Origin of the sequence: Jatrophihabitans sp. (assembly GCF_036388195.1) — a bacterium.
In the GTDB taxonomy this organism is placed as follows: domain Bacteria; phylum Actinomycetota; class Actinomycetes; order Mycobacteriales; family Jatrophihabitantaceae; genus Jatrophihabitans_A.
The window spans coordinates 1-57214 of record NZ_DASVSG010000055.1; the positions used below are offsets into that span (position 1 = coordinate 1).

Here is a 57214-nt window from a genome sequence, read left to right on the forward strand (position 1 = left end):
CTGCCCGAGGTGCAGCCCCAGCCACAGCGCGAGGCACAGCCTCAGCCACTGCCCGGCGTCGGCCGTCCAGGCAGCTCCGAGTGGAGCGAGCTGCCCTGACCCGGCGCTGAGCACGCTGGAGCCCCGGCGCTGAGCACGCGCTGGCAGCCCCGGCGCCGGTGGCAAAAACCGGTCGCTCGCCTCAGGCACGATGGATGAGTGTCGACTTCCACCGCCTCGCACTCCCCGGATCAGCCGCAGACCGACGCGGTCGACGGCTTCACCCCGGACCCGCAGCGGTGGAAGGCGCTGGCGGTGTGCCTGGTCGGCGGGTTCATGGTGTTGCTGGACGTCTCGATCGTCAATGTCGCGCTGCGCTCGATCAATCTGGGCCTGCATGCCTCCGGCGATGCCATCCAGTGGGTGCTCTCGGGTTACTCGCTGACCTTCGGGCTGCTGTTGGTGCCCGCCGGCCGGCTCGGTGACGCCCGCGGGCGGCGACGGCTGTTCATCGTCGGCATGCTGGCCTTCGCCTTCACCAGCGCGCTGTGCGGGGCGGCGCTGAACCCGACCTGGCTGGTGATCGCCCGGTTGAGCCAGGGGCTGGCGGCCGGGCTGCTGACACCGCAGATCAGCGCGCTCATCCAGCAGCTGTTCCGGGGCCGCGAGCGGGGCAAGGCGTTCGGCCTGTTCGGCGCCATGGTCGGCATCTCGACCGCGATGGGCCCGGTGATCGGCGGCCTGCTGATCCAGATCTTCGGCGAGTCCAACGGCTGGCGGTACGTGTTCTTCGTGAACCTGCCGATCGGGCTGCTCGCCGTGCCGTTCGCGATGCGGCTGCTGCCGCAGGCCTCGGCCGAGCAGCGCCGCCGCCAGCACGACCTGGACCTGGTCGGGGTGGTCCTGCTCGGCGTCGGGGTGGTCGTCCTGCTGCTGCCCTTCGTGCAGGAGCAGCAGTGGAAGGGCAACGCGAAATGGCTGCTGCTGCCACTGGCTGTCCTGCTGCTGGCCGGTTTCCTGGCCTGGGAGGTGCGCTACGGCCGGCGAGGGCGGGATCCGCTGATCGACCTGGGCCTGTTCCGCCGCCGGTCGTTCTCCTTCGGCAGCTCCATGATCACCATCTACTTCGCCGGCTTCACCTCGCTGTTCTTCGTCCTGACCCTGCTGTTGCAGTTCGGGCTGGGGTACTCGGCGCTGCTGGCAGGCGTCACCACCCTCCCGTTCGCGCTCGGCTCGGGTCTGGCGGCGGGGTTGGCGGGCCGGGTGGTGTACCGCTTCGGCCGCGGGCTGGTGATCGCGGGCCTGGCGCTGGTGGTGGTGGGCTATCTCGGCGTGATCCTGGTGGTCCGCGAGGCGCCTGCGCACATCACCGGCTGGGCGTTGATCGCGCCGCTGCTGATCGGCGGGATGGGCTCGGGACTGGTCATCTCGCCGAACCAGACCCTGACGCTGTCCGAGGTCCCGGTCGCCCAGGGCGGCACCGCCGGCGGGCTGATCCAGGTCGGCCAGCGGATCGGCGCCGCGATCGGCATCGCCGCGGTGGGCTCGGTGTTCTATGCCCAGCTGGCGGCCAGTCGTGGCGACTACAACAGGGCGCTACAGCATGGCCTGCTGATCGCGGTGCTGTTCCTGATCCTGGCGCTGGCGCTCGCGGTCGGCGATGCCCTGCTGCGGGACCGCCCGACCGGCCCCGGCCTGGACGGCACCGCGCGGACGGCCACCTGAGGCTGCTCGCGACCCGCCGGGATTGCCTATGGCTTTCGATAATATGTTCGATTAAACTGCGGGGATGAACACGCCCCGGCACCTCGTTCGGCTCTGGCGGCCGTCCGGCGGCGCGCGGTGACCGAGCCCGGGCAGGGTCGGGCCGAGGCCCGCCGGCGCCGTGCGATCGCGCACCGGGCGGCGACGCTGGACGTCGCGGAGCCGGGCCGGCGGGAGCTGGTGGTGCTGCTGCCCAGCATCGATGCGGCCACCATCCTGTTGCTGTGCGAGGCGGCGGCGGAGCTGACCAGCTGAGCCGTCCCGGCTGCTGACCGGCTGCTGCCTGCCTGCTGCTCGGCGACGTGAGGCTGCTCGACCCGGCCCGTACCCTGGACATATGTCCTCGCCGGCGCAGCGATACGCCCAGTCCCGTCAGCGGACGAAGTACCCGAGGGTGACCGAGTTCCAGGCCGGCTACAGCTTCGACCTCGACGACTTCCAGATCCAGGCCTGCCAGTCGTTGGAGGACGGCTACGGGGTGCTGGTCTGCGCGCCGACCGGCGCCGGCAAGACGGTGGTCGGCGAGTTCGCCATCTACCTGGCCCTGGCGGTGGGGCAGAAGTGCTTCTACACCACGCCGATCAAGGCGCTGTCCAACCAGAAGTACAACGACCTGCTGCAGCGCTACGGCCCGGCCAACGTCGGGCTGCTGACCGGCGACAACGCGATCAACCCGCACGCGCCGATCGTGGTGATGACCACCGAGGTGCTGCGCAACATGCTCTACGTCGGCAGCGATGCCCTGCTCGGCCTCGGCTTCGTGGTGATGGACGAGGTGCACTACCTCGGCGACCGGTTCCGCGGCGCGGTCTGGGAGGAAGTGATCATCCACCTGCCCGACTCGGTGCGGCTGGTCTCGCTGTCGGCGACGGTGTCCAACGCCGAGGAGTTCGGCGACTGGCTGATCGAGGTCCGCGGCGACACCCGGGTCATCGTGCACGAGGAGCGGCCGGTGCCGCTGTGGCAGCACATGCTGGTGGGCAGCAGGATGTTCGACCTGTTCGCCGACACCGATCCGGCCCCGGATGACGCGGACGGCACGGCCAGCCACGACAGCGTTCGTGTCGACCCGACCCTGCTGCGCTACGTCCGGGACCGGATGCGGACCGCCGACATGGCCGGCCCGCGCCATCCCGGCGGCCGGGACCGCTACCGGGGCGGGCCGGGGCAGCGCTGGCGCCCGCCGAGCCGTCCGGACGTGATCAGCCGGCTGGACCGGGAAGGGCTGCTCCCGGCGATCACCTTCATCTTCAGCCGGGCCGGGTGCGATGCCGCCGTCCGGCAGTGCGTCGCGGCCAACCTGCGGCTGACCACCGACGACGAGCGCGAGGACATCCGGCTGCTGGTGGAGAACCGGACGGCGAACCTGGCCGCCGAGGACCTCGACGTGCTCGGCTACTGGGAGTTCTCCGAGGGCCTGCAGCGGGGCATCGCCGCCCACCACGCCGGCATGATCCCGGCGTTCAAGGAGGTCGTGGAGGAGCTGTTCGTCCGGGGCCTGGTGCGGGTCGTCTTCGCCACCGAGACGCTGGCGCTGGGCATCAACATGCCGGCCCGGACCGTCCTGCTGGAGCGGTTGGTCAAGTTCAACGGCGAGACGCACGCCGACCTGACCCCGGGGGAGTACACCCAGCTCACCGGCCGGGCCGGCCGTCGCGGCATCGACATCGAGGGCCACGCGGTGGTCCAGTGGAGCCCCGAGATCGACCCGGCGCGGGTGGCCGGGCTCGCCTCCACCCGCACCTACCCGCTGCGGTCGTCGTTCCGGCCGTCCTACAACATGGCGATCAACCTGGTGTCCCAGGTGGGCCGTGACACCGCCCGCGCCCTGCTGGAGTCCTCGTTCGCGCAGTTCCAGGCCGACCGCTCGGTGGTCGGCCTGACCCGCCAGATCGCCCGCAACGAGAAGTCGCTGGCCGACTACGAGAACCGGATGCACTGCCACCTCGGCGACTTCGCCGAGTACCAGGACCTGCGCACCCGGCTCTCGGAGCGGGAGCGGGCGCTGTCGCGCAAGGGCGTCTCCGACCGCCGGGCCGCGGTGGTGCAGTCGCTGGAGGCGCTGACCGTCGGAGACGTGATCCGGATCCAGTCCGGGCGGCGAGCCGGCCTGGCCGTGGTGGTGGACCCGGGAACCTCGCCGATCGCCGACCCGCGGCCGCTGGTGGTCACCGAGGACCGCTGGGCGGGCCCGGTCACCCTGCTGGACTTCCCGCAGGTCGTCGAGGTGCTCGGCCGGTTGCCGATCTCCAAGCACTTCAACCACCGCAGCCCGGCCGCTCGCAAGGACGTCGCCTCCTCGATCCGCAACCTTCAGATCGCCGACCCGCAGGGCCGACGGCGCAAGGACCGCAACGGCACGGCCGATGACCCGGAGCTGGCCAGCCTGCGCGCGGCGCTGCGGGCGCATCCGTGCCACGGCTGCCACGACCGGGAGGAGCACGCCCGGTGGGCCGAGCGGGCCGGCCGGCTGCGCCGGGAGAACGACGCGCTGCGCCAGCGGGCCGAGGGCCGCACCCATTCGCTGTCGCGGACGTTCGACCAGGTCTGCGCGCTGCTCACCGAGCGCGGCTACATGAGCCCGGCGGCCGAGGCGGGCGACACGATCACCACGGCCGGCCGTCAGCTGTCGCGGATCTGGTCCGAGTCGGACCTGCTGATCGCCGAGTGCCTGCGGTCCGGCGCCTGGTCCGGGCTGAACGCCGCGGAGCTCGCCGGGGTCTGCTCGGCGATGGTGTACGAGGCCCGGCGGGACGAGCCGCCCGCGCCCAAGCTGCCCAGCGGGCCGTTGCGCGACGCGCTGCGCGACACCCTGCGGCTATGGGCCGAGGTCAGCGAGCGGGAGGCCGAGCACCGGCTGCCGCTGTCGCGGGAACCGGACCTCGGCTTCGTCTGGGCGAGCTACCGGTGGGCCAAGGGCGACTCGCTGGACCGGGTGCTGAGCTCGATGTCCGACGACGGCACCGGATTGCCCGCCGGCGACTTCGTCCGCTGGATGCGCCAGCTGCTGGACCTGCTCGAGCAGCTCGCCCGGGCCGACGCCATCGACCCCGGGATCAGGGCGACCGCGGCGACGGCCTGCGCGGCGCTGCGGCGAGGGGTGATCGCCCAGCAGCTTTGAGCCGCTGCCGGCTGCGCTCTCCCCATCGTTGGCCCCCGGGCAGGGGGCCGCTCGGCGTGCCGCCCTGCTGGACGGCCAACGATCACGGGAAGGTCAGCCGGCCACCTTGGCCAGCGCGGCGGTCAGCCGGTCCATCGCGCTGGAGATGCCGAACCGCTCGCCCAGGGCGGCGAGCATCTCCGGATCGGCCGGCTTGGCCGGGATCGCCGTGGTCAGCTCGTCCACCGGAACGTCGGTGCGCCCGCGCACCACTGCCGGGGCGACCGCCAGGTAGTCCAGCGACGCCAGCACCTTCACCCGCACGGAGCTGCTCATGGCCTTGTCCCCGGACTGCGCGGCGGCCACGATCTGCTCGATCGTCCCGAACTGCGACACCACCGTCGCCGCGGTCTTGGCGCCGATGCCGGCCACCCCGGGCAGCCCGTCGGACGGATCGCCGCGCAGCATCGCGAAGTCGGCGTAGTGCCCGGCCGGCACCCCGTACTGGGCCTGCACCTCCTCCGGCGTGAACACCACGATGTTGCTCATGCCCTTGCCGGTGTAGAGCACCCGCACCCGCTCGGTGGCCAGGTCGATCAGATCCCGGTCCCCGGACACCACGTCCACCTCGACGCCCCGCTCGTCGTAGCGGTGGGACAGCGTGGCGATCACGTCGTCGGCCTCGAACCCGTCGGCGCCGACCGAGCACAGCCCGGCCGCCTTGAGCACCGCCAGCAGCACCGGCACCTGCGGCTCGAGCAGGTCCGGGACGACCTCCACGTCCGGGGCGCCGCTGCCGGTGGTGTACTCCACCCGGTGCGCCTTGTACGAGGGCAGCAGCGCCACCCGGAACGCCGGGCGCCAGTCGTAGTCCAGGCACGCGACGAAGTCGGTCGGCCGGTAGCGGGTGATCAGGGTGGAGACCATGTCGGTGAAGCCGCGGACGGCGTTGACCGGCATCCCGTCCGGGGCGGTCACCGTGTCGGGCACGCCGTAGAAGGCGCGGAAGTACAGGCTTGCCGAGTCCAGCAGCATCACGCGGGTCACCCGGCACACGATAACTTCCGCACGCGATAACGTCGGTGCATGGTGTGCGTGATCGGCGAGGCGTTGATCGACCTGGTGATGGATCCGGCGTCCGCGGCCGCGCCGGGGCCGAAGACCTACCTCGCCCATCCAGGCGGCAGCCCGTTCAATGTCGCGGTGGGCCTGGCCCGGCTCGGTCAGCCGTCCCAGCTGCTGGCCCGGCTGTCCGAGGACGCCTTCGGACAGCAGCTGCGCCACCATGCCGAAGCCAACGGCGTCGACCTGACGTACGCCGTCCGCGCCCCGGAGTCCAGCACGGTCGCGGTGGTCAGCCTGGACGCCGACCGCAATGCCAGCTACGACTTCTACCGGACGGGCACCGCGGACTGGCAGTGGAGCGCCGCCGAGCTGGACCGGATGCCGGCCGACACCGCCTGGATCCATGCCGGCTCGCTGGCGTCCTGGACCCAGCCCGGCGCTGCCGTGATCGCAGGCCAGCTGCGCCGGCGGCGGAATCAGCAGCCGGTGGTGATCAGCTACGACCCCAACATCCGGCCCGATCTGCTGCCCGATCACCAGGCGGCGGTGGACCAGGTCGAGGCGATGGTGGAGCTCGCCGACGTGGTGAAGGCCTCCGCGGAGGACCTGGCCTGGCTCTACCCCGGCAAGGACACCGATGACGTGCTGCGGGCGTGGCAGACGCTCGGCGCCTCGGTCGTGGTGATCACCGACGGCGGCAAGGGGGCGCGCTACCTGAGCGGGGACGGGTTCGGCACGGCGCCGGCCCGTCCGGTGCAGGTGGTGGACACCGTCGGCGCCGGCGATGCGTTCATGGCCGGGCTGATCAACGCGCTGCTGGCCGCCGGCTACCCCGGCGCCGGGGCGTCGGCGCCGGCCGCGGTCGCGGAGGCGATCCTGGTGGCGGCGCTGACCTGCGAGCGGGCCGGGGCGAACCCGCCCACCGCGGCGGAGCTGGCCGCCGCCCAGGCGCCGACCAGCGGGGTATGCCAAGGCGAGGGATGGCCACCTACTCGCTGAACCCGGCCGCTGTGGAGCATGCCAGCAGCTGATCGATCGGCGGCAGTTGACAACAGGCGCCTCGTCCGGACAGGTGAGCGAGGGTCGGGCGCTCAGACGTCGTCGTGGGCCAGGCTGCTGGACAGGTCGCGGTGTGCGTCGGCCTGCGCGAGCAGCGCGTGCGCCTTGGCCTCGAAGGTCGCGACGGCGTCCGCGCCGGCGGCGAAGCGCACCGGCGGCTCCTCGAGCCCTGCGAGGTGGATCAGTGCCTCGGCCAGCTTGCCGGGGTCGCCCCCCTGCTTGCCGTCCATGCTCTTCCAAGTCTCGATGATCTGCTCGGTGCGCTCGGCGTAGTCCTCGATCGAGGGCTGGGCGTACTTCGTCGACTGCGGCGTGAGCAGCTCGGTGCGGAAGAAGCCGGGCTCGACGAGCATGGTGCGGATGCCGAAGGGGGCAACCTCCGGTCCCAGGGCCTCCATCCAGCCCTCGATGCCGAACTTCGAGGCGGCGTACGCGGTGAGGAACTCACCACCGGCCGCGATGCCGGCAGTGGAGGAGATGGTCATCACGAGACCGGAGCGCTGGGCACGCATCTGCGGGAGCGCGGCGCGGGTGACGTTGACCGGCCCGAACAGCGTGGTCTCGATCTGCGAACGGAAGTCCTCGGCGCTCATCTCCTCGAAGAAGCCTGCCTGGAAGCTGCCGGCGTTGTTGACCAGCACGTCGAGGTGACCGAATCGGTCGACGGCGGCCTGCACCGCTGCCTCGGCGGCGGCGGGATCGGTGACGTCGAGAGCGACGGCCAGCAGGTCGTCGTGCTGGCCGAGTGCCTTGGTGATGCTGTCGGTCCGGCGGGCGGTGGCGACCACCGCGTGGCCTGCGGCGAGGGCGGCGCGGGCAATATCGACACCCATGCCGCGGCCTGCGCCGGTGATGAGCCATACCTTCTGCTCGGTCATATGGGATGCGCTTCCTCTGCTGGATTCGTATCTGGCGCCACCGTCTGGGCGATGACATCCACGAAACCAGCGCGAGCCAGGACGTGGGAGGCCCTGTCAAGAGGGCCACTGACAGTGACTCTCAGGGGTTCAGCATCGCTTATAGGCTGGCTGTTATGGCATTCAGTGACGAGCCCCGAGCTCCTCGCGAGGAGGTACGTGCCGAGATTCGCGAGTTTCTCTCCACGCGCCGTGCCCGGATCACCCCCGAGCAGGCGGGGCTCCCGGCGTACGGCGGTGATCGGCGACGGGTCGCTGGGCTGCGTCGCGAGGAGGTGGCACTGCTGGCCGGCGTGTCGCCGCAGTACTACATCCGGCTCGAGCGAGGCGATGCGACTGGCGCCTCCGAGAGCGTCATCGACTCCATTGCCCAAGCACTCCGGCTCGACGAGGCCGAGCGGGGGCACCTGCTCGACCTGCTCCGCACCGCGGGCACGCCGACTCGCACGCGCCGTCGTCAGGCTCCGGCGCGCCAGCAGGTCCGCCCCACGATCCAGCGCCTCGTCGACTCGATGCACGGCACTCCAGCCCTGGTGCTCAACGGGCGCCTCGATATCCTGACCGCCAACGCGCTGGGACGTGCCCTGTTCTCCCCGGTGTACGCCGACCCGGAAGGCACGCCCAACAACGCCCGGTTCATCTTCCTCGACCGTCAGGCGACTACGTTCTTCCGCGAGTGGGACAAGGTTGCTGACGACACCGTCGCGATCCTGCGTGCCGAGGCCGGCCGCGAACCCTACGACCGCGATCTTTCGGATCTGATCGGCCAGCTGGCCACTCGCAGCGAGCAGTTCCGCGTGAGATGGGCCACCCATGACGTCCGAATCCACAACACGGGCGTGAAGCGGGTGCATCACCCGGTCGTCGGCGACCTCGACCTGCCGTACGAGTCCTTCCCCCTCGGGACGGGTACGCGCTGGAGCCTCGTCAGCTACACACCCGAGCCGGATTCCGCCTCTTACGACGCCCTTTCCCTGTTGGCCAGCTGGGCCGTGAGCGAAGGCGACGGTGGGCTGCCACCGCAGGCTCTGCGGAAAGGCCCGCACCGATCCTCACCACCGCCACCCGACCCCCCGCCTGGGCGCCGACCGTTAAGGTCCGGTTGATCCGGCCGGGTCGGCGTACACGCTGGCCGACGCCACCGTGCTGCCCCGGACGATCAGCTCCGTCTCGAGCACCACATCGGTCGGCTCGGCGGTCTTGACCAGCGCCGTCAGCAGCGACTTGGCCAGCAGCGCGCCCTGCTCGCCGACGGGCTGGCGGATGGTGGTCAGATCCATCAGGTCGGCGGTGGCGTGGTCGTCGAAGCCGATCACCGCGATGTCCTCGGGCACCCGCAAGCCCGAGCGCCGGATCGCCCGGATCGCGCCGTAGGCCATCTCGTCGGACTCGGCGAACACCGCGGTCGGCAGCTCATCCAGCTTCAGCAGGTGCAGCATCGCGGCCTCGCCGCCCTCGACGGTGAAGTAGCCGAGGCGCTCCAGGCCCTCCGGCGGGGTGATCCCGGCTGCCAGCAGCGCCTCCCGGTAGCCGGTGCCGCGGTGGTGCGGGGGAGTGAAGCGCATCGGGTCGTCGGTGTCGCCGCCGATCAGCGCGATCCGGCGGTGTCCCAGCGACAGCAGGTGCTCCACCGCGGTCCGCGCCGCGGCCTCGTCGTCGATCCGGACCGAGGACAGCCCCGGATGCTTGACGCCGAGCACCCCGACCGGCAGCTCCAGGGTGTTCAGGGCGGCGACCTCGTCGTCGGTCAGCGCCAGGCTGACCACCAGCACCGCGTCCACCCGCTTGCGCATCGGAAGCACCGAGAAGAACCGCTCACGGCCGTCGCTGTCGCCGAGGTTGTGCAGCAGCAGGTCGTAGCCGGCGGCGCTGAGCACCGATTCGACCGCCCCGAGCACCTCGGCGAAGAACCACCGGTTGACGAACGGCACCACCACGCCCAGCGTCGAGGACCGCCCGCTGGCCAGCCGGGCGGCGAACGGCGAGGCGACGTAGTCCAGCTCCTGGGCCGCTGCCAGCACCTTGTCCCGGGTGGCCGCGGCGACGTCGGGCAGGCCTCGCAGGGACCGCGACACAGTGGCTATCGAGACACCCGCCAGCTTTGCTACGTCCTCGATACTGGCCGACATGGGGCAAGCCTCCTGAAAGTCTTTACAGCACCGTATTCCATGGGACACACCAGAGCCAGCGTCACCGCCTCGACCCGCACAGACCCGGCTGGCACACTCGCTTGGTGCGCACCATGCTGACCAACGGCCGGATCTACAGCCCGTGGACCCCGAACGCCAGTGCGCTGCTGATCGCCGGCGGGGAGGTGGCCTGGCTCGGCGATGACGTCTCGGCGGCCGCCATGCCGGCCGACCGCACCGTCGACCTGGACGGAGCGCTGGTGATCCCCGCGTTCGTCGACGCGCATTTTCACACCACTGACACCGGCCTGTCCCTGACCGGGCTGGAGCTGGGGACGGCCGGCTCGCTGGCCGAGGCGCTCCGGGCCGTCGAGCGGGCCGCCCGGGCCGGCGGCGGCCGGCCGCTGCTCGGCGGCGGCTGGGACGAGACCCGCTGGCCGGAGGGCCGGGCGCCCACCGCGACGGAGCTGGACCGCGCCAGCTACGGCGGCGTGGTCTACCTGGCGCGCACCGACGCCCACTCGGCGGTGGTGTCGTCGGCGCTGCTGGCCGCGGTGCCGGGCATCGCCGGCCTGGACGGCTTCCACCCCGACGGCCGACTCACCAAGGCCGCCCATCATGCCGCGCGCGCGGTCGCCCGGGCCGTCATCACCGCCGGCCAGCGCGCGGAGCTGCAGCGGGTGGCATTGCGGCACGCTGCGGCGCACGGCATCGCGGCCGTCCACGAGATGGCCGGCCCGGAGATCTCCAGCACCGAGGACCTGGCCGGGTTGCTGGCCCTGGTGGCCGGATCGTCGGAGAAGGAGGAGCCGTACCCGGAGGTCTTCGGCTACTGGGGCGAGCTGCACGGGGCCGCAGTGGCGGCCGAGCTGGGGGCGATCGGGGCGGGCGGCGACCTGTTCTGCGACGGCTCCATCGGCTCGCACACCGCGGGCCTGCTGCAGCCGTACGCCGACCTGCCCGAGCACGGGTACCTGCGCTATGACACCGAGGAGCTCGCCGAGCACCTGATCGAGTGCACCGAGGCCGGGATGCAGGGCGGCTTCCACGCCATCGGCGACGCCGCCACCGGCCAGGTCGTCGAGGCGATGCGGCTGGCCGCCGAGCGGCTCGGCTCGCGGGTCTCGGCCGCCGGGCACCGGATCGAGCATGCCGAGCTGATCAGCGACGTGCCGGCGCTGGCGGCTACCGGCCTGATCGCCTCGGTGCAGCCGGCCTTCGACGCCACCTGGGGCGGTGACCACGGGATGTATGCCCAGCGACTGGGCGGCGAGCGGGCCCGCCGGCTCAACCCGCTGGCGGAGTTCGCCGCCGCCGGGGTGCCGCTGGCATTCGGCGCGGACTCCCCGGTCACCCCGGTGGACCCGTGGGGCGCGGTGCGGGCGGCGGTCCATCCCAGCAACCCGGCGCACGCCCTGAGCCCCCGAGCGGCGCTGACCGCGCACACCCGGGGCGGCTGGCGGGCCGCCCGCGCCGATGCGGACGGCTCCGGCGTGCTGGCGCCCGGAGCGCCGGCCAGCTACGCGGTCTTCGCCGCCGGCCCGCTGAGTCGCGCCGCCGGCCGGCTCGATGAAGACGTCGAGCGGCTGTCGCAGTGGAGCACCGACGAGCGCTCCGGCGTCCCGGACCTGGCCCCGGGCCGGCAGCTGCCGCGGTGCCTGCGGACGGTGGTCCGGGGACGGCAGGTCTTCGATTCGGGTGAGCTGTCATGAAGCTGCGGTTGCTGCTGGCCGCGGTAGCCGGCCTGGTCGGCGCGGCGGCCTTCCCGAAGGCGGGGATCTGGCCGCTGGCCTTCGTGTCGGTGGCCGGCCTGTCCATCGCGGTATCCGGCCAGCGGCCGCGTCGGGGCGCGCTGCTCGGGCTGGTGTACGGCGCCGGGCTGTTCCTGCCGATGCTGCACTGGACGGCCACCTTCGTCGGCTCGGCGCCGTGGCTGATCCTGGTGTTCTCCCAGACCTGGTACCTCGCCCTGCTCGGCGCCGCGTTGCCGGTGGTGCAGCGCCAGCGGTTCGGCGCGGTGCTGAGCGCGGCGCTGTGGGTGGCGGAGGAGGCGTTGCGGGGACGGCTGCCGTTCGGTGGCTTCCCGTGGGGCCGCTGGGCCTTCAGCCAGGCCGGCTCGCCGCTGAAGTGGTTCGCCGCGCTCGGCGGAGCCCCGCTGGTGAGCTTCGCGGTCGCGCTGGTCGGCACCCTGCTGGCCGGCGCCGTGCTGCGCTCGGAGGCCGGCGACGGGCGGGTCAGGCGCGGCGGGCAGCTGGTGGCCGCCGCGCTGGTGGTGCTGATCGGCGGATCGCTGGCCTACCCGCTCCGGCAGGACGCCCAGCAGGGCCGCAGCGTCACGGTGGCGGCGATCCAGGGCAACGTCCCGGACCGGGGCCTGGAGTTCAACGCCCGCCGGCGCCAGGTGCTGGACAACCACGTGGCCCAGACCCTGAGGCTGGCCGCCGACGTCAAGGCCGGCCGGGTGCCGCGGCCGAGCCTGGTGCTGTGGCCGGAGAACGCCTCCGACATCGACCCGACCACCAATGCCGACGCGGCGGCCGTGATCCAGCGCGCGGTCGACGCGGTGGGGGTGCCGATCCTGGTCGGCGCCCTGATCGACGGCCCCGGCCCCGAGCACGTCACCAACGCCGGCATCGTCTGGATGCCCTCGTCCTCGGCCGCTCCGGGTCCGGGCCAGCGCTATGTGAAGCGGCATCCGGTGCCGTACGGGGAGTACATCCCGCTGCGGTCACTGGCCCGCGCGGTCAACAGCAAGGTGGATCTGGTGGCCCGGGACATGCTGGCCGGCGAGGGCGACGGCCTGCTGACCCAGACCCCGTACCCGGTCGGCGACGTGATCTGCTTCGAGATCGCCTACGACTCGCTGATCACCTCCTCGGTGCGGGCCGGCGCCCAGCTGGTGGTGGTGCAGACCAACAACGCCACCTTCGGCCACAGCGCCGAGACCTACCAGCAGCTGGCGATGGCCCGGCTGCGGGCGGTGGAGCATGCCCGGACGGTGGTGCAGGTGGCCACCAGCGGCAAGTCCGCGATCATCGGCCCCGACGGCCGGCTGGTCGCCGAGTCCGGCCCGCTGTTCACCGCCGACGTGCTGGTCCGGACGGTCCGGCTTTCCAGTTCGACTACGCTGGCCACCCGGACCGGCGCGGCCGCCGAGTGGATCCTGGTGGGGCTGGGCCTGCTGGGGTTGGCCGCCGGGGCGCGCGCCCGCAGAGCCAGGCGCGCCGGGAGCGGGCCGGCAGCGCGGCCGGCCAGACAGGAGAGGGGTACCGGTGACCGAGGCCGAGAGCGGATCGGCAGCAGGAGCGGGGGAGCAGCTCCGGACCCTGGTGATCATCCCGACCTACAACGAACGCGAGAACCTGCCGCTGATCCTGGAGCGGGTGCGCTCGGCGGTGCCCGAGGTCGACATCCTGGTGGTCGATGACGGCAGCCCGGACGGCACCGGCGAGGTGGCCGACAAGTTCGCCGCCAACGACAGCCAGATCCAGGTGCTGCACCGCGACCAGAAGGCGGGCCTAGGCGCGGCGTACGTGGCGGGCTTCCGGATCGGGCTGGCCGCCGGCTACGAGGTGCTGGTCGAGATGGACGCGGATGGCTCGCACGCTCCGGAGCAGCTGCCTCGGCTGCTGGCCGCGCTGGCCCATTCGGACCTGGTGCTGGGCTCGCGGTGGGTGCCCGGCGGCGAGGTGCTGAACTGGCCCGCGTCGCGCAAGCTGCTGTCCCGGGGCGGCAACCTGTACACCCGCGCCGCGCTCGGCATCGGGTTGCACGATGCCACCGGCGGTTACCGGGCCTACCGGCGCGCGGTGCTGCAGACCATCGACCTGTCCGCGATCTCCTCCGAGGGGTACTGCTTCCAGGTCGACCTCGCCTGGCGCGCGGTGCAGGCCGGGTTCCGGGTCACCGAGGTGCCGATCACGTTCGCCGAGCGGGAGCGCGGCGAGTCGAAGATGAGCGGCAACATCGTCCGGGAGGCGCTGCTGCGGGTCACCGAATGGGGCGCGGCGCATCGGTTTGCCCAGCTGCGGGGCGCCCTGCGCCGCCGGTAGGCGCCTGGGCACAGCGAACCGGCCCGGCTGCGGACAGTCGGGCTGCCTGGGCACAGCGAACCGGCCCGACTGCGAACAGTCGGGCCGGTCAGGCACAGCACGCTCCGGTCGCCCGGAGCAAAGGCTCAGGCGGTCTTGGGAGACTTCGTTCCAGGACCGCCGCGGCGTGCCCGCAGGACGTCCAGGCGCTCGGCGAGCACCTCTTCCAGATCGGCGATGGTGCGCCGCTCGATCAACATGTCCCAGTGGGTACGCGGAGCCTTGACCTTCTTGGGCTCCGGCTCCGGCAGGTCCACCGCCTTGGCGGTGGTGCCGTCCAGCCGGCATTCCCAAGTGGAGGGCAGCTCGGCATCGTGGGCGAACGGCACGCTGAACTCGTGATCGCGTTCACACCGGAACTTGATGAGCTGACGCGGCGCCGGTTCGGCGGCGTACTCGGTTTCGTAACTGATAGCGCCGAGGCGGCTGCCCCGGAGTACACGATCGGCCATTGTGATCACTCCTCACCCACGCTTGGGTACCGAGTTTCCAACGAAGAGTCCCGGCAGATGATTCCCACGAGCCTATCGACACTACTCGCAGCAACCAGGAGATGCTGACCTATTTGCTCCGGATTTGTCCGATCTCACTCGGTCCGTGGCCAGATGGGTGAGACCCATCTCTCTCCGGCAGGGCTCAGACCCGCTCCGGCGCGGTGTTGCCGGCCTGGGCGATCGCGGCGCGCAGCGGCACCCGCAGGAGCAGCACGAAGCCCAGGACGAAGAAGGCGACCAGCGACACCAGCGCGCTGCGATAGGAGCCGCTGAGCTGGTAGGCCAGCCCGAAGATCAACGGACCCAGCCAGGACGTCCCGGAGTCGCTGATCTCGTAGAAGCCGAAGTACTCGGCCTCGCAGCCGGGCGGGATCAGCCGGGAGAACATCGACCGCGACAGCGCCTGGCTGCCGCCGAGCACCAGGGCGATGCCGATGGCCAGCAGGTAGAACTGCCAGGCCACCCCGGCGCGGACGAAGTAGGCGGCCAGCACCAGCAGCAGCCACACCACCAGCGAGCCCAGCACCACCCGCTTGGCGCCGAACCGCTCGGCGAGCCGGCCCAGCCAGATCGCGCCGCCGAAGGCCACGAACTGCACCAGCAGGATCGCCGACAGCAGCACGGTGTCGTCCAGCTGCAGCTCCTTGTCGCCGTACTGGGCGGCGACCGTGGTGACCGTCTGGATGCCGTCGTTGTAGACCAGGAACGCGATCAGGAAGGCCACCGTCAAGCGGTACCGGCGCAGCTCGGCCAGGGTGTGGCGCAGCTGCCGGAAGCCGGCCAGCAGCACCGGCTCGGCGCTGGCGGCCACCGGCGCTCTGGGCAGGCCGCGCAGCAGCTGCCACGGCTTGATGTTGAACAGCGCCCACCACACCCCCGCCGAGCACAGCGAGATCCGGGCCAGCAGCGCCTTGTCGCGCAGGAACAGGCTGAGCACGAAGTCGGCGGCCAGCAGCAGCCCGCCGCCGATGTAGGCCAGCGCCCAGCCCTGCGAGGACACCCGGTCCCGGTCGGCGGAGCTCGCCACGTCGATCAGCAGGGCATAGTTCACCACCGTCGCGCAGGAGTAGCCGACGAAGGCGACCACGAACAGCGCCGCGCCGAGCTGCCAGTTGGAGCCCCGGACGGCGAACATCGCCACACACGCCGCTGCCCCCAGCCAGCCGAAGCCGAGCAGGATCTCGCGCTTGGCGCCGGTCCGGTCGGCGATCGCGCCCACCACCGGCATCGCCACCAGCAGCAGCACCGTGGAGAACGACACGACGTAGGCGAACAGGCTGCCCGGCGCCACCGGGATCCCGAACACCGACACCCGGCCGGCCTTGCCGACGGCATTCTCGGCCAGCGAGGTCAGGTAGCGGCCCATGAACACGGTGACGACGATGGTCGGGAAGACATGGCTCGCCCAGCCGTAGAAGTACCAGCCGCGCCGTTGTCGCAACCGGGCGGCAGCCGCGCTCTCAGCGCTGGGCAAGCCGGTCACGTCGGCCACTGGCCACGCTCGCGCAGGACGTCGCGCAGCAGGTCCGCGCGGTCGGTGATGATCGCGTCCACCCCGAGGTCGAGCAACCCGATCATCTCGGCGCGCCGGTTGACCGTCCAGGCGTGCACCTCGATGCCGCGGGCCCGGGCGGCGGCCAGGAACCCGGGCTGCAGGACCGCCAGCGGCCCGACCCGCGGCGGCACCTGGGCGGCCAGGCCGGCCCGTGCCGGTGGGCCGGGCAACCGGAGCCGGCCGTGCCGCAGCGCCAGCACCTCGGTGGCGGTCAGCGCGCTCGGCGTGCCGGGGCCGGCGCTGCGGCGCAGCTGCAGCAGCCGGGCGGGGGAGAAGGCAGCCAGCCGGACCCGGCGCCAGGCGTTGGTGCGCCGGATCGCGTCCAGGGTGGGACCCACCGCGGCATCGGACTTGACGTCGATGTTCACGCTCACCCCGTCGCCGAAGGCCGACAGCACCTCCTCCAACCGGGGGATCGGCTCCCGGTCCAGGATCCGCGCCGTGCTGACCTCCCGCCAGCTCAGCTGCCGCAGCTGGCCGCGGGAGTTGGTCACCCGGTCCAGGATGGCGTCGTGGAAGGCCAGCGCCACCCCGTCCCCGGTCACCCGCGCGTCGGTCTCCAGGTGCCGGTAACCCAGGTCGACGGCAGCCTGGAACGCCGTCATCGAGTTCTCGGCGCCGTCGGGGGAGAAGCCCCGGTGCGCGATCCCGATCGCCGGCCGCAGCGGCGGGCTCATTCGGCCGGCAGCCCCAACAGCTGGCGGAGGTAGCGGACCGGGGGCGAGCCGTAGTTCAGCACCTCGTCGTGCAGCTGCCGGTCCGACCAGGACGGGTACGCGCGGCGCAGCTCGGCGACCAGCTCGCTGACCTCGAGGTAGCCCACGTAGTAGGTCGAGAGCTGGGTCGAGCTCAACTGCACCCGCCGCCACTTGCCCGCGGCCTCGCCGTCCTCCTGGTAGCCGCGGACCGTCATCAGCTCCATGGCCTGGCGCTCGTCGAGGTCCCCGGTGTGGAAGGAGATGTCCATGATGGTGTTGAGGACGCTGCGCAGCTGCATCTTCAGCTGCTGCGTGCGCACCGCCGCGGCGGCCTCGGCGGAGATGTCGCTGCGGTAGCCCAGGTTCGCCATCAGCTGCTCGGCATAGACGGCCCAGCCCTCGATGAACGAGCCGCTGCCGAACACCCCGCGGACCCGGTTGCTGGCCTGGTAGCGGCGGGCGTGGGACAGCTGCTCGACGTGCCCCGGCATCGCCTCATGGATGGTGAGGTTGTGCAGCATGTGGTTGTTGTACTCGCGGTAGAAGGAGAGGACCCGGTCCTCCGACCAGTCCTTGGGAGTCGGCGAGACCGCGAACTGGGTGGCCAGCGGGGCGGTCTCCAGCGGGCCCACCCCGACGCAGTACGCGACGGCCACGCCCCGGTCGATCTCCGGCATCTCGATGATGTCGACCGGATCGTCGAGCAGGGTCATCAGATCGTGCCGGCGCACGAACTCGGTGGTCTCGGTCAGCGCCTCCTGGCACAGCTGCAGGATGGTGTCGCTGGTGGGCGCGTCGGCGGCCAGCCGGCTGAACTCCGCCGCGATCGCCGCGCGGTCGGCCGTGCCGGACCCGGTGCTCCGGCCGACCAGCTCGGCGAGCTCGGCCTCCACCCGGTCCAGGTCGCGATAGGCCTGCTCGAGCAGGGCGGCAGGCTGCCACGGGGTGGCCAGGGTCAGCGCCAGCTTGCTGGCGAACAGGTCCTTGCCGAGCCGCGCCGGACGCTGCGCCCCGGGCAGCTGGCCGCGCAGCCAGTCCTGGTAGGCACGAACCGCCGTGGCGGCCTGGCTGATCTCGTCGGTCAGGTCGCCGCCGCCGGCCTCGGCCAGCGCCGCCGGGATCTCGCTCTCGATCAGGGCCAGGGTGCCGTCCAGCTGGCCGATGGCGGTCTCGACATGCACCTGGCACATGTCGCTCAACCGGCCGCGGGCCGCCTCCAGGTGGTCCGGGATCCCGCGCAGCCGGCCGGCCACGCTCGACAGCCGTTGCGGCAGCGGCGCGAAGTCCCGCGACAGCAGCGCGTACAGCGCCTGGCCGGGGTTGTGCAGCATCGGGTTCCAGCTGGCCTCGTCGAGGTCGGTCAGCGCGAGCAGCTCACTCTCGGCCGCGGTGCGCAGGATGTCGCGGTCGACGGCGTCGGCGGTGTCCAGCTGGTCGGCGGGCAGCTGGTCCAGCTGGGTGAGGAGGGCGCGCAGCTCGGTCCGGCGCTGCTGCTCCGCTGCCGCCGTCGGATCGCCGAGCTGGTCGTCGTGGCTGTGATCGCCGAGATAGGTCGCCTCGGCGGGATAGGCGGCGCACCAGGACGCCACCGCGTCGTCGGCGATCTTGGCGAAGGTCTCAGAGGTCATGCGCAGACGGTAGTAGCTCGCGGCGCTTCTGGCTGCCCTGCCGGACGCATCGGCTCAGGATTTGAACAGCGCGCTGTAGGCGTTGATCGCCGGCTGGCCGCCGAGATGGGCGTACAGCACGGTGGAGTCGCGGCCGATCTCGCCGGTGCTGACCAGCTCGATCAGCCCGGCCATCGACTTTCCCTCATAGACGGGGTCGATGATCATCCCTTCCAGGCTGCCGGTGAGCCGCATCGCGTCCAGGGTCGATTGCACGGGTATCCCGTAGTAATCGCCGGCCCAGCCCTCCAGCACGGTGATCTCGTCCGCGCGCAGCGGGCGTTCCAGGCCGATCAGCTCAGCGGTGTTCCGCGCGATCCGCTCCACCTGGGCCCGGGTCTCCGCCAGCTTGGCGGAGGCGTCGATGCCCAGCACCCGGCGCGGCCGGTCCTGACCGGCGAACCCGGCGATCATCCCGGCGTGGGTCGAGCCGGTCACGCTGCAGACGACGATGGTGTCGAAGAAGACGCCGAGCTCGGCCTCCTGCTGCTGCACCTCATACGCCCAGTTGGCGAACCCCAGCCCGCCCAGCCGGTGGTCGGACGCGCCGGCCGGGATCGCGTACGGCACCCCGCCGTCCGCCCGGATCTCGGCCAGGGCGTTCTCCCAACTCTCCTTGAAACCGATGCCGAAACCGGCTTCGACCAGCTCCACCCGGGCGCCCATGATGCGCGAGAGCAGGATGTTGCCGACCCGGTCGTTGACCGAGTCCGGCCAGTCCACCCAGCTCTCCTGGACGAGCCGGGCCTGCAGGCCGAGCCGGGCCGCGACCGCCGCGACCTGGCGGGTGTGGTTGGACTGCACCCCGCCGATCGAGACCAGGTGGGTGGCGCCCTGGGCCAGCGCGTCGGGCACCAGGTACTCCAGCTTGCGGGTCTTGTTGCCGCCGAAGGCGAGGCCGGAGTTGCAGTCCTCGCGCTTGGCCCAGATCCGGGCGCCGCCGAGGTGGGCGGTCAGCCGCTCCAGCGGGTGCACCGGGCTCGGTCCGAACAGCAGCGGATAGCGGGGGAAGTCGCTCAAGGCCATCAGTAGGGCTCCTGCGGGTCGAGTGGTGGGCGGCCGCGTACCAGCCCCAGCCTAGGTGCGCCGCGGAAACCGGCTTGCCTACCGATGAGATGCTCACCCGATGGCTGAGATCGTGTTCTCCTCGGAGCTGGCCGGCGTGGACTGGGCGGCGCTCAAGCAGGCCCTGGTGGCCGATGACTTCGACAACCTGCGCACCCCGGACCAGTACCGGCGCTCGCACGAGAACTCCCATGCCGTGGTGTTCGGGCGCTGCGAGGGGGAGTTCGTGGCGAACGGTCGGATCCTCAGCGACGGGGTCTGCAACGCCTACCTGGTCGACATCTGGACGGCGACCCCCTTTCGCCGGCGCGGGGTCGGGCGCGAGGTGGTCAACCGGTTGCTCGCGACCGTGCCGGGCCAGCATGTCGGGCTGTTCACCGACGAGGCGGAGTCGTTCTACCGGACGCTGGGTTTCGCCCCGCAGGCCGGCGGGATGAGCAAGGTGGTCGGCAGCTGGCTGGTGGGGTCCTAGGACTGAGGTGGTCGTGCCAAGCTTCGATCATGGCCAACACACCCGTCGATCTCGCGCAGAAGCTGTCCTCGTTCTCCGAGCACTGGGCGCCGAAGGTGGTCGCCCGGCTCAACGACTACGAGATCAAGGTCGTCAAGCTGCAGGGCGAGTTCGTCTGGCACCGCCACGACGACACCGACGAGCTGTTCCTGGTGCTGGACGGCGAGCTGACCATCCAGCTCCGCGACGGGGACGTGACCCTGCGGCCCGGCCAGCTGTACGTGGTGCCGCGCGGGGTGGAGCACTGCCCGGTGGCCGCCGGTGAGGTGCACGCGGTGCTGATCGAGCCGGCCGGTGTGGTCAACACCGGCGACGCCGGCGGGCCGCTGACGGCCGGGTACGACGACTCCCTGGCCTAGCGGCAGTGCGGTTCTCCACGAGGTGATCACGCTTCGTGTCCGTCAGCCGGCTCAATGACTCCTCTGCGCTATTGACCGGTTCCGGACACCCGCCGTACGTTCGAAGTCCTTGGACGATCGGAGCTGCCATGCCGCCACTGAATTCTCGCCGGGTGGGATGGTCCGCCGCCGGGGCGGCCGCGGTGTTGACCGCCGGCGTCCTGACGCTGCTGCCCGCGGAGTCAGCGGTCGCCGCGGCGGCCTGCAGCTCGCCCGCGGACTGCCTGTCCAAGATGACGCTGGCCGAGAAGGCGGGCCAGATGACCCAGCCGTCCTGGAACTCGCTCAGGAGCAAGACCGATATCACCACCTACGGACTCGGCTCGATGCTGAGCGGCGGGGGCGGCGGGCCGAACGGCGCCGGCGGCACCGCCGCGCAGTGGAAGGCGATGGTCGACGACTTCCAGAGCTACGCGCTCAGGTCCCGCCTGGGCATCCCGCTGCTGTACGGGATCGACGCGGTGCACGGCAACAACAACATCACCGGCGCGGTCGTGTTTCCGCACAACATCGGCCTCGGCGCGACCCGCAATGCCGCGCTGGTGCAGCAGATCGAGGACGTGACCCGGCAGGAGGTGCTGGGCAGCGGCATCCGGTGGGCCTTCGCGCCGTGCCTGTGCGTCGCCCGGGACGACCGGTGGGGTCGAACCTACGAGAGCTTCGGCGAGGACCCGTCGGTGGGCAACGCGCTCGCCGGCGCCGCGGTCACCGGCTTGCAGGGCGCCAGCCTCAGCTCGACGTCGGTGCTGGCCACGGCCAAGCACTGGGTGGGCGACGGCGCGACGGCGTACGGGACCGGGAGCAGCGGCTACCTGATCGATCAGGGCGACGCCCGGATCTCCGAAGCGGAGCTGGACGCGATCCACGTCCCGCCGTACACGCAGGCGATCGCTGCCGGCGTGGGCTCGGCGATGGTGAGCTATTCCAGCTGGAACGGCGTGAAGGACCACGGCAGCAAGTACCTGATCACCGACAAGCTCAAGGGCGCCCAGCACTTCACCGGCTTCGTCGTCAGCGACTGGGCCGGGGTGAAGCAGCTGCCCGACTCGACGTACGCGGCCCAGGTGGCGCATGCGGTGAACGCCGGCATCGACATGATCATGGTCCCGGACGTCTACGTCGAGACCATCAACGCGATCGTGGCCGGTGTGAACGGAGGGCAGATCCCGCTGTCGCGCGTGGATGACGCGGTGACTCGGATCCTCACCGCGAAGTTCGCCCTCGACCTGTTCAACACCCCGTACGCCGACAGCAGCTACACCGCCGGCGTCGGCTCGGCCGCGCACCGGGCGGTGGCTCGGCAGGCGGTCCGGGAATCGCAGGTGTTGCTGAAGAACGACGGCGTGCTGCCGTTGGCCAAGACCGGCACGTACAAGATCGTGGTCGGTGGCAAGCATGCCGACAACATCGGCAACCAGATGGGTGGCTGGTCGATCTCGTGGCAGGGCGCCAGTGGGGCGACCACGACCGGTGGCACCACGTTCTGGCAGGCGCTGCAGCAGCAGGTCGCCGGCACCGGCATCACGGTGACGAACGTCGGCACCCGGACCAAGGGCAACTACAAGGCCGACATCGGGATCTGGGTCGGCGGTGAGACGCCGTACGCCGAAGGACAGGGGGACAGCTCCACCCTGGCGTTCGGCAGCGACAACTCGGCGGCGCTGTCTGACATCTGCTCCCGGGTCACCAAGTGCATTGCGATCCTGGAGTCCGGCCGGCCGGTGATCATCAAGGATCAGCTGGCGAAGGCGAACGCGTTCGTCGCGGCCTGGCTGCCGGGCACCGAAGGCGGCGGCCTGGTCGACAACCTGTTCGGCAGCGGTTACACCGGCAAGCTGCCGGTGAGCTGGCCGAGCGCGGTCACCGACGAGCCCATCAATGTGGGCGACAGCAAGACACCGCTGTTCGCCTTCGGCTACGGCCGCTCGCCGTACTAGGACCGGCTACGTCCAATCCCGGGCGAACCGCCGCTCAGCTAGCACCGGGTGCACGGGTCATGTCCACCGATCACGCCCTGCGCCTGGATAGTCCTGGTCAGGCCTGATTGGGTCAGGCGCAGGCGGGCGGTGTAGGCCTTGTTCGTATATCCGCTCGAATCCTGGACGTCGCAGGTGAGCGAAGACAGCGTGCATCCGCTGGAGATGCAGGGGACTCCGTTGGTGCTGCTGCAGGCGCGGAGGACGGTGCCGGTCGGACCCGTGACGGTCCAACTCGTGGAGTAGGTGCCGGAGAGGTTGTGCGGCGAGAAGTGGACCACGAAGTAGCCAGGATCGCCTCCTCCCGCACAGTAGTTGGCGGTCCACGACTGGGAGGTCGACGTCAACCGAGTGACCGCGCAGCCGAGCACTTCGCTTCCGAACGCGTTGGCCGCGGGGCTCCCCACAATGAAGAAAGCCAGGGCCAGTACAGGGGTAAGGACCGCAGCCCATAGTTTGCGCATTTGACACCCTCCGGTCATAAAGTGCACTGACTGTAGGACCGGCGCCGATCTAGGTCAATCCGCCGCACTGAATCTTGGTGAGGCGGATCGAATCGCGTGGGTTGCGGCCAGCGCCGCCGAACGCACGCTGCTGTGACGCAGGAGGTTTAGCGTTCGGGGGATGTGGACCAAGATCGCGGCGGTGGCCTGCGCGGCTGCGCTGCTCGGCGGCTGTGACTCCGGTGCCGGATCGTCCGCGGCTGCCGGCGATCCGGCGACCTCAGCGGCCAGCAGGAGCCTTTCCTATGTGGACTCGGCGCCAGCGCCCTCGACGACACTGCCGGCAGCCCCCTCGACCACCCGAGCGGCAGCGCCCCCGACAACCCGAGCGGCGGCCCCCTCGACAACCCGAGCGGCGGCCCCCTCGACCAGTCGCGTGATCTCGCCGTCGACCACCCGCGCGCCTAGCCCGTCGGTCACCCCACGGCCCGGCACGGTCATCACCCTGGCGTCGAGCCAGTTCGGCCCGGTGCTGTTCGACGGCAGCGGGCAGGCGATCTACCTCTTCGACGCGGAGACGACCAGCAAGCCGAACTGCTACGGCGACTGCGCCAGCGCATGGCCGCCGGTTCTGACCAGGGGCCGGCCGGTCGCTCGCGGCGGTGTCCAGGCCGGGCTGCTCGGCGTGACGACCCGCCGGGACGGCTCCACCCAGGTCACCTACAACGGCAAGCCGCTGTACTTCTATGCGCACGAGGGCAAGAACGTGGTGCTGTGCCACAACATCCGTGAATTCGGCGGGCTATGGCTGGCGCTCACCAAGACCGGAGCGCCCGCGCCGACCTGACGCTTGTCTAGAAACGCTGCTAGATAGTGGTGTAGCAACCGGGTTGAACGAGCCCGCGGCGTGGCAGGATTGCGCAGGTGACCAGCAGACCGGCCGAGACGCAGCGCCTGAGCGACCTCGCGCGGCTGCGCCGGGTCCGCGACCGGATCGACCGGGAGTACGCGCAGCCGCTGGATGTCGAGGCGCTTGCCCGCGGCGTCCACATGTCGGCCGGGCACCTCAGCCGCGAGTTCCGGCTCGCCTTCGGTGAGTCGCCCTACAGCTACCTGATGACCCGGCGCATCGAGCGTGCGATGGCGCTGCTGCGCAGCGGCGACCTCAGCGTCACCGAGATCTGCTTCGCGGTCGGCTGCTCGTCGCTGGGCACCTTCAGCACCCGCTTCACCGAGCTGGTCGGCGTGCCGCCCAGCGTCTACCGCCGGCAGGAGGCGCGCGCGACCGAGGGAATGCCGTCCTGCGTGGCGAAACAGGTGACCAGACCGATCAGGAATCGAGAAGCTTCGGGCGCCCAGCCACAGCTAGCGTGACCGTCATGGACATCACCATTCACTCGAGCTTCCTCCCGCACGACGACCCGGACGCGTCCCTGGCCTTCTACCGCGACACCCTCGGCTTCGAGGTCCGCAACGATGTCGGATACGGCGGGATGCGCTGGATCACCGTCGGCCCGCCCAAGCAGCCAGACACCTCCATCGTGCTGCACCCGCCGGCTGCCGCACCCGGCATCACCGAGGACGAGCGCCGCACCGTCGCCGAGATGATGGCCAAGGGCACCTACGGCATCATCGTCCTGGCCACTGCCGACCTGGACGCCACGTTCGCGCAGCTGGAGGCCAGCGGCGCCGAGGTCGTCCAGGAGCCGACCGAGCAGCCGTACGGAATCCGCGACTGTGCCTTCCGCGATCCGGCGGGCAACATGGTTCGCATCAACCAGCTGGGCTGAGCTGCGGATGTCCGAGGCCCGCGACCACCAGACCCGCAAGGCCGACACGCTGAAGATGCTGGCGACCCAGGCGATCGACGTGTGGGTCGCCACGGCTTCGGACGCAGGCGTGCCATACCTGGTGCCCCTGTCGCTGGCGTGGGTGGGGGAGCGGGTGGTGATCGCGATCGAGGGGTCCTCGGTCACCGCGCGCAACCTGCTCGCGGCCGGTGCCGCCCGGCTCGGCGTCGGACCGACCCGCGACGTGGTGATGATCGACGCCGTCCTGGAGAAGGCGGTCGACGTCGCGGCCGACGATGCGCTGGGCGCGGCCTACGCCGCGCAGGCCGACTGGGATCCGCGCGGCAGCACGGGATACGTTTTCTTCGTGCTGCGGCCGGTCCGGGTGCAGGCCTGGCGCGAGGCTAACGAGATCGCCGGCCGGACGCTCATGCGCGACGGCCACTGGCTGGTCTGACAGAAGGGGAGATGATGAGCATGGCCACGAAGACGCAGACGCACTCGCCCGCGCAGCACGTCGCCGACAGCAGCCACGATGTGATCCGAGTGGTCGGCGCGCGCGAGAACAACCTCAAGGATGTCAGCGTCGAGATCCCGAAGCGCCGGCTGACGGTGTTCACCGGCGTCTCCGGCTCGGGCAAGAGCTCCTTGGTGTTCGACACCATCGCCGCGGAGTCCCAGCGGCTGATCAACGAGACCTACAGCGCCTTCGTGCAGGGATTCATGCCGACGCTGGCACGGCCCGAGGTTGACGTGCTGGAAGGCTTGACGACGGCGATCATCGTCGACCAGCAGCGGATGGGCGCCGACCCGCGCTCCACGGTCGGCACCGCCACCGACACCGGCGCGATGCTGCGCATCCTGTTCAGCCGGCTCGGCAAGCCGCACATCGGCTCGCCCCAGGCGTTCTCCTTCAACATCGCCTCGATCAGCGGAGCGGGCGCGGTCACTATGGAGCGCGCCGGCCGGACCGTGAAGGAGCGTCGCAGCTTCAGCATCACCGGCGGGATGTGCCTGCGCTGCGAGGGCCGGGGCTCGGTCACCGACATCGACCTGACCCAGCTGTACGACGACAGCAAGTCGCTCAACGAGGGCGCGTTGACGATTCCCGGTTACAGCATGGAGGGTTGGTACGGCCGCATCTTCACCGGCTGCGGTTTCTTCGACCCCGACAAGCCGATTCGCAAGTACACCAAGAAGGAGCTCCAGGACCTGCTGCACAGGGAGCCGACCAAGATCAAGGTCGACGGGATCAACCTGACCTACGAGGGCCTGATCCCGAAGATCCAGAAGTCCTTTCTATCCAAGGACATCGACGCGCTGCAGCCGCACATCCGCGCCTTCGTGGAGCGGGCCGTCACCTTCACCGTCTGCCCCGAGTGCAAGGGCACCCGGCTCAGCGAGACCGCCCGGTCGTCCAAGATCGAGGGCATCAACATCGCCGACGCCTGCGCGATGCAGATCAGCGACCTGGCCGACTGGGTCGGCGGGCTCGACGATGCGTCGGTGGCGCCACTGCTCGGCGCGTTGCGGCACACCCTGGACTCGTTCGTGGAGATCGGCCTGGGCTACCTCTCGCTCGACCGGCCATCGGGCACGCTGTCGGGCGGTGAGGCCCAACGGGTCAAGATGATCCGCCAGCTCGGCTCGTCGCTCACCGACGTGACCTATGTCTTCGACGAGCCCACCACCGGCCTGCATCCCCACGACATCCAGCGGATGAACGACCTGCTGTTGCGCTTACGGGACAAGGGAAACACGGTGCTCGTCGTGGAGCACGAGCCGGAGACGATCGAGATCGCCGACCATGTCGTCGACCTGGGACCCGGAGCCGGCACGGCGGGCGGCAGCGTCTGCTTCGAGGGAACCCTGGACGGATTGCGCGCCAGCGGCACTACCACCGGCCGGCACCTGGACGACCGTACCGGCCTCAAGGAGACGGTGCGGACGCCCACCGGCGCGCTCGAGATCCGCGGCGCGTCGACGCACAACCTCAAAGGAGTTGACGTCGACATCCCGCTCGGCGTGCTGGTCGTCGTCACCGGAGTGGCGGGCTCGGGCAAGAGCTCGCTGATCCAGGGCTCGGTATCCGGGCGGGACGGGGTGGTGTCGGTGGACCAGACGCCGATCCGTGGCTCGCGGCGCAGCAACCCGGCGACCTACACCGGACTGCTCGATCCGATCCGTGCCGCGTTCGCCAAGGCCAACGGGGTTAAGCCCGCGCTGTTCAGCGCAAACTCCGAGGGCGCCTGCCCGAACTGCAACGGCGCCGGGGTCATCTACACCGATCTGGCGATGATGGCCGGCGTGGCCACCACGTGCGAGGAGTGCGGTGGAAAGCGGTTCGATGCCTCGGTGTTGGAGTACCGCTTCGGCGGCCGTGACATCAGCGAGGTGCTCGCGATGTCGGTGACCGAGGCGCAGGAGTTCTTCGGCGCGGGGGAGGCGCACACGCCCGCCGCCCATGCCATCCTCACCCGCCTGGTCGATGTGGGGCTCGGCTACCTCTCGATCGGGCAGCCGCTGACGACGCTGTCCGGCGGGGAGCGGCAGCGGCTCAAGCTCGCCACCCGGATGGCGGAGAAGGGCGGGGTCTATGTCCTGGATGAGCCGACCACCGGCCTGCACCTCGCCGATGTCGAGCAGCTGCTCGGCCTGCTCGATCGGCTTGTCGAGTCTGGCAAGTCGGTTATCGTCATCGAGCATCACCAGGCGGTGATGGCGCACGCGGACTGGATCATCGACCTCGGCCCGGGCGCGGGCCATGACGGCGGCCGGGTGGTCTTCGAAGGCACCCCGGCCGACCTCGTCGCCGCGCGCTCCACCCTCACCGGCGAGCACCTCGCCGCCTATGTAGGAGCCTGACGCCGGTGCGCTTCGGCCGGCAGGCTGCGGGCTTCATGCCTGCTGGTAGGGGAGAATGCGTTATGTCAATCACCAGCGGTGAGGCGGCCAGCCTGCATCAGGACCGCATGCACTGACGGGGAAAAGGCTGTGGCACCTCCCTCACGTGATCCCGTCCAGTTCGCTCGTCGGACCGAGGCAGCCTCGCGCATCCGCTATTCGGTCGTGTCGTCGTCGCTGTCGTCGACCTCATTAGCGTCGACATTCGATCTGGCTGATTCGGCTTCACCAGCTAACTCTAGTCCTTTCTTCTGCAAATATTCTGATCTGATAGCGAGGAACTGAGCGTAATCGTCCGCGAGCGCCGCGTCGAGGGCAGCCTCCGGGATCAGGCAGCTCGCGAGCCTTTGTACAACGACATCACGCCCTTGATCCTTGATCAGCGACCCAAGATACTCACTTGGCGCCTTGTCTCGAATAGCGATGTTGCTTTTTGAGGTAAGCAGGATGATGTTTCCAACCAAATTTGGGTCGTCCGCATTCGGCTGCTTTGTGTTCATGTAATTCTGTGGAAAGAAGTGATGGTATTCCTTATCGTTCGCCCATGCAAGTGACTTGTCCACGTCAATTTTTTGACCATTGAGTAGATCGACAGGATTGGAATGTGATAACATAAGTCCCAACATTTTTGAAACAGCACTATTGGATCGAAATGCCTTGGCACGCCAAATATTCGAAGCTGGCATGACGAACACGATATTCAATCCGCCGCTACCATCCTTCGCCCATTTACGTACGGCTCTTGCATCGGAACCCATCTGCCCATTGTTCCAGCCGCCAAAGTAATTCGAGAGCGTCGAACCCCAGAACCATTGCACTATATCTTTTAGCTGCGTTGCGTTCGGTTCAGGGACCAGACGGAAGATCTCGCACAAAACCGCGAACTGGTTCGCGTACGGGAGTGCCTCCGCGCGGGGTACGCCCACCTCTGTTGCTAGGAAGTCAGCCGCGTGGAGCGCGGCCCTACGAGTGTTCTCCGCAGCGATAGCAAGCTCCTCCTCCTTAAGGTTGCGGAGTGTCTCGATGCTCTCTGCAGAGAAGTCGGAGCCGCCTGCCGCCCCGAGGGCACGCAGGAATGTCTTGTCATCGAAGTTGTCGAACTTCTTCGGCTCGATGGCTTGCTTGATTCCGGAAACCGTCTTGCCTAAGTCGAAGTTCGGTGACCAGGTGGCCGCGCGCATAAGGTCAAATATGGTGAGACGCGTTCCGGTTGAGTTGATCCGTTCAAAGACTGGCCCTACGTCCTTGATCGTCATGTCGCCCAAGGTAACAAGCGGTACCAGATAATCCTTGAAGCGATTGAATAGGAGTTCCGCGCGGCTATTTAAAGTTTCGTCTTCTATCGGAATAAGATTCTTGAAGTACGTAGCTGCGTCGGAGAGGCGGCGCATGGGAATTTGATGAGCAGGAAGATTGTCAACGTGGTCAAGGTGGATAAACCGTTGGGTTCGAAGGTCGAATGCCACATTCCAAACGCTCTTAGGGTCACCTGGAGACCAGTTTAAGACGCCGCACACGGTTGATAACCGTTGCTGGCCATCTAGGAGGTAGTTCACTGGGTATTCTTCGCTTCGGTCAGCAATCTTGAGATCGGCAATCGTGCGTTTACTTTCGAGTTTCTGTCGAGACTCCCACACGAGCATACTGCCGATCGGATAGTTCCGGCGAATCGAGTCCAATAATTCAAGAATCTGTTTGCGCTTCCATACGAAGGGGCGTTGAAACTCAGGAAGAACGATATCACCCATCAGTACGCGGGTCGCAAGCTGCTGAATACGCTCGGACGTCGGCTTCGGGTCTTTCGCCGTGTTCGTGTTTTCCACCATCAACTGGGACCAATCTTTACGCGAGGTACTTTACGGAACGCCCACAGCATCCCACGAAGCCCGGAATACGGCGCGGTCTACCGCTCGCCTTCCGTCGCTGGACCGGAAACAGCCGGTTTGGACAAAGGGTTGTGTGCTCGGCCTCGGGCTCCAGGCTCGAACAGCCCAGTCGACGCTCCGTAGTAGCGGGCTGGCGCCGGCAAGGTCATGTTCTAGCCACCTCGGCGCGCATCCCAGCGACGTAGCGGGCAAGGCGGCCGGGTCGACGGCGTGTGACCGATTCTGGGGCGACTGGCATCGCCCGGCCGAGCGACGACGCGTACATCTGATAGCCGCTGTTGGTGCTGTGTCAGGGAATGTAGCGGCGGATCACCTCTGCGTTAATGCCGATAATCGATATTATGTCAACTTCCAGTCTGCGTGGGGGTCAGATGGGAATCAATGCCATTGGGTCCGCCCCACTACCCCGACGGCAACGACGAAACCGTTGTTGACCTGCGCAGATGCTGCCGCCGATTCTTGGCAGCGATCTGGGCAAGCTCCGACTATGCGGACGCAAATCGTCCGCATGACGCGCTTACGATTGGCGCCATGGTGACAAGCGGCTACTCGATTCAGCCGTTGACTGCTCACACTTGGGACGCGTTCGCAGGCCTGGTGGAGCGGCACAACGGGATCTTCGGTGGGTGCTGGTGCATCTACTTCCACCCCGACTGCGCCGAGCGGGGGCAGGGTTACGAGGGCAACCGCGCGCTGAAGAAACGGCTGGTCGAGGCCGGACAGGCTCATGCGGCGCTGGTGATGGTTGGCGACGAGGCGATCGCGTGGGCGGAGTACGGCACTCCGGATGAGCTGCCGACCATCCATCACCGCAAGCAGTACCTCGCCGAGGCCGACGTCATTCCCGACTACCGCATCACATGCATCTTCGTCGACAAGCGTCACCGCAGACAGGGCTACGCCAAGGTGGCTCTGGCCGGTGCGCTCGATCTGATTGCAGCGCAGGGCGGCGGTGTGGTCGAGGGATACCCGCACGAGATCGGTGAGAACAGGATGAACAACTCCTTCGTCTACAACGGCACACGCACGATGTACGAGCAAGCCGGCTTCGAGTTCGTCCGCTCCAAGGGGATGAAGAACACCGTCATGCGCCGCACGATCCGGCTGGCCTGAACCTGCCAACCGCGACCGATCTCCACCGTCCCCTACGCTGTCTGGCATGACGATCTACCGGCTGGATCACGTCGGGTTTGTCGTCGAGGATCTTGCGGCTGCTATCGCCTTCTTCATAGAACTCGGCCTGGAGCTGGAAGGCGAAACCGCAGTCGAGGGTGGATGGGTGGACCAGCTCGTCGGGTTGGACGGCGTCCGAGCGGACCTCGCCTTCCTGCGCACCCCGGACGGCCACGGTCGGGTGGAGCTGTCGACGTTCCACGCTCCGGTGGCCACCAGCGCCGCGCCGAGGGCGCCGGTGAACACCCCGGGCATCCCTCGCCTCACCTTCGCCGTCGATGCCGTCGACGACCTCCTGGACCGCCTGCGGCCCCACGGCGCCGAACTCGTGGGCGAGGTCGCGCAGTACGAGGACATCTACCGGTACTGCTACGTCCGCGGCCCCGCCGGGGTCATCATCGGGCTGGTCCAGGACCTCCGCTGAAGCGTGTGCCGCAGAACTTGCGGATGCGCAACGGCTGAGCCGTGGACCTGGCTTGGGTGACCCGCCGGCCACCCAAGCCAAGCGTGGGTCAGTCGTCGTCCGTGTCGCCGCTGCCCGGGCCGCCGTGCCCGCGCCCGCCGCCAGGACCCATGCCCTCCTCGACCTTGACCACCGCGAAGTTCTCGTCGAACTTCACGGTGACCGGGCTGCCGTCGGCCTTGGTCATGTGGGCCTCGTAGGCATCGCCGTCCCCGTCGGTCTCGACACGGTAGACCGTGCCGCCGGGAACCGCCTTCAGCGCGGCCGCCTTGAGCTTGGCCGCCTGATCGGCGGTGACGGCCTTCTCATCCCCCCGGACCGGCGTGGACTGCCTGTTCGGAGCCTTCTCCCCCGCGCCCGGCGCCGAGCTGCTCGTCGAGCTCGGCGCCGTGGGACTCGGACTCGTGGTGGCGGCGCCGGACAGCACCGTGCCTCCGATGATCGCGCCGGCTACCACACCGGTCGCGAGCAGGCCACCGCCGACGAGCAGGCCCCGGCGTCCACGTGCCGGCTGGTTGGCCCCGCCGTACGGCGGCGCCGGCGGCGGCGACCATTCGCCTGAATTCATCTGTCTACCTCCTCAGACCCGGCCAGGCCCGGATGGCCCAGCCGATTGGCCCATCGTGTGGAGCGAGCCTGTCGCCCGGTCGTGCCGATGCTGAGAGGAAGGTGTGAACGCGCGAATCCTAGGTCGGGACGTCCTCCCACATCGTCAGGCAGAACGGGTGCCCGGCCGGGTCTGCGTAGACGCAACAGTGGTCGGGATTGGGCTGTTCTTCATATCTGGTCGCGCCGGCGGCCAGCACCCGCTCCCCCGCGGCCTGCAGGTCGTCGACGAGGAAGTCCAGGTGCATCTGCATCGACGAGTGCGGGTCTGGCCAGGTCGGCGGCCGGTATCCGGCAGAGGTCTGGAAATCCATCCGCCCGCCCGGCCCTTTCACCGTCGCCCACGATTCGTGGAGGGAGGTGATCTCGCCGCCGGTGATCTCGGCGTAGAACGCGGCCAACTCCCCCGCGTTCGGGCAGTCGAGCGCTACCGAGTTGAGCCTGATCAAGTCGGACACGTTGGGTTTCTCCTTATTCGGCCGGGGTAATCTGACAGAAGTCGAGCTCGGTGAGTCGCCGTTGCAGCAGCCGCTGCTCGGGCTGGCCGTCGGATGTGAGGCACAGCGCCGCATAGTAGGCCTGCCGCGCCTCGTCACCGCGGCCCAGCCGGCGCAGCAGGTCCGCGCGAGCCGCCGGCAGCAGGTAATAGCCTGCCAGCGCCGCTGTATCGAGAGCGTCCAGTTCCGCAAGCCCGCCCTGGTAGCCGTTCCGGAACCCGACGGCGATGGCCCGGTTCAAGGCGATCACCGGCGACGGCTGGACGGCGAGCAGCGCGTCGTACAGGGTCACGATGGCGTCCCAGTCGGTTGCCGCCGCGGTCGCCGCCATGGCGTGGCAGGCGGCGATCCGCGCCTGCAGCCGGTAGGCCCCTGGCCGCCGTCCCGACCGCCCTGCGCGCCGCAGTTGCCACACCCCTTGCTCGATCAGCGCCGCGTCCCAGCGGCTGCGGTCCTGCTCCTCCATCGGCGCCAGGTCGCCGCGCGCATCGAACCGGGTAGGGCGCCGGGCCATCTGGAAGGTGATCAGCGCCAGCAGTCCGCGCGCCTCGTCGTCCTCGGGCATCAGATCGACCAGCAGCCTGGCAAGCCGCAGCGCCTCGACAGCCAGGTGGTCCTCGGGCTGGCCGTAGCCGGCGTTGAAGATGAGATAGAGCACGGCGAGCACGCCGTCGGTGCGCTCGGCCAGCAGCTCGTCGGGCGGCACCCGGTACGGGATGGCGGCGTGGGAGATCTTCTGCTTCGTGCGCAGCAGCCGCTGGGACATGGCAGGCTCGGACACCAGGAACGCCCGCGCGATCTGGCCGGTGCTCAGGCCTGCCACGGTCTTGAGCGTCAGCGCCACCCGGGAGTCCAGGGCCAGCGCCGGATGGCAGCAGGTGAAGATCAATCGCAGCCGGTCATCGGAGCCGCCGGCCGGTTGGCCGCCGTCGGAGCCGATCTCGTCCAGGATCGCGCGCTGCTGGAGGGTGGCGCGCTCGGTCCGGCGGCGGCGCAGGACGTCGAGCGCCCGGTTCCTCGCCACCGTGGTCAGCCAGCCCACCGGCGAGCGCGGCATCCCCTCCTGCGGCCAGCGCACCAGCGCTCGCTCGATCGCGTCCTGGACGCAGTCCTCGGCCAGATCCCAATCGCCGGTGAGCCGGATCAGGGTGGCCACCATTCCAGCCCGCTCCGCTGCCACGGCCGAGGTGATCACATCGGCCGTGGCGCGGTCAGCGGCTGCGGTCAATCCTCCTCCGTCCAGAACGGCCGTAGTTCGAGCTTGCCGCCGTTGGCCATCGGGTGCCGGGCGGCGATCGCGATGGCCTCGTCGAGATCATCGCATTCCAGGATGTCGAAGCCGGCGATCCACTCCTTCGACTCGGTGAACGGGCCGTCGGTGACGAGCACCTTGCCGTGGCTGACCCGGACCGTGGTGGCGTCGCTGACCGGGCGCAGCACCTCGCCCATGATCCGCTTGCCCCGGCTGTCGACATCGGCCACCCACTCGTCGGTGGTCAGGTCATTCTCGGACGGCTCCGCCTCGGCGGCCGCGGCCGGATCGACCACGACGAACATCATGTACCTCATCGGTTGCTGCTCCCTCGGTTTGGTGGTGCGTGATGAACATACGACGAATGCGGAACCGGCCGATCCGACACGTCGCCAGGTCGGGTTCGAGCAGCTCGAGGAGAGGATGATGGGCCCTATGCCGGAGTTGGTGGGTGCCGTCGTTGCGGCGGGCCGGCTCTGCCGGCAGCCCCAGCCGACGCTGACGGTGGATGAGCTGACCGTGCGCCCGTGGCGGCCGTCCGATGCCACAGCAGTCGTGACGGCCTACCGCGCCCCGCAGATCCAGCGCTGGCACGTCCGGACGATGGACGACGCCGAGGCACGGGCCTGGGTGGCCTCGTGGGCGGACCGCTGGGCGGCGGAGACGGCCGCGAGCTGGGCCGTCACCGATGCCGGCGGCGTGCTGCTCGGGCGCACCGGATTCCGTTCGGTCGACCTGGCCGGCGGCTCCGCCGAAGCCGCGTACTGGACCATGCCGGCCGCCCGCGGACGCGACATCGCGGCTCGCGCGCTGATTGCGGTGTCCGGCTGGATGCTCGCCGACGGCGGGCTGCATCGGCTGGAGTTGAGCCATTCGGTCGAGAATCCGGCCTCCTGCCGGGTGGCCACCAAGGCCGGCTATGGCTATGAGGGAACCCGGCGCCAGCAGGCGCTGCATTCGGATGGCTGGCACGACATGCACCTGCATGCCCTGATCGCGGAGCCGGACCAGTCGGGCGCGATCAGATAGTCGCTGCTTACCCAGCGGTGGAGGCGGATCATGGCCGGTTCGGGTCCGGATGGAGCGCCAGGAACAGCGACCAGGCCGGCGCGGACGGGTCCTCCGGGAGCCTGGTGACCTCCTCCAGCAGGCCCTGGAGCCGGTTGCGGAAGTCCTCGAAATCCGAGGGTGACAGCCGCAGGCCGAGCCGGGCGGTGTCCATCTCCTGGCCCGAGACCAGCGCGACCTCCTCCAGGAAGGCGTCCAGCAGCGGCCGGTTCATCACCGGCGCATTGACCCGCCAGGACTTTCCGGTTGCCAGGTAGGGGATCTCGCGGGCGCCGCGGGTCCCCCGCCGTTCCGGCTGCGGCTGCAGGAAGCCGGTCCGAACCAGCGTCCGGATGTGGTGCAGGATGCTCCCCGGGTCCCGTCCCAGGATTTCGGCGATCTCCTTGTTGGTGTGCGCCTCCCCCAGGCAGATACGCAGGATCCGCAACCGCAGGGTCGACGCCAGCGCCTTGGCCTCCTCGTCGGTGGCCGGCTCGCGCTGATCCATGCCGCCACTCTAACAAAGTGATTGACAAATGCCAATCACTGCGCTCAGGATGGCGGCGTGACCGAAGATCTCGACCGTCCGCGGCGCGGCGGCCTGTGGCACCACCTGGAGTTCCGGCGGTTGTGGATCGGCGAGAGCGTCAGCCAGTTCGGGTCCACGATCAGCCAGCTGGCATTGCCGCTGGTCGCGATCCTCATCCTGCACGCCAGCACGTTCGAGGTCGGGCTGCTGGTGACAGCGCAGATGGTGGCGTTCCTCGTCGTCGGCCTTCCCGCCGGCGCCTGGGTCGACCGGATGCGGTTTCGCGCGGTGCTGGTCGTCAACGACCTGCTGCGGGCGCTGGCGCTGGCCTCGGTGCCGATCGCGCACTGGCTGGGCGTGCTCACCATCGAGCAGCTGTACGCAGTCGCGCTGCTGATCGGGATCTGCACGGTCTTCTTCGACGTCGCCTACCAGTCCTACCTTCCCCAGCTGGTCGAGCGGGAGCAGCTGGTCGAGGGCAATGCCAAGCTGCAGGCGACTGAATCGGTATCCCAGATCGCCGGCCCGAGCATCGGTGGCGTGCTGATCCAGGTGCTGACGGCCCCGTACGCGGTGCTGCTGGACGCGATCAGCTTCCTCTGGTCGGCGTACTGGGTCGCCGCCATCAGGACCAGGCCGCCGAAGGCCGAGCGCCGGCCCGACCGCAACCTGCGCCGCGAGATCGGCGAGGGGTTGCGCTTCGTGCTGGGCAACAGGCTGCTGCGCTCGATCGCGATGTGCACCGGCGCATCGAACCTGTTCGGCTCGATGGCGGCCGCGGTGTTCTACGTCCTGCTGGCCCGCGAGCTGGCCCTGTCCCCCGGTTGGATCGGCTTGATCGAGTCGACGTCGGCGATCGGCGGATTGGCCGGCTCCTTCCTGGCCACCCGGTTCGCCCGGCGGGTCGGGCAGGGGCCGGCGATCTGGGTCTCTGCCCTGGCGATGGCGCCGTTCGGCTTCGTCGCGCCGTTCGTGCAGCGCGACTGGACCCTGGTGTTGCTGGCCTTCGCGCAGGGCGCGATGTGGTTGTGCGTGGTCATCTACAACATCACCCAGGTCAGCTTCCGGCAGGGCCTGTGCCCGCCCGAGCTGCTGGGCCGGATGAACGCGACGATGCGCTTCCTGGTGTGGGGAACCATGCCGCTCGGCGGCATTCTCGGTGGGGTGCTCGGCTCGGTCATCGGCGTCCGGCAGACGTTGTTCGTGGTGGCGGTCGGCGGCGCGCTGGCCTTCCTGCCGGTCTTCCTGTCACCGCTGCGGAACATGCGCGAGCTGCCCTCCTACGCCGCTACCGTGTGAGGAATGACGACGGAGACAGCGCCGCCCCGGGTGGCGCTCGGCAGCTGGCCCACCGCGCTGGAACCCGCGCCCCGGCTGGCCGCGGCGCTCGGGTTGAACAGCGAGGACCTGTGGATCAAGCGGGAGGATCTCGGCGGCCTCGGTGGCGGCGGCAACAAGCTGCGCAAGCTCGAGTTCTCGGTCGGCGCCGCGCTGGCGGACGGGGTCGACACCCTGGTCACCCTCGGTGGGCCGCAGAGCAACCATGCCCGGCTGACCGCCGCCGTGGGCGCCCGGCTGGGGCTGCAGGTGGTGCTGGTGCTGTCCGGCCGCCACGACGGGCCGCGGTCGGGCAATGTCGCGCTGGAGGGCTTGTTCGGCGCCCGGGTGCACTGGGCGGGCGAGGCCGGCTTCGTCGAGCTGGGCGAGATCGCGACCGGCATCACAGAGCAGCTGCGGGCTGACGGCGCCCGTCCGATGCTGCTTCCGCTGGGTGGCTCCACCGCCATCGGCGCGCGGGGTTACCTCGAAGCCGGCCGCGAGCTGCTCGGCCAGCTGCCGGATCTGCACACCGCGGTGGTCGCCCTCGGGTCCGGCGGGACGATGGCGGGCCTGGTGGCCGCGCTCGGGCCGGAGCGGGTGTTCGGGGTGGACGTCGGCGCCCTGGCCGACCCGGCCGGGGTGGTCGCTGGGCTGGCCAGCGCTGTCGGCTCCCGGGTGATCGCCGGCTCGGAGCTGCGGGTCATCCTCGACCAGGTCGGCCCCGGGTATGTCCACGTCACCGACCAATCCGCCGCGGCGATGCAGCTGGTCGGGCGCACCGAAGGCCTGGTGCTGGACCCGATCTACACCGGCCGGACCATGGCCGCCCTGGTGGCCGCCGTCGAGGACGGGACGATCACCGCCGGCGTCAAGACGGTGTTCCTGCACACCGGCGGGATGCCGGGGCTGTTCGGGTACCCGGACGCGGTCAGCCGGGCCGAGCAGGGTCTGGGCCGCTACCCCGGCTGACCGGGTCGCGCAATACTGCCCGGCATGACTGGCAGCGACGAGATCCTGGACCACCGTGCGATCGGCATCGACCTGTTCAACCGGACCTGGGACCTGATGGGCAAGCAGGACCGCACCGTCGAGGAGGACGACGCGATGCTGCACATGGCGCACGCGTCCGCCCACCACTGGCGTGCCGAGGGCGCCGGCGCGACGGCTGAGAACCTGGCGCGCAGCGAGTGGCAGGTGTCGCGGGTCTACACGGTGCTCGGACGTGGCGAGCCGGCCGGCTACCACGCCCGACGCTGCCTGGAGATCTGCCAGGCCAACGGGATCGGCGACTGGGATCTGGCTTTCGCCTACGAGGCGTTGGCGCGGGCCGCCAGCGTTGCTGGTGACCTGGCTGCGGCGGATTCCTGGGCCGAGCAAGCCCGCCGGGCCGCTGAGGACATCGTCGAGGACGAGGACCGCGACGCTGTGCTCGCAGACCTGGCCACCATTCCTGGGTTGAGTGCCGGGAACGCCAGCTGAACTCCCCGCCATGGCGCAAGTCACCCTCTCCCAGGGATGGCCGGCGCCACCATCCGTGGTTGTATGAGATGCCGGTCCTGGATGCGACGGTGGGAAACCGCCAGCAGACGACGCTTAGCGTGGCAGTCGAGCATGGACGTTGCGGAAGGTTCGATTCCTCCCGACGGCACCAAAGTACTCATATATGAACCTCGGCCAGCAGAAAGCTCGCCGGGGTTTGCCGTGTTCTGGGCCATTCGTTGTTGGAAGCTCTCAGCTAGGAGGGTGGCCCAAGGCTCGCGGCAGATCGCCCCGTACACGGTCACGCCGTCATCGGTGCGGCGGATCAGGAGCCTTTCGAAGAATCATTGGTTGGCGAGACGCCGGACGTGGGGCTTGCCGATGCGGTAGGCGTCCTCGACTCGGGTGACGTAGCTCAGGGCGATGGTGAGCGTGTCTTCGATTCTGGCGTAGATGTCTTCGGCCACGGACGCAACGGCTTTGGCCTGGCGGCGTTCGGTGGTGATGCGGTCCTGCTCGTCAGCAGCGAGGTCATCGGGGATGGAGCCGTTGACGACGCCGCGGGCCAGTCGGCGACGCTCAGCTTCAAGTTCGGTGACGCTGCGGGCGGCGTAGTCGATCTCGGGTTGGGCGCGGGCGTGTTGGTGGTCGAGTTCGATCCGGAGGCCGGTGCGGATTACTTCGGCCATTGCTTCGGGGATGACGACGACCGCGTAGTAGCGTTCGACGGCCTGCTCGACCTGCTCGACGCTCATGTAGGGCCGGCGACAGGTGCTACGGCGGGATTGCCGGCCGAGGCAGTAGTAGTACATGTAGCGGCCCTTGGCGTTGGTGATGCACAGGCGGTAACCGCACTCGGAGCAGAAGGTGGTGCCTTTGAGGTAGTGCGGGATGAGGTGTTCCTTCTCTCCGGCGCCGTAGTGCTGGTCGAGAACTTCCTGCACCCGCTCGAACAGCGACTCGGCGATCAGCGGTTGGTGCCGCCCTTCGTATTGGGCTCCGCGGAAGCGAACCGTGCCGATGTAGTAGGGGTTGCGCAAGATGGCGTTGACGTGGGATGGCTGGACGGTTCGCGGGACTTGCCGCCGTGCGGGAGGGCACGGAGACCCTTGTCCGTGAGGGCGTCGGTGAGGCGTAGGACGGTCCATTCACCCGAGGCATGGCCTCGAAGGCCCATTGGATGAGCGGCGCGCGGTCAGGGTCGATGACGACGGTGCGGTACTCGCGGCCGTCCCCGCCGCGACGGCGGGTGTTGAGGCAGCCCCGGGTGCCTCGTGCTCCGTCAGTCGGTCTCGCGAATCACTGCGTGGGATCCTCGCCGCGTCTCTACGATCAAGCATATGGCTCAGGAGATGGCTGAGGCGCGTGGACGCGTGACGATTCGTCCGTGGCGTGTTGGCTTACTGGTTGACACGACGTCAGCCGACGAGGTACGCGAGGCGATAGCTCAGCTAAGTTCCGTATGGGGCGGCTACTTTATGCCGATCGTTGACATCCGCACACCTGTGAATGAGCTAAAGCGCATCGCTCGCCAGTACGACGTAGACTCCCTCTACACTGACTTGAATGACGGACCAGTAGGCGACCTTTTACAGAAGCCTGGCTTAAGGTGGGCTGGTAGAGGTCGATGGGGCCCTTTCGGCGAGGAGGCTCGGTTCCGGAAGGGATTGCTGCCGACTCGTGCACTGATCGACGCTTCGGCGGATCTAATTTTGCCAATTTGGGCCCGTGACGACCCAGCCGACCTCGCACTCGCTGCGACGTGGGGACTCACTGAGCGGCTGGCGCTTCCGCTAGCTACCGCGCCGAATGCGATTGGACCGCGAACCTTACCGATCGCTCAGCTCCTGGCAACCATCCCGAGTAGCGGACCAGTCATCGGTGCCTTGGAGGCGACCACCGCTCATCTCGAGGTGCGTCCCCGTGCTTATCTAGATGGCCACACAGGCATATACGTAATGCGGCCTAACCATCCGCAGGACGTGGTTGAGTTCTGGAACATGCGGTTATATGGCATGAGAGTTATTGGTGTCCCAGCAGAGCACGCCGATGGGGTCGTGGCTTTCCTGCTTTCCAACCAGCTTCCGCACACCGAGATTCGCCAGGGTGCTGGAACAGGAACGCCCGAGCGAGTCGTCCGTGTGTGGGGCTTAGGGGACGCATCCAGCTCTACAGCCGGCGTGATTAGAGCCGCAGCAAACCGAGACGACCTGCGTGTCTGGCCGCAAGAACGAGGCGGCATACCGCGCTACATCTTCCAAGGCCTCGGCACGAGATTCACGCGCTCGATCCGTGTCGACTTTCGGCCGGAAGCCCGCTGGGTTGACATCGCTCTGCCTGTGCTTACCATTACCCACGAACCTGATTCCCTTGCACGAGGCGTGATCGCGGCAGAGGTCAAGTGGCACAGTGTCGTTGGCCAAGACCCACGGATGACCACGACCTTGCCCCCGTTTCCGCAGGAGGCATCGCTGCTCCAGCATGTCGCGGTCGCGGATGGAGTCGATCACACTCGGGTGACGCATGACGGCTTGGCCTTAGGTATCGACGTCGAACGCGATCATGTATGCGTCCCATTCGCCTTAAACCAAGACGCAGTCCGGCTGCTGTTCGACGACGATGCGGTAACCGTGACGCAGTCAGACGTCGGGCGCTTCCAGGCCCGTGCTGCACAGAAGTTCGGAGGACCATTCACAGGCTCGTTCAATCAACCAGGAGTCCGCGACGCCATCACGCTTGCAGCGGACAGACGATCGGGAGTTACGCTCCCACACCTCCGGAGAGCTGTAGAGCGGGGACAGGGCGAGTGGCCCGACCCGCTGTTCGGCCCAAAACTCGAACCCAAAGACTACGCAAAACAAGAGATCAATTTCCTGTTCCACAGCGGCCTATTCGTCCCCACTCTGCGGGTTCATTGCAGCTACTGCCGGGTCGAAAGACATATTGCTTCGGACGACCTCGCCGCGACTATGACATGCGAGTTCTGCGGAGAGACGTTCAACCTGGCGCTATCTCACTCCCTTACGCCGCCCGAGTGGCGCTATCGCCTTGCTGCCCATCTTGGCCCCGACCAAGTTCAAGCCCTGCTCCCAGCGCTGGCGGCAGCCGCGTTGTTGCGACAGTTCAGGCACGTGGAGGAGCCTCCACTGACGCATGTTCTTGGGCTAGAAGTAACGCTCGAAAAGCGCACCATCGAGGTTGACCTTGCAGCCTACATCCCCGACCACGATTGGACGCTCGTGCTCGCGGAGGTCAAGACTGGCAACCGCATAGACGCGAATGATATTGCCAACCTGGAGTTTCTTCGACAGAGACTCGCTGATGCAGACGTGCGCTGCCTCCTGATGTTTGTGACGCTCAAGGATCGATTCTCGCCAGAAGAGACAACCGAGTTGCGCGCTTTGGCCGAACGCTCGCCGATTGTCCGACTCGCGAGAGGCTACAGCAGCGTTGCGAACCTCCCGCTAGTTCTGACTGGGCCTGATCTATCACATCCTCCAGGGAGTGAGAACCATCCTTGGCGTTGGGAAGACCCCTCCTACTCAGGATTGTTCGGCACAGCACTCGGCTCATGCCAACGTAACCTAGGTTTAAAGGGTTATCGATTTGATCCCGCTAGCGACACTGAGCGCATTGTCTGTGAATGGGAAGCTGCAGACTAGTCGTTACTCCTAATGCCTCGGGCGACTCGCGCCGCCGAGGTCCGTGAACTTGCTCGGAGCCGCAGCCTTGTGAAACAAGTGGCCAGTTGCCGCGTGGATACTCCGCAGCAATGGTCCAGCCGTGCCTCAACGGGCCTACAAACGCACAAGGCCCCGGTCGGTGTGTGACCACCGACCGAGGCCTCCCGACCGTTCGGCCTCATCTGACCCCGGCGTGGAGTGGGTGCCCACACCCGATCAGTCCTGGCGACCCATTCCGGACGGTGAGGACGGCGAAAGCTACCAGTACGACTACGGCGCCGACTGGTGCGTAGACCGGGCCAGCCACCCGCAATATCACGGCGGTTACCCGTCACCGAACCATCACCGCACCGAGTGCCGCAGTTACGAAGCGTTCCATCGTGCGCTGTCTGAGGACGGCAGGCCCGGCTACTTCTCGGCCTACCTGATGCGCCCGTTCCGGTTCGGCCAGCTCGGGCACACGCCAGATCAGACCCGGCTTGCCATCGAGTTCGAACCCGCCCAGGACGACGGCGCCGAGTGGTTCCGCTGCACCGTCCCCACGGCCAGCATCCGCAACCTCGCCGCGTACCTCACCCACACTGCTGACGTGGAGGAAGGCGGTCCCCGTCGGCAGGAGCGTCACCCTGCATGGACTCGTTTACGCCGTCTCCACCCCGATCACTGGGATCATGACGTTTTCGAGCGTCTACAACAGCGCCACCCCTGTCGCCACCCTCCCACTTCCGGCCGGGGATAGCCGCAGTGAGGGGCGCGGCCTGGGGTGCAGCACCGCAGGCTGAGATCCACGGCCGCTCGGCGCAGGCTGCCCTGGCGCTAACGATTAGATAGGACCACCGCATGACTTTCGCCATCATCACCATTCGCACTTTCGAGGACAACGGCGACGGGCGCTATCCCGATGTCACTAGCTGGACGGCTCGCACCTGGTGAGTTTGGAGCCAGCGGACGGCGCTGCCATCACCCGAGTACGCGCCCAACGGATCGCCATCTACCAAGAGATCGGAGGCGACCTCCGACCCATCATCGAGCCCGCCGACCTCGAACTCGACGTCATCATCACTGATGCTCGCCTCATCGTCGCCAGCCGCAGGTTCGACCAGGGCCACACCTGGGGCGGCCTCGGTCCAGCCGGCGTAGTGGCAGCCGGCGCCCTCACCGTCCATCTCGAAAGCCCGTGCCACCCAACGCCGCCTCATCCTCGAATTGGTCTTTCCGCCTCTCACCAACGTGGCGGCCCTGGCGCACCATCTCATCTACCGCGTGGCCGATCCCCGGCTCATGGCCCACGGCGCGCTGTCCCCGGATATACGGGCCGGCCTGGAACAGGTGCTTCGGGCCGGGCCGCCACTCAACCCGCAGGGCAACAGCTTCGAGGCGCTGACGCTGCCAGCCAGTCAGCCCGTCCGGGCCGACTCCGGTCCGTCGACCATGCTCGCTGCCGCAGCAATGCTGCCCTTGAGCAGTCCGACCATCCCGCTACCGACGCCGGGTACCGAAGATGGACCAGGCGCACCAGCCCAGCTCCGGCGCTGCATCCGAACCGGATGCAGCCACTACGGCATCACTACCACCAGTCCTTGGTGCCTCAGCTGCGGGACCGCCACACAGCGTATCCACCAATAGGTGATGGCTTTGAGTGCATTGCCGCCAGGCGAACAGCATTACAAGAAGCTGCGGTATTACCCTCGGCCTGGGCCCAACTCATCTCCCCCGAGATCCTGGAAGAGGTCGCATGAGTAGGTACGAAGCATTGAATATTGCTATTCAAGCACTAGCGTTGCTCGTCAGCTTTGTTGTCTTGGTCTTACTCATCTGGCAACTGCGGCTACTCAACAGGCAAGTAAAGGATGCGGCGAATCAAGCCAAAGAGCGCCACCAGGAATCGCAGAAACGCGAAACGCTCGCGTTCATTGCTGACACCATGATACGGTTCCATGAGCTTCTCGATACAGTGCCTTCCGCAGAGCCGGCTTTACAGAAGCTAGTTGCAAAGGCCATAGATCGTCCGAGGTCAAGTGAGTACAGGTTACTGCGCAGGTACGTAAATTACTTGGAAGATATATCGGCGGGGGTCAACGTGGGCGCATTCGACCCAGAGGCGGTCTACCACCTCATAGGGACCAGAATAATCCGTGCATGGAAATTTGGTGAGGAGTGGATACGCGTGGAGCAAAGGCGCGATAACAACGAGGAATTATATGGAGAATTGGAAAAATGCGCGGGTCGTATGGAGAAGGAGCGCAATAACTATAGAGGTGTGACGGAAGCCAATCCGATGGCCACTTTTGACCAAGGTGTATTACCCGCTCAGCCGCGCACGCCCGACCCAAGCTAGATGCCTTGGTGCGACGAAATCGCCGTTACGGTGCCGTCCCCGTAGAATTCCGACACGTGTCCTACCTTCTACCACTTGGAGGCCACGCAAGGACGGACCGAGCAACGATCTCTCGATCAAAATCGGCCAGCGCTTCCAGGTTCCGTGCGCCTGCCAGCATTGGGCGACGCCCAAGTGAACGCCGCCGCTGCGCACGCTAATCCAGTGATCTGGATTACTAGCGTAGTCATCGATGGCGCCCTCGTCGGACGGTCCGGTCGGTATGGTGAGGAGGCTTTCAATCGAGAGGATCTCTACGTCCCAGGTGACTGAGGACAGCTCAACTCGGCCGTAGTCATGGAGAAATGGGCCGTTATCTGCGTGGTCGTACAGCCACTGTTCGACCACGTCGGCTGGCCAGCGGAGGGCGACGACGGCTGGATGCGCCCGGAATCGTTCGAATTGATGGGACGATTCGCGGCACCGTTGGGCTAGGTTTGATAAGTCGGCGAGGTACACGTGCATCATTGCTTCCTACTCAACGTGGCCCAGTTCTTGGGTCCGGTGACTCGTTGATCGCCGCAATCTGACGAGGTCCTGAGACAACGGGGATGGGCTTTCTCCGTGTATGCCGTTGTCGACCCCCCGTACGTGTGAGGCTGTCTATCAAAACCGACTGATCCCTGACGGGATCGCGCCACCATCGTCGTGTCCGCCGAAGCGCGGCAAGGTGTCGGGCTTCGCGCATTGGTTGGTCGGTGAGGTAAGAGTTAGACCGTCGCACGATTCGCCTGATATCAATCAGCAACTCTTCTCGCGACAACAGTGGCCGGTAGTTCCACGAACTGCGCTCTATTACTGCCCATGCCTCTTGGAATAGCATCTCGCCGCGTTCCGCGAGTCTTCGATGCAGGTTCTGCCTGCCGTTATGCATTGCCATGGCTTCCCAGGTAACTCCTGCCCGAGACAGGACCACGGCTGTCAACGCCTCAGCGTCTTCAACGAGATCCACTATCCCTCTAAGCGGTCCCAAGTCCCTGGCTGGGGGCAGGTCCTCGAGGCTTGCTAGCGATTCAGCGCAGACTAGCGCTCTTTGGGCTACCGATAGAAGCAGTGTTTGCCGAAAAAGCAGCGCGGCTTCAAGCTCGGTTTCGATCTGGGGCATACATGCAGTATGGCTCACAACTGTCGTCACCATGACGACAGTTGCGTAACTCATCAGCCTGACGCTGGACGGAAGTAGGGTAGAAGGAGCTGGCGATGGGAACGACGGCAAGAGCTGTCTGCAAACTGCTGTACCGGACGATTGCGCTCGGGTGGAAGGCCACAGCGCAGCTGGCGTGCCTGATCGTACTCATCACCGCCTGCGCTGCTCTGCTCCTCGTAGTCCGATGATGATGTCCTCTGCCCTAACACGAAATGATCGCTGTTGTCACCAAGCGCTTCCAGCCTTGCAATTGTGCTTGCGGGTACACGGGAGCGGGATCAGGTGATTGTCGGAGGCGCATAGCACTTCTGAGCAGACGTACGAATCCTGGTGGGCTCTACGGTCACTGTAGGCCTGACCGCGACCGCCAAGCGTCGTAATGAGCCTGATCAACGAAGCGTCGAGTGAGGGCGATCTGTGTCCCGCACCCACACTGGCACTGCTGAGACTCCTCCAAGACTGCCGACCTCTGGTTTTGGCTCCCATGCAGCTTTATAATAGTTTTACTGAATTGTACGTTCGTAAGCCGTTCGGTCAGGGGCACCAAGCTCCCGGCGCACCGGGACCAGGCCGAGGAAACGCGCGTTGAATGGCACCCCTTTGGTCTACTGGCCGAGACGGCCGTCGATGCGCTCGCGCAGCAGGTCGGCATGGCCGTTGTGGCGGGCGTACTCCTCGATCATGTGCACCAGCAGCTCGCGCAACGAGATCGGGTTCCCGTCGCCATCGTCCCCGAGAAACGACAGGTCGGTGTCGCGGGCGAACTGCTCGGCGAAGCTGACCTCCTCCCGCCATGCGGCCCACGCCTCGTCCACCACGGCCTGATCTGCCACTGCCCCGTCGAAGTCGGCATCGGGCTCGTCCTCGGTCTGGTAGCGCTTGGGCACATCGTTGCCGGCGAACCTCCGGCGGAACCAGGTGCGTTCCACCTCGGCCATGTGCCGGAGCAGCCCCAGCAGGGACATCGTCGACGGCTCGACCGAGCGGCGAGCCAACTGCTCGGCATCCAATCCCTCGCATTTGAGCTGCAGGGTGAGCCGCTGGTATCGCAGGAACTCGGCCAGTGTTGCCCGCTCGTCACCGAGCGACGGTCCGCCCTCGCGCGGATCAGCAGCTGGGTCGAGGAACAGGTCGGCACGGTGCTGGGGCTTCGTCATTCCCCCATGCTTGCGGCACCACTACAGCCGGGCAAGCGGATTAGCCGAGCGGAGACCGACGCCACGATGTTTGATGGCGGGATGGAGATCAGGACTTGCTCCGAGCGCGATCTTGAGCTCTTGCGCGAGGAGTGGCCGACTCCGGATGACATCGCCGGCGCGCACTATGCCCAGCAGCAAAGCAACACCGCGACGTTCCTCGTCGCATGGGAAGCCAACGGGCCGTTGGGCTGGGCGCTCATCCAGTGGCGCGGCTGCGTCGGGGCCAACGCCAAAACCGCCTTTCCGGACTGCATCGAGGTCAACCACCTGCAGGTGCGGCCGGAACATCGAGGTCGCGGCGCCGGCACCGCCATCCTCACTACGGCAGAGGAGCAAGCCCGCGACCGTGGCATAACCCAGCTCGCGGTCAGCGTCACCGCGGAGAACACAGCTGCCGCCCGGCTCTACCGTCGGCTGGGTTACCAGCCAACCGGCGTCGTGGACGTCTGCTCCTACCGATGGCGCGACGACCAGGGCAGCTGGCACGACGAAACCGAGTCCTCCGAGCTACTCGTCAAGGAGCTCTAGAACTCAGGCAGGCGAGTCCTTGGCGCTGGCGAACGCCGCGTCGAACGACGCCGCGGGCGGGTCGAAGGCCAAACGAGCGACGAACTCGCGAGCTTCCGGCGCACCGACCAGACGGTCCATGCCCGCGTCCTCCCATTCGATGGACAGCGGGCCGGTGTAGCCGATGGTGTTCAGCATCCGGAAGCAGTCCTCCCACGGGACGTCGCCGTGGCCGGTGGACACGAAGTCCCAGCCGCGCCGCGGATCTGCCCACGGCAGGTGCGAGCCGAGCACGCCACGGCGGCCGTTGCCGGTCCGCAGCCGGGTGTCCTTGCAGTCCACGTGATAGATCCGGTCCCGGAAGTCCCAGATGAACATGACCGGGTCCAGCGCCTGCCAGATGAAGTGGCTGGGGTCCCAGTTCAGCCCGAAGGCCGCCCGGTGCCCGATCGCCTCCAGCGCGCGCTCGGTCGTGTAGTAGTCGTAGGCGATCTCGCTCGGGTGCACCTCGTGCGCGAACCGCACGCCCTCGGAGTCGAACACGTCGAGGATCGGGTTCCACCGGTCGGCGAAGTCCTGGTAGGCCGCGTCGATCAGCGCCTGCGACACCGGCGGGAACATCGCGACGTACTTCCACGCGGCCGACCCGGTGAACCCGACCACCGTGTCCACGCCGAGCTTGGCCGCCACCACCGCGGTGTCCTTGAGTGCCTGCGCGGCCCGCTGCCGCACCCCTTCGGGATCCCCGTCGCCCCAGATGCCCGGCAGCAGCATGTCGCGGTGCCGGGCATCGATCGGGTCGTCGCACACCGCCTGGCCGGCCAGGTGGTTGGAGATGGCGTACACCTTCAAACCGTGCTTGTCGAGGATGTCGCGGCGGGTCTGCAGGTACGCCGGGTCCTCGATTGCCCTTGCCACATCGAGGTGATCGCCCCAGCAGGCGATCTCCAGCCCGTCGTAGCCCCAGCTCGCGGCGAGCCGGGCCACCTCCTCGAAGGGCAGGTCGGCCCACTGGCCGGTGAACAGCGTGATCGGGCGGCGCATCGGTGGCTCCCTCGCAACGGTGTGGAAAGGTGACGCAGTGAAGGCGTGAGGCGGCAAGGACGCGATCGTTGGCCGCCAGGCAGGGATTGACCCGGCGTGTCGCCCTGCCACAGGGCCAACGATCGGCGGCAAGGCAGTAAACGCGCCGAGGCTGACCGGGACGCGCCCGGTCAGCCTCGGCGGCTGTCAAACCTAGTCCCAGCCGAACTTCTCGTACTGGGCGACATTCTCCTTGGTGACCAGCTCGGAGTCGATCAGCATGTTGCTGGGCAGCGGCAGGCCGGCCAGGTCGTCGGAGGACCGTCCCTGCGCGATCAGCCGGGCCATCGACACCGCGGTCGCGGCGATCGCCGGGGTGAACGTGACATCGGCCTCGATGCGGGCATCGCCGTTCTTGATGTGCTTGAGCATCGTGTTCGAGGCCGCGGTGCCGACGATGAAGAACTCCTTGCGGTTGGCCTGGGCGGCGGCCGCCTCGGAGCCGATGTTCTGGTCGTCGTCGTGGTTGAACACGGCGTCGAGCTTCGGCGCGGCAGCCAGCAGGTTGGCCATGGCCGCCTGGCCGGACTGCACCGTGAACGAGGCGTTGACCTGCCGGGTCACCTTGAGGCCGTGGATGGCCAGCGCGTCCTTGAAGCCTTCCGACCGTTCGCGGGTCAGCGCCAGGGTCGCGATGCCGGTGATCTCGCCGATCACGGCGTCGGACTTGCCCTTGAGCTTCTGGCCGATGTAATTGCCGGCGTTGAAGCCCACCTTGTAGTTGTCGCCGGCCAGGAACATCCGGTAGGCGCTCTGGTCGTTGAACCTGCGGTCCAGGTTGATCACCGGGATGCCGGCGGCGGTGGCCGCTTTGCCCACGCCGGTGAGCTGGTCGCCGTCCTGCGGGAAGATGATCAGCGCGTCCGGCTTCTCGGCGATCGCGGTCTGCACCGCGGCGATCTGGGACGGGGCGTCCGGGGCGGCCTCGAGCGCGGTGAAGGTGACGTCGGGGTACTTCGCCGCCTGCTCCTTGGCGAACCGGTTGATGGCCGCGAGGAAGCCGTGGTCGGCCACCGGGCCGGAGAACATGATCCGCACCTTCTTGCCCGGCGCCGAGGCTCCGGTGGTGCCGGCCGCCGCTGCCGCGGTCGAGCCGGAGTTGGCAGTCGCCTTCGGCCTGTTGCTGGTGCAGCCGGTCAGCACCATCCCCGCGGCGACGGTGACGGCGACGGCCCTGACGAGCAGCCGGCCGCCGTTCGGGTTGTTCTTGCGATAGTTCACTGCATCCTCCGCGATTGAGATGGGTGTGCTGCTGACGGTGAGCGCGCTGGCGCTGGGGCGATTTCGTGAGGTGAGCGGGCGACCGATGCTCATGCCGGTCGCCGCCGTAGCGAGCCGACCCGGAACTGCTGGATGAGAACCGCGGCGATGATGATCGCGCCCTGGGCGATCAGCTGGTACTCGATGGACAGGTTGTTCACGATGAACAGGTTGGTGATCTGGCTGAACACCAGCACGCCCAGCACCGAGCCGACGATGGTGCCCCGGCCGCCGGCCAGCGCCGTGCCGCCGATGATCACGGCGGCGATGGCCTGCAGCTCGTACAGGTTGCCGTGGTCGGAGGAGCCGGAGTTGGCCTGCGCGGTCACCATCAGCGCAGCGAGCCCGCAACAGAGGCCCGACAGCCCGTAGATGATCACCTGGGTGCGCCGGACGCTGATGCCGGCCAGCCGAGCTGCTTCGCCATTGCCGCCGATCGCGGCGCTGCGCCGTCCGAAGGTGGTGCGGTTGAGCAGCACCCAGGCCAGCGCGGCGACCACGAGGAACATGACCACCAGCCACGGAAGCCCGAGGAACTTGCGCTGCGCGATATCGGTGATGGCCTTGACGTCGACCACCTGCGTCGTCTTGCCCGAGATCTTCTGCGCCAGGCCGCGCGCGGCGACCATGGTCGCCAGCGTCGCGATGAACGGCGCCATCCGGCCGTAGGCGATCAGGAATCCATTGGTGAGGCCGGCCACCGTGCCCACCACCAGGGCGACGAAGACCATCATCACCGCGCCGTAGGACTGGGTCGACAGCGTCGTGGCCCAGACACTGGCCAGCGCCAGCAGCGCCCCCACCGAGAGGTCGATGCCCCCGCTGATGATGACGAAGGTCATCCCGATGGCGACGACGCCGATGCTCGATGCCAGGGTGAGCACGGTCAGCTCGTTGCTCCACAGCCGGTTCAGGTCCAGGAAGATGTCCGGCCGGCTCCACGCCCCGATCCCGTACAGGGCGATCAGCACCGCGATCAGGCCCAGGTTGCGGCGCACCGGCTCGCTGGCGTCGTCGCGGAACCAGCGGCGGACGGAGAACCCGCCCGACGGCGGCGGCGAGCCCGCATGCGATCCGGGGTCCGGTGCTCCCTCGGCCGGTGGGGTGACGACATCGACGCGTTCGGTCATGGGCTGTCAACTTCCAGTAGCGATCCCGCCATGACGAGATCGAGGACGGTTTCCTCATTCAGTTCGCCGGCCGGCGCCTCGCGCACGACGCGGCCCTCGCGCATGACCACCACCCGGTCGGCCAGGCCCAGCACCTCGGGCACCTCGCTGGAGACCATCAGCACGCCCATGCCCTCATCGGCCATCCGCCGGATGACCCGGTACAGGTCCGCCCTGGCGCCGACGTCCACGCCGCGGGTCGGCTCGTCCAGCAGCAGCAGGCGGGTGCCGGCCGACCGCCGGGACCGCCCGGCTGGCGACTCCGCCCGGCTGGCGGGGTTCAGCAGCCAGCGGCCGAGGACGACCTTCTGCTGGTTGCCTCCGGACAGCGTCTTCACCGGGCGGTCGACGCCACGCGGCTGCAGCGCGAGCTCGTCGGCGATCTCGGCGGACGCGGCGCGCTCGGCGCCGGCCCGGGTCATTCCCGCCTTGGCGTAGCGGGCGAAGGTGGCCAGGGTGACGTTGCGGTAGATGCGGTCCTCGAGCACCAGCGCCTGGCTCTTGCGCTCCTCCGGAGCCAGCCCCAGCCCGGCCCGCACGGCGCTGGACACCTGGCCCGGCGGCAGCTTGCGGCCGTTCAGCCGCACCTCGCCGCTGGTGGACCTGCGGGCGCCGTAGATCGTCTCCAGCAACTCCGAGCGTCCGGACCCGACCAGCCCCGCGATGCCCACGATCTCTCCCGCGCGGACCGACAGGGACACGTCGACGAACTCCCCCGGCCGGGTCAGCCCCGTCACCTCCAGCAGCGGCACGCGCTCATCGGTGGATTCGGAGGCGCCGGACCCGGCGCGATCGACGCGCCCGGCAAGCTCGACGCGCTCGGCATCCTCGGGGCGTTGGGTCCGCTCCGGGAACACGTACTCGATGGTCCGGCCGGTCATCCGGGTGACCAGGTCATCGGTCCTCGTCGTGCGGGCCGGCAGGTTGACCGCGGACGTCCGGCCGTCCTTGAGCACGGTCACCCGGTCGCCGATCTCGCGGATCTCCTCCAGCCGGTGCGAGATGTAGACGACGGCGATGCCGCGCGCGGTCAGTTCCCGGATGACGCGGAACAGGTTCGCCACCTCGTCGTGGGCCAGGACCGCGCTGGGCTCGTCCATGACCAGCAGCTGCGCGTCGTGCGACAGCGCCCGGCCCATGCTCACGATCTGCTTGGCCGCAGCGGGCAGCCGGCCGACCGTGCGGTTGACCGGGATGTCGCCGTGGCCGAGGCGGCGCAGCACGGCGGCGGCCTCCGCGCGCATCCGGCCGCGGCGGACGAAGCCGGCCGCGGACTGCTCGTGCCCCAGGAAGATGTTCTCGGCCACCGTCAGGTCATCGACCAGGTCGAGCTCCTGGTAGATCGTCGCGATGCCTGCCTTGGTGGCTGCCTGCGGCCCGCTGAACGAGGTCTCCTCGCCGTGCCAGAGCAGCGAGCCGGAGTCCGGGCGGTGCACACCGGCGAGCACCTTGATCAGGGTCGACTTGCCGGCGCCGTTCTGCCCGAGCAGGCAGTGCACCTCGCCCGCCAGCACCTCCAGCTCCACCCCGTCCAGGGCGCGGACGCCGGGAAAGGTCTTCACGATGCCCTTGAGCTGCAGCAGCGGCGGTCCGGCGGCATTGGCCGGGCCGTCGGCGGTGGTCAGATTGCCCTCGGTCATGCCGGCACCTCTATCCAGGTCTGTGAGGTCGAGGCGTCCACTACCGCCTGGGTCAGAACCGCCGCCCGCAGCCCGTCGGCGAACAGCGGCAGCCCGTCGGGGGCGTCGCCGTCCAGAGCGGCATAGACGTCCTCGACGTAGGCGTTGAAGGCGTCCTGGTAGCCCTGCGGGTGCCCGGCCGGCAGCCGGGAGTAGGTCGAGGCGGGCTGGCCGAAGACGTCCGTGCCGCGCATCAGGACGACGTTCTGGTCACGGCCGCCGATCCACAACGCCTCGGGGGTCTCCTGGTCGAACGAGTACGACGCGTCCGGGCCGTCGAAGGAGAACCACAGGCGGTTCTTGCGGCCGGGCGTCACCTGGGACACCACCAGCGAGCCCATGGCCCCGCGGTCGGTCTGGAAGACGACCACCGCGCCGTCCTCGGTGCCCGGGTCGGCTGCCGCGTCGCTGGCGCCCCGCTTCTCGTAGGCGTTGCCCATCCGCGCGGCGAGCCGGACGATCCGGTGCCCGGTGGTGAACTCCATCAGGTCACACCAGTGCACGCCGATGTCGCCGAATGCGCGGGAGGCTCCGCCCAGCGCGGGGTCCATCCGCCAGTTCGTCGCGTCCTGCGCGGCCAGCCAGTCCTGCAAGTAGGTGCCGTGCAACAGCCACAACGGGCCGGCCTGGTCGCGGGCGATCTGGCTCCGCACCTCGCGGACCGAGGCGTAGAAGCGGTAGACGAACGGCACGCTGGCCACCCGTCCGGCCTCGCGGGCGAGGTCGGTCAACCGCCGGGCATCGAGGACCGAGGTCGCCAGCGGCTTCTCGCAGATCACGTGCTTGCCGGCAGCCAGCGCGGCCTCGGCCATCTCCAGGTGCGTCCGGTTCGGGGTGCAGATGTGCACCACGTCGATGTCGGGCGCGGCCACCAGCTCGGCGAGGTCGGCGACGCCGCGCCGGGCGCCCAGGGCCTTGACCCCGCTGGCGGTCGAGTCCGGGCTGCTGCCCAGCACGGCCGCCACCTCGCCCCCCGCGGCGCGCACCGCGTGGGCGTGCACGCCGCCGATGAAGCCGGTGCCGATGATCGCTGCTCGGGTTGGAGTGCTCATCCGCGGTTCGTGCCCGGCTTTCGGCCGGCGCAGCCGTAGGGTCTGCCCGTGCCTGTCCGGATCAGCTGCATGCCGCTCCTCTTGCATTCGAATGTTGCTGTGATGTGAGTCATCTGTTCAGTAGTATTGCATGCTGGAGGCAAAAGTCAACCCGACAGTGATAAAACTTCCGTCTTCGAGGGCTTGTCGGCAGTGTTTGAGTTGCCACTTCTGCCCGTAAGCGAGTTAAGTAGCCTTCTGCTCTACGCGTGATCGACGAGGAACGAGGTAGCGCATGAGTTCGAAGCCGCCTGAAGGGTTGGCCGCCGATCAGGTCGATTCGCTTGCTGCCGTGCTCGGCGCCGTGCGTGGGAGCCGGCTGCGCACCCGTCCCGACCTGGTGCGCCGGCTCGGCCTCGGCCGCAACGTCGTCAGCCAGCGGGTGACCCAGCTGATGGACTTCGGCCTGCTCGATGAGGGGCAGCTGGCGCCGTCCACCGGCGGGCGGCCCTCCCGCGAGCTGCGGTTCCGCGCCGAGGCCGGCTGCCTGCTCGTCGCCGAGCTGGGCGCGACCGAGCTGCAGGCGGGCCTCAGCGACCTGGACGGGTCGCTGCTGGCCCAGCGCACCGAGCCCTGCGACGTCGCGGCCGGGCCTGAAGCCACGCTGGCCCGGCTGCAGCAGATCTTCGACGAGCTGCTGGCCGAGCGGCCGGTCCAGGCGCCGGTGTGGGGGGTGGGAATCGGCGTGCCCGGGCCCGTGGAGTTCTCCAGGGGACGCCCGATCGCGCCGCCGATCATGCCCGGCTGGGACGGCTACCCGGTGCGCGAGCGGCTCTCAGCCATCTACCAGGCGCCGGCCTGGGTCGACAACGACGTCAACGTCATGGCGCTGGGCGAGCTGCGCGCGGGGATCGGCCGCAACGAGCTGGAGCTGCTCTACGTCAAGGTGGGCACCGGGATCGGCGCCGGGCTCATCTCTGCGGGCCGCCTGCATCGCGGCGCGCAAGGGGCCGCCGGCGACATCGGCCACGTGTCGGTGCTCGACGACGACAGCGTGCTGTGCCGGTGCGGCAACACCGGCTGCCTGGAGGCGCTGGCCGGCGGGTACGCGCTCAGCCGCGACGGGCTGGCGATCGCGCGGTCCGGGCGAAGCCCCGCGCTGGCCGACGTCCTGAGCGCCACCAGCCAGATCACCGCTCGCGACGTGATCGCCGCCGCGGGCGCGGGCGACCCGGCATGCCTGGCGCTGGTGACCCGGTCGGGCCGGCTGGTCGGCCGGGTCCTGGCGACACTGGTGAACTTCTACAACCCGTCGCTGATCGTTCTCGGCGGGCAGGTCAGCTCCGGTGGGGACATCTTCCTCGGTGAGCTGCGGCGGACGGTCTACGGCCGCTCGACCGCCCTGGCCGCGCGCGATCTGCGGATCAAGACCTCCCCGCTCGGGGACCGGGCCGGGTTGCTGGGCGCGGCGTTCCTGGCAGCCGACCAGCTCTTCTCGCGGGCGTGCCTGGGCCACTGGATCCAGAACGGCTCGCCGGCCGGGCGTCCGGAGCTGTCCGGCGAGGGCGTCGCCGCCTGAGCCGGCCTCGCTAGGCAGGCAGTTACTCGGCGATCTTCACCGGTATCTCCAGCGAGACGCCGTGGATCCGCACCCGCTTCTTGTCCGGCCCGACATCGCCCTGCCAGCTGACTGGGAGTTCCACGTACCGGTCATCGTCGATATCGGGCCTGGCCACCACCAACTGCAGGACGCACAGGTCCTCTTCGGGGACGACACCCACATTGCCCGGCTCCAGCCGCACCGTGGTGTGCGAGCTCGCCACCCCGCAGATTCCGCTGACGTGCAGGTCGCGATCGTCCGATCCCGGCATGCGGTTGTACCAGGCCGACCAGTCGCGGGTTTCCACCACGCCGTCGGGGAGGCCGGTGTTGGTGAGGATGGGGCGGAATCCGCCGGCAGCGCCGTCCAGCAAGCTGATCAACTCCAGGATCGCGGGCGCCGCGGGATGGTCGGACTGGCCTTCCAGCTCGACCGTGTGCGCGTGGTCACCGTCGACGACATGTACGGCGTAGTTGAAGTCGTCATACACCTGCCCCGTCGTCGGCAGCCGCTCCGGAAGGTTGAAGAAGTCCGACTCGGCGATGATCCGGTCGACCTGCTCGGCAACCTCGGGATCGAGGCTCGAGGAGTCGAGGGGCCCCACCTGCTGGTGGACACCGGCGAAACCGCCCGTCTGGATAACGGTTATCTGCATCTGTGAACCTCTCCCAGCTGAGGATGTAATCAATGGCACAGTATCGAACCTGCCGTCGAACCGGCGCAATACCGGGCTTGTGGGCCGCTCTCGGACGTGGTCAAGAGATCACCGATCTCGGCAGGACGGCTGATCCTGAGCAGGCCCGGTCCCGTCGTTGCCGCCGTTGCCTGAGTACAGGATGCGCCTTGCGCACTTGGGGCTTCTCGGGTTCCAGTACGGCTGCTGCCAGCTGTCGTCCTCGGTGAGGTAGTCGTGCGCGTCCGGATTCCGCAGCTGGAGCCGGCGGGCCCACCACCGGGCATAGAAGTGGTCGAAGATCCGGTGGTATTCGGTGAAGTAGACGTCGGCGACCTCGGTGTCGCCGGTGATGACGAGCATGTTCTCGTCGTTCTTCACGGTGGATGCCTCGGAGAAGTTCGCCGAGCCCGAGATGGTGATGGGCGTCGCGGTGAGCGGGCCGAGCAGCAGCACCTTGGTGTGCAGGTAGAGGGCGTGCTCGTTGAAGCCGGTCAGGTGCTCGGCCGCCCAGCCGGTGAGCGGATCGGGTTCTCCCAGCGCGCCGACGGCCACCTGCACCATCGGGTCGCCGGACCAGAGCGGCTGGTTGTTGTCCCGGCGGTCCAGCAGCACGAAGCGCAGCACACCCGGCGTGCGCGCGGCGGCCAGCTGTGCCTCGAAGTGCTTGTCGTCCAGCCCGAACGGCAAGGTGATGTGGGTGCTCGCCGGCCAGGCCGCGAAACCGGTGGCATACCAGTCCAGCGGGTCGAGCCCGGTACGCGGGCTGAAGATCGGGTGGATGCCCGCGGCTCCGAGCGCGCCCGCGTCGAAGGGGCTGTGGATGTCCGTCCACTCCTGCAGCGCCGGACGGGCCGGGTCGCCGGCGAGCACAGTCCAGTAGTCGAGAAAGCGCTGCGCGACGGCGGCGTCCCGGACCACGTGCCCGACGTTGGAATGGCCGAAGATGCCGCCCTGGGTGAGATTCGTCGACCCGGTCCACACCTGGGCGGGCGTGAGCGTGCCGTCGTCAGCCCGGTCGGCCCGGATCAGGAACTTGTTGTGGGCGATCACCGGATGGGTGCGCGGTATGAGCATCGACCGGTCGAGCTGCGCCGTCTGGACGGCTGCCTGGATGGCCGCTTCGTTGGCCAGCCCCGCCTCGCCCTTGGCGTGATAGACGATCTTGACGTCGGCGCCCGCCGCCTGCGCCCGGGCGAAGGCAGCCAGCACGGTCGGCTCGGTGAACTCGTAGATCGCCGCGCGGATGGCCAGCGATGCCGAGGCGCCGTCGGTGATGAACGCGATCAGCGCCTCGTGCAGCCCCCGGGACAGCCAGGCCATCGCCTCGGCGCGCTGGTCGGGCGGCAGGTTGTCCGGGGCGCCGCCGAACCTGGCCGCATAGGCCTGGCTGGCCGCCACCCCGCGGTTGAAGTAGAGCCCGTGGACGCCAGTGGCCGGATCGTTGGTGGTGACCTCGATAGTCGCCGAGACCGTGTCCCTGCTGGTCAGGGCAGCGGGTGTGCCGTAGCGCGGCAGGACCGTGTAGCGGTACGGACGTCCCGGCTTGGCGGTGTAGTCACCCCACCACATCGACTGGATCGGCTGGGCCTCGGTCTGGTAGACCGCGGTCAGCGCCGGCGCCGGGACCTGGGACTTGAAGGTCTTGAACCCCGACAGCCAGCGCGAGGTGTGGTCGGTGAGGTCCTCGCGGCGCAGGGCGAAACCCAGGCAGCCGTCCCGGGCCTCGTCGGTCAGGTCGAAGCCGAGGAAGACCGCGTGGTTGCCGGCGATGGCACGGACCGTGAGCCCGCCGTTCTCGACGTGTCGTCGCACCGCGACCCCCGCGCGCTAGTCGGTGACCGCACCCTAGCCCGCCCGTGCCCGGTGTCGCGGCGGTTCAGCCGGTTGCGACCAACGCGCGCAACTCCTCGATGCGGGTGTCGGGGTCGGAGAGGTGGCCGCCCTCG

The 57214-nt window shown here is 68.6% G+C and carries 52 protein-coding genes (1 of these 52 cut by a window edge); 27 read left to right on the forward strand and 25 right to left on the reverse strand.

Annotated elements, in window-relative coordinates; translation table 11 throughout:
• Positions 1–198 precede the first annotated feature (198 nt).
• The 3 genes from VF612_RS05320 to VF612_RS05330 all read left to right on the forward strand — a co-directional run bounded on the left by VF612_RS05320 (position 199) and on the right by VF612_RS05330 (position 4864).
• Entirely contained in the window at positions 199–1704 is a 1506-nt protein-coding gene (locus VF612_RS05320) for an MFS transporter (RefSeq protein ID WP_408658810.1), read from the forward strand.
• A 117-nt stretch (positions 1705–1821) separates the two neighbouring features.
• Positions 1822–1998: a hypothetical protein gene (locus VF612_RS05325; protein ID WP_408658811.1), complete on the forward strand. Its 177-nt coding sequence runs from the start codon at positions 1822–1824 to the stop codon at positions 1996–1998.
• 82 nt (positions 1999–2080) lie between these two features.
• On the forward strand, positions 2081–4864 hold the full coding sequence (locus tag VF612_RS05330; RefSeq protein ID WP_408658812.1) for a DEAD/DEAH box helicase: 2784 nt from the start codon (positions 2081–2083) through the stop codon (positions 4862–4864).
• A gap of 93 nt (positions 4865–4957) precedes the next feature.
• On the opposite strand, the gene VF612_RS05335 is transcribed toward VF612_RS05330, so the two are convergent.
• The gene (locus tag VF612_RS05335; RefSeq protein ID WP_408658813.1) at positions 4958–5890 is read right to left on the reverse strand and encodes a 5'-3' exonuclease; all 933 of its coding nucleotides are present in this window, start codon (positions 5888–5890) and stop codon (positions 4958–4960) included.
• A 39-nt stretch (positions 5891–5929) separates the two neighbouring features.
• On the opposite strand from VF612_RS05335, the gene VF612_RS05340 reads away from it, so the two are divergent.
• Positions 5930–6907, forward strand: a complete 978-nt coding sequence (locus VF612_RS05340; protein WP_408658814.1) for a carbohydrate kinase family protein — start codon at positions 5930–5932, stop codon at positions 6905–6907.
• A 92-nt stretch (positions 6908–6999) separates the two neighbouring features.
• Here the strand turns inward: VF612_RS05340 and VF612_RS05345 are convergent, their stop codons facing one another.
• Positions 7000–7845 (reverse strand): SDR family oxidoreductase, encoded by an 846-nt coding sequence (locus VF612_RS05345; RefSeq protein ID WP_408658815.1) that lies wholly within the window; start codon positions 7843–7845, stop codon positions 7000–7002.
• 155 nt (positions 7846–8000) lie between these two features.
• On the opposite strand from VF612_RS05345, the gene VF612_RS05350 reads away from it, so the two are divergent.
• Entirely contained in the window at positions 8001–8990 is a 990-nt protein-coding gene (locus VF612_RS05350; RefSeq protein ID WP_408658816.1) for a helix-turn-helix transcriptional regulator, read from the forward strand.
• On the opposite strand, the gene VF612_RS05355 is transcribed toward VF612_RS05350, so the two are convergent.
• Positions 8976–10013 (reverse strand): LacI family DNA-binding transcriptional regulator, encoded by a 1038-nt coding sequence (locus tag VF612_RS05355; RefSeq protein WP_408658817.1) that lies wholly within the window; start codon positions 10011–10013, stop codon positions 8976–8978. The genes VF612_RS05350 and VF612_RS05355 overlap by 15 nt on opposite strands.
• A 113-nt stretch (positions 10014–10126) precedes the next feature.
• Between VF612_RS05355 and VF612_RS05360 the strand changes: the two genes are divergently transcribed.
• Genes VF612_RS05360 through VF612_RS05370 form a run of 3 tightly spaced genes read left to right on the forward strand, consistent with a single transcriptional unit; the run spans position 10127 to position 14065 of the window.
• Complete coding sequence (locus VF612_RS05360) at positions 10127–11725, forward strand: amidohydrolase (RefSeq protein ID WP_408658861.1); 1599 nt, start codon at positions 10127–10129, stop codon at positions 11723–11725.
• Entirely contained in the window at positions 11722–13440 is a 1719-nt protein-coding gene (gene lnt, locus VF612_RS05365) for an apolipoprotein N-acyltransferase (protein WP_408658818.1), read from the forward strand. Before VF612_RS05360 ends, lnt begins: the two co-directional genes overlap by 4 nt.
• On the forward strand, positions 13340–14065 hold the full coding sequence (locus VF612_RS05370; protein WP_408658862.1) for a polyprenol monophosphomannose synthase: 726 nt from the start codon (positions 13340–13342) through the stop codon (positions 14063–14065). Before lnt ends, VF612_RS05370 begins: the two co-directional genes overlap by 101 nt.
• Positions 14066–14190: 125 nt before the next feature.
• Here the strand turns inward: VF612_RS05370 and VF612_RS05375 are convergent, their stop codons facing one another.
• From VF612_RS05375 to VF612_RS05395, 5 genes are all read right to left on the reverse strand, one after another.
• Complete coding sequence (locus tag VF612_RS05375; RefSeq protein ID WP_408658819.1) at positions 14191–14556, reverse strand: RNA polymerase-binding protein RbpA; 366 nt, start codon at positions 14554–14556, stop codon at positions 14191–14193.
• A 184-nt stretch (positions 14557–14740) separates the two neighbouring features.
• Positions 14741–16081 carry an MFS transporter gene (locus VF612_RS05380; RefSeq protein WP_408658820.1) on the reverse strand — a complete coding sequence of 447 codons (1341 nt, stop codon included), beginning with the start codon at positions 16079–16081 and terminating at the stop codon, positions 14741–14743.
• On the reverse strand, positions 16078–16830 hold the full coding sequence (locus tag VF612_RS05385) for a glycerophosphodiester phosphodiesterase family protein (protein ID WP_408658821.1): 753 nt from the start codon (positions 16828–16830) through the stop codon (positions 16078–16080). The genes VF612_RS05380 and VF612_RS05385 overlap by 4 nt, the downstream gene beginning before the upstream one ends.
• Entirely contained in the window at positions 16827–18479 is a 1653-nt protein-coding gene (locus VF612_RS05390; protein ID WP_408658822.1) for a DUF885 domain-containing protein, read from the reverse strand. The genes VF612_RS05385 and VF612_RS05390 overlap by 4 nt, the downstream gene beginning before the upstream one ends.
• 54 nt (positions 18480–18533) lie before the next feature.
• Entirely contained in the window at positions 18534–19544 is a 1011-nt protein-coding gene (locus tag VF612_RS05395; protein ID WP_408658823.1) for a 1-aminocyclopropane-1-carboxylate deaminase, read from the reverse strand.
• Between the two features lie 100 nt (positions 19545–19644).
• Between VF612_RS05395 and VF612_RS05400 the strand changes: the two genes are divergently transcribed.
• The 8 genes from VF612_RS05400 to VF612_RS05435 all read left to right on the forward strand — a co-directional run bounded on the left by VF612_RS05400 (position 19645) and on the right by VF612_RS05435 (position 27566).
• Positions 19645–20055, forward strand: a complete 411-nt coding sequence (locus VF612_RS05400) for a GNAT family N-acetyltransferase (RefSeq protein ID WP_408658824.1) — start codon at positions 19645–19647, stop codon at positions 20053–20055.
• Between the two features lie 29 nt (positions 20056–20084).
• On the forward strand, positions 20085–20453 hold the full coding sequence (locus VF612_RS05405) for a cupin domain-containing protein (protein ID WP_408658825.1): 369 nt from the start codon (positions 20085–20087) through the stop codon (positions 20451–20453).
• Positions 20454–20605: 152 nt separating this feature from the next.
• On the forward strand, positions 20606–22429 hold the full coding sequence (locus VF612_RS05410) for a glycoside hydrolase family 3 protein (RefSeq protein WP_408658826.1): 1824 nt from the start codon (positions 20606–20608) through the stop codon (positions 22427–22429).
• Positions 22430–23347: 918 nt separating this feature from the next.
• Positions 23348–23758, forward strand: a complete 411-nt coding sequence (locus VF612_RS05415; protein WP_408658827.1) for a hypothetical protein — start codon at positions 23348–23350, stop codon at positions 23756–23758.
• A gap of 77 nt (positions 23759–23835) precedes the next feature.
• Complete coding sequence (locus VF612_RS05420) at positions 23836–24285, forward strand: helix-turn-helix transcriptional regulator (protein WP_408658828.1); 450 nt, start codon at positions 23836–23838, stop codon at positions 24283–24285.
• A 5-nt stretch (positions 24286–24290) separates the two neighbouring features.
• Positions 24291–24701 (forward strand): VOC family protein, encoded by a 411-nt coding sequence (locus VF612_RS05425; RefSeq protein WP_408658829.1) that lies wholly within the window; start codon positions 24291–24293, stop codon positions 24699–24701.
• A gap of 7 nt (positions 24702–24708) precedes the next feature.
• Positions 24709–25158: a pyridoxamine 5'-phosphate oxidase family protein gene (locus VF612_RS05430; RefSeq protein WP_408658830.1), complete on the forward strand. Its 450-nt coding sequence runs from the start codon at positions 24709–24711 to the stop codon at positions 25156–25158.
• Positions 25159–25172: 14 nt separating this feature from the next.
• Positions 25173–27566: an ATP-binding cassette domain-containing protein gene (locus tag VF612_RS05435; protein ID WP_408658831.1), complete on the forward strand. Its 2394-nt coding sequence runs from the start codon at positions 25173–25175 to the stop codon at positions 27564–27566.
• Positions 27567–27760: 194 nt separating this feature from the next.
• Here VF612_RS05435 and VF612_RS05440 read toward each other — a convergent pair whose 3' ends face one another.
• Entirely contained in the window at positions 27761–29431 is a 1671-nt protein-coding gene (locus VF612_RS05440) for a GmrSD restriction endonuclease domain-containing protein (RefSeq protein ID WP_408658832.1), read from the reverse strand.
• A gap of 591 nt (positions 29432–30022) precedes the next feature.
• Between VF612_RS05440 and VF612_RS05445 the strand changes: the two genes are divergently transcribed.
• Positions 30023–30604 carry a GNAT family N-acetyltransferase gene (locus VF612_RS05445; RefSeq protein ID WP_408658833.1) on the forward strand — a complete coding sequence of 194 codons (582 nt, stop codon included), beginning with the start codon at positions 30023–30025 and terminating at the stop codon, positions 30602–30604.
• Positions 30605–30650: 46 nt separating this feature from the next.
• Positions 30651–31088, forward strand: a complete 438-nt coding sequence (locus VF612_RS05450) for a VOC family protein (RefSeq protein WP_408658834.1) — start codon at positions 30651–30653, stop codon at positions 31086–31088.
• Positions 31089–31176: 88 nt separating this feature from the next.
• Here the strand turns inward: VF612_RS05450 and VF612_RS05455 are convergent, their stop codons facing one another.
• From VF612_RS05455 to VF612_RS05470, 4 genes are all read right to left on the reverse strand, one after another.
• Positions 31177–31695: a hypothetical protein gene (locus VF612_RS05455; RefSeq protein ID WP_408658835.1), complete on the reverse strand. Its 519-nt coding sequence runs from the start codon at positions 31693–31695 to the stop codon at positions 31177–31179.
• Positions 31696–31813: 118 nt separating this feature from the next.
• A complete protein-coding gene (locus VF612_RS05460; RefSeq protein ID WP_408658836.1) occupies positions 31814–32191 on the reverse strand; it encodes a VOC family protein in 378 nt (125 codons plus the stop codon).
• Positions 32192–32204: 13 nt separating this feature from the next.
• Entirely contained in the window at positions 32205–33458 is a 1254-nt protein-coding gene (locus VF612_RS05465) for an RNA polymerase sigma factor (protein ID WP_408658837.1), read from the reverse strand.
• Entirely contained in the window at positions 33455–33799 is a 345-nt protein-coding gene (locus VF612_RS05470) for a YciI family protein (RefSeq protein ID WP_408658838.1), read from the reverse strand. The genes VF612_RS05465 and VF612_RS05470 overlap by 4 nt, the downstream gene beginning before the upstream one ends.
• A 118-nt stretch (positions 33800–33917) precedes the next feature.
• On the opposite strand from VF612_RS05470, the gene VF612_RS05475 reads away from it, so the two are divergent.
• The gene (locus VF612_RS05475) at positions 33918–34511 is read left to right on the forward strand and encodes a GNAT family N-acetyltransferase (protein WP_408658839.1); all 594 of its coding nucleotides are present in this window, start codon (positions 33918–33920) and stop codon (positions 34509–34511) included.
• A 28-nt stretch (positions 34512–34539) separates the two neighbouring features.
• Here VF612_RS05475 and VF612_RS05480 read toward each other — a convergent pair whose 3' ends face one another.
• Positions 34540–35037: an ArsR/SmtB family transcription factor gene (locus tag VF612_RS05480; RefSeq protein ID WP_408658840.1), complete on the reverse strand. Its 498-nt coding sequence runs from the start codon at positions 35035–35037 to the stop codon at positions 34540–34542.
• 57 nt (positions 35038–35094) lie between these two features.
• On the opposite strand from VF612_RS05480, the gene VF612_RS05485 reads away from it, so the two are divergent.
• From VF612_RS05485 to VF612_RS05495, 3 genes are read left to right on the forward strand one after another with little or no spacing between them, the layout of a single operon-like run.
• Positions 35095–36357 (forward strand): MFS transporter, encoded by a 1263-nt coding sequence (locus VF612_RS05485; RefSeq protein WP_408658841.1) that lies wholly within the window; start codon positions 35095–35097, stop codon positions 36355–36357.
• Positions 36358–36360: 3 nt separating this feature from the next.
• Positions 36361–37347: a pyridoxal-phosphate dependent enzyme gene (locus VF612_RS05490; protein WP_408658842.1), complete on the forward strand. Its 987-nt coding sequence runs from the start codon at positions 36361–36363 to the stop codon at positions 37345–37347.
• A gap of 24 nt (positions 37348–37371) precedes the next feature.
• Positions 37372–37857, forward strand: coding sequence for a hypothetical protein (locus VF612_RS05495; RefSeq protein ID WP_408658843.1), 486 nt, complete (start codon positions 37372–37374; stop codon positions 37855–37857).
• 344 nt (positions 37858–38201) lie between these two features.
• On the opposite strand, the gene VF612_RS05500 is transcribed toward VF612_RS05495, so the two are convergent.
• Entirely contained in the window at positions 38202–39005 is an 804-nt protein-coding gene (locus tag VF612_RS05500) for a recombinase zinc beta ribbon domain-containing protein (protein ID WP_408658844.1), read from the reverse strand.
• An 834-nt stretch (positions 39006–39839) separates the two neighbouring features.
• On the opposite strand from VF612_RS05500, the gene VF612_RS05505 reads away from it, so the two are divergent.
• Positions 39840–41519: a hypothetical protein gene (locus VF612_RS05505; RefSeq protein WP_408658845.1), complete on the forward strand. Its 1680-nt coding sequence runs from the start codon at positions 39840–39842 to the stop codon at positions 41517–41519.
• Between the two features lie 223 nt (positions 41520–41742).
• Positions 41743–42279, forward strand: a complete 537-nt coding sequence (locus VF612_RS05510) for a hypothetical protein (RefSeq protein ID WP_408658846.1) — start codon at positions 41743–41745, stop codon at positions 42277–42279.
• A 154-nt stretch (positions 42280–42433) separates the two neighbouring features.
• Here VF612_RS05510 and VF612_RS05515 read toward each other — a convergent pair whose 3' ends face one another.
• Positions 42434–42724, reverse strand: a complete 291-nt coding sequence (locus VF612_RS05515) for a hypothetical protein (RefSeq protein WP_408658847.1) — start codon at positions 42722–42724, stop codon at positions 42434–42436.
• 551 nt (positions 42725–43275) lie between these two features.
• Here VF612_RS05515 and VF612_RS05520 point away from each other — a divergent pair.
• A complete protein-coding gene (locus tag VF612_RS05520) occupies positions 43276–43878 on the forward strand; it encodes a DUF4760 domain-containing protein (protein ID WP_408658848.1) in 603 nt (200 codons plus the stop codon).
• 1791 nt (positions 43879–45669) lie between these two features.
• Here VF612_RS05520 and VF612_RS05525 read toward each other — a convergent pair.
• On the reverse strand, positions 45670–46221 hold the full coding sequence (locus tag VF612_RS05525; RefSeq protein WP_408658849.1) for a DinB family protein: 552 nt from the start codon (positions 46219–46221) through the stop codon (positions 45670–45672).
• 6 nt (positions 46222–46227) lie between these two features.
• Here VF612_RS05525 and VF612_RS05530 point away from each other — a divergent pair, with 6 nt between their 5' ends.
• A complete protein-coding gene (locus tag VF612_RS05530; protein WP_408658850.1) occupies positions 46228–46791 on the forward strand; it encodes a GNAT family N-acetyltransferase in 564 nt (187 codons plus the stop codon).
• 3 nt (positions 46792–46794) lie between these two features.
• Here VF612_RS05530 and VF612_RS05535 read toward each other — a convergent pair whose 3' ends face one another.
• The 5 genes from VF612_RS05535 to VF612_RS05555 form a co-directional block, all read right to left on the reverse strand.
• Positions 46795–47814 carry a sugar phosphate isomerase/epimerase family protein gene (locus VF612_RS05535; protein WP_408658851.1) on the reverse strand — a complete coding sequence of 340 codons (1020 nt, stop codon included), beginning with the start codon at positions 47812–47814 and terminating at the stop codon, positions 46795–46797.
• A gap of 192 nt (positions 47815–48006) precedes the next feature.
• Positions 48007–49074: a substrate-binding domain-containing protein gene (locus tag VF612_RS05540; protein WP_408658852.1), complete on the reverse strand. Its 1068-nt coding sequence runs from the start codon at positions 49072–49074 to the stop codon at positions 48007–48009.
• An 89-nt stretch (positions 49075–49163) separates the two neighbouring features.
• Positions 49164–50243, reverse strand: a complete 1080-nt coding sequence (locus VF612_RS05545; RefSeq protein WP_408658853.1) for an ABC transporter permease — start codon at positions 50241–50243, stop codon at positions 49164–49166.
• Positions 50240–51922, reverse strand: coding sequence for a sugar ABC transporter ATP-binding protein (locus tag VF612_RS05550; RefSeq protein ID WP_408658854.1), 1683 nt, complete (start codon positions 51920–51922; stop codon positions 50240–50242). Before VF612_RS05550 ends, VF612_RS05545 begins: the two co-directional genes overlap by 4 nt.
• Positions 51919–53013: a Gfo/Idh/MocA family protein gene (locus VF612_RS05555; RefSeq protein WP_408658855.1), complete on the reverse strand. Its 1095-nt coding sequence runs from the start codon at positions 53011–53013 to the stop codon at positions 51919–51921. The genes VF612_RS05550 and VF612_RS05555 overlap by 4 nt, the downstream gene beginning before the upstream one ends.
• Before the next feature lie 274 nt (positions 53014–53287).
• Here VF612_RS05555 and VF612_RS05560 point away from each other — a divergent pair, with 274 nt between their 5' ends.
• A complete protein-coding gene (locus tag VF612_RS05560; protein WP_408658856.1) occupies positions 53288–54571 on the forward strand; it encodes an ROK family protein in 1284 nt (427 codons plus the stop codon).
• A gap of 22 nt (positions 54572–54593) precedes the next feature.
• Here VF612_RS05560 and VF612_RS05565 read toward each other — a convergent pair whose 3' ends face one another.
• The 3 genes from VF612_RS05565 to VF612_RS05575 all read right to left on the reverse strand — a co-directional run.
• On the reverse strand, positions 54594–55247 hold the full coding sequence (locus VF612_RS05565; RefSeq protein WP_408658857.1) for a protealysin inhibitor emfourin: 654 nt from the start codon (positions 55245–55247) through the stop codon (positions 54594–54596).
• Positions 55248–55355: 108 nt separating this feature from the next.
• Entirely contained in the window at positions 55356–57080 is a 1725-nt protein-coding gene (locus tag VF612_RS05570; protein WP_408658858.1) for a phospholipase D-like domain-containing protein, read from the reverse strand.
• 64 nt (positions 57081–57144) lie between these two features.
• Positions 57145–57214, reverse strand: partial view of an alpha/beta fold hydrolase gene (locus VF612_RS05575; RefSeq protein ID WP_408658859.1) — the final stretch only. Its footprint extends 821 nt past the window's final position; the window shows 70 of its 891 coding nt (coding positions 822–891); its start codon lies beyond the right edge, outside the window; the stop codon is at positions 57145–57147.

What these genes read in the sequence shown, in the direction of transcription:
- VF612_RS05530 (WP_408658850.1), top strand. Translation starts at nt 46,228, where the DNA reads ATGCTTGCGGCACCACTACAGCCGGGCAAGCGGATTAGCCGAGCGGAG.
- VF612_RS05440 (WP_408658832.1), bottom strand. Translation starts at nt 29,431, where the DNA reads ATGGTGGAAAACACGAACACGGCGAAAGACCCGAAGCCGACGTCCGAG.
- VF612_RS05345 (WP_408658815.1), bottom strand. Translation starts at nt 7,845, where the DNA reads ATGACCGAGCAGAAGGTATGGCTCATCACCGGCGCAGGCCGCGGCATG.
- VF612_RS05400 (WP_408658824.1), top strand. Translation starts at nt 19,645, where the DNA reads ATGGCTGAGATCGTGTTCTCCTCGGAGCTGGCCGGCGTGGACTGGGCG.
- VF612_RS05470 (WP_408658838.1), bottom strand. Translation starts at nt 33,799, where the DNA reads ATGAGGTACATGATGTTCGTCGTGGTCGATCCGGCCGCGGCCGCCGAG.
- VF612_RS05395 (WP_408658823.1), bottom strand. Translation starts at nt 19,544, where the DNA reads ATGGCCTTGAGCGACTTCCCCCGCTATCCGCTGCTGTTCGGACCGAGC.
- VF612_RS05385 (WP_408658821.1), bottom strand. Translation starts at nt 16,830, where the DNA reads ATGAGCCCGCCGCTGCGGCCGGCGATCGGGATCGCGCACCGGGGCTTC.
- VF612_RS05330 (WP_408658812.1), top strand. Translation starts at nt 2,081, where the DNA reads ATGTCCTCGCCGGCGCAGCGATACGCCCAGTCCCGTCAGCGGACGAAG.
- VF612_RS05535 (WP_408658851.1), bottom strand. Translation starts at nt 47,814, where the DNA reads ATGCGCCGCCCGATCACGCTGTTCACCGGCCAGTGGGCCGACCTGCCC.
- VF612_RS05445 (WP_408658833.1), top strand. Translation starts at nt 30,023, where the DNA reads ATGGTGACAAGCGGCTACTCGATTCAGCCGTTGACTGCTCACACTTGG.
- VF612_RS05340 (WP_408658814.1), top strand. Translation starts at nt 5,930, where the DNA reads ATGGTGTGCGTGATCGGCGAGGCGTTGATCGACCTGGTGATGGATCCG.
- VF612_RS05475 (WP_408658839.1), top strand. Translation starts at nt 33,918, where the DNA reads ATGCCGGAGTTGGTGGGTGCCGTCGTTGCGGCGGGCCGGCTCTGCCGG.
- VF612_RS05425 (WP_408658829.1), top strand. Translation starts at nt 24,291, where the DNA reads ATGGACATCACCATTCACTCGAGCTTCCTCCCGCACGACGACCCGGAC.
- VF612_RS05435 (WP_408658831.1), top strand. Translation starts at nt 25,173, where the DNA reads ATGAGCATGGCCACGAAGACGCAGACGCACTCGCCCGCGCAGCACGTC.
- VF612_RS05455 (WP_408658835.1), bottom strand. Translation starts at nt 31,695, where the DNA reads ATGAATTCAGGCGAATGGTCGCCGCCGCCGGCGCCGCCGTACGGCGGG.
- VF612_RS05355 (WP_408658817.1), bottom strand. Translation starts at nt 10,013, where the DNA reads ATGTCGGCCAGTATCGAGGACGTAGCAAAGCTGGCGGGTGTCTCGATA.
- VF612_RS05350 (WP_408658816.1), top strand. Translation starts at nt 8,001, where the DNA reads ATGGCATTCAGTGACGAGCCCCGAGCTCCTCGCGAGGAGGTACGTGCC.
- lnt (WP_408658818.1), top strand. Translation starts at nt 11,722, where the DNA reads ATGAAGCTGCGGTTGCTGCTGGCCGCGGTAGCCGGCCTGGTCGGCGCG.
- VF612_RS05430 (WP_408658830.1), top strand. Translation starts at nt 24,709, where the DNA reads ATGTCCGAGGCCCGCGACCACCAGACCCGCAAGGCCGACACGCTGAAG.
- VF612_RS05360 (WP_408658861.1), top strand. Translation starts at nt 10,127, where the DNA reads ATGCTGACCAACGGCCGGATCTACAGCCCGTGGACCCCGAACGCCAGT.
- VF612_RS05500 (WP_408658844.1), bottom strand. Translation starts at nt 39,005, where the DNA reads ATGGACCGTCCTACGCCTCACCGACGCCCTCACGGACAAGGGTCTCCG.
- VF612_RS05525 (WP_408658849.1), bottom strand. Translation starts at nt 46,221, where the DNA reads ATGACGAAGCCCCAGCACCGTGCCGACCTGTTCCTCGACCCAGCTGCT.
- VF612_RS05520 (WP_408658848.1), top strand. Translation starts at nt 43,276, where the DNA reads ATGAGTAGGTACGAAGCATTGAATATTGCTATTCAAGCACTAGCGTTG.
- VF612_RS05375 (WP_408658819.1), bottom strand. Translation starts at nt 14,556, where the DNA reads ATGGCCGATCGTGTACTCCGGGGCAGCCGCCTCGGCGCTATCAGTTAC.
- VF612_RS05390 (WP_408658822.1), bottom strand. Translation starts at nt 18,479, where the DNA reads ATGACCTCTGAGACCTTCGCCAAGATCGCCGACGACGCGGTGGCGTCC.
- VF612_RS05490 (WP_408658842.1), top strand. Translation starts at nt 36,361, where the DNA reads ATGACGACGGAGACAGCGCCGCCCCGGGTGGCGCTCGGCAGCTGGCCC.
- VF612_RS05480 (WP_408658840.1), bottom strand. Translation starts at nt 35,037, where the DNA reads ATGGATCAGCGCGAGCCGGCCACCGACGAGGAGGCCAAGGCGCTGGCG.
- VF612_RS05450 (WP_408658834.1), top strand. Translation starts at nt 30,651, where the DNA reads ATGACGATCTACCGGCTGGATCACGTCGGGTTTGTCGTCGAGGATCTT.
- VF612_RS05495 (WP_408658843.1), top strand. Translation starts at nt 37,372, where the DNA reads ATGACTGGCAGCGACGAGATCCTGGACCACCGTGCGATCGGCATCGAC.
- VF612_RS05555 (WP_408658855.1), bottom strand. Translation starts at nt 53,013, where the DNA reads ATGAGCACTCCAACCCGAGCAGCGATCATCGGCACCGGCTTCATCGGC.
- VF612_RS05560 (WP_408658856.1), top strand. Translation starts at nt 53,288, where the DNA reads ATGAGTTCGAAGCCGCCTGAAGGGTTGGCCGCCGATCAGGTCGATTCG.
- VF612_RS05405 (WP_408658825.1), top strand. Translation starts at nt 20,085, where the DNA reads ATGGCCAACACACCCGTCGATCTCGCGCAGAAGCTGTCCTCGTTCTCC.
- VF612_RS05565 (WP_408658857.1), bottom strand. Translation starts at nt 55,247, where the DNA reads ATGCAGATAACCGTTATCCAGACGGGCGGTTTCGCCGGTGTCCACCAG.
- VF612_RS05545 (WP_408658853.1), bottom strand. Translation starts at nt 50,243, where the DNA reads ATGACCGAACGCGTCGATGTCGTCACCCCACCGGCCGAGGGAGCACCG.
- VF612_RS05550 (WP_408658854.1), bottom strand. Translation starts at nt 51,922, where the DNA reads ATGACCGAGGGCAATCTGACCACCGCCGACGGCCCGGCCAATGCCGCC.